This is a genomic window from Streptomyces gossypii, assembly GCF_025165795.1.
GTDB classification, from domain to species: Bacteria; Actinomycetota; Actinomycetes; order Streptomycetales; family Streptomycetaceae; genus Streptomyces; species Streptomyces gossypii.
The window spans coordinates 115,066-172,301 of the sequence record NZ_JAJAGO010000009.1; the positions used below are offsets into that span (position 1 = coordinate 115,066).

Below are 57,236 nucleotides of genomic sequence, written 5' to 3' on the forward strand. Positions count from 1 at the left end.
GCACCGCCCGGCTGCTGGGCGAGCCGATGCCGCGTGCGGCCAGGCAGGTGTTGCCCCAGGTGGGCGCGCTGATCGAGGGGCCCGCTCTGTACGGCTTCCTCTCCGGCCGCGACAACCTCCTGCGCTATGACGCGGCCGACCCCACCGCCGACCCGCGCACCCGCTCCACCCGGGTGTCCGAGGCTCTTGAGCGGGTCGGCCTCGCGGCGGCCGGGAGCAAGAAGGCGAAGGCGTACTCGCTGGGCATGAAGCAGCGGCTCGGGCTCGCCTCCGCGCTGCTCCAGCCGCGGCAGTTGCTGATCCTGGACGAGCCGACGAACGGGCTGGACCCGCAGGGCATGCGCGAGATCAGAACCCTCGTCCGGGAACTGGCCGACGACGGCATCACGGTCTTTCTCTCCTCACACCTCCTCGACGAGATCGAACAGGTGTGCAGTCATACGGCGGTGATGAGCCGCGGCAAGCTGATCACCCAGGGCACGGTCGCCGAGATGTCCGCGGGCGCCCGCGGCCGCCTCGCCGTGACCACCCCCGACACGGCAGAAGCGATGCCCGTCCTCAAGGAGCACGGCGTGACCGATGTGACCGTCTCCGGCGACCGGGTCACCGGCGAGATGCCCGCCACCGATCCACCTGATCTGGCCGATCTCAACGCCGCACTCGTACGGGCCGACGTCCGGGTGCGGGCCTTCGGCGTCGAGCGCGCCTCGCTCGAGGACGTCTTCGTCGCGCTGACCGGGGAGGGTTTCGATGTCGCGGGCTGACACCGCACCGAGCGCGGCGAGCGCCGGGAAGCCGGAGGCATCCGTGGCCGCGGGGCCCGTGGCTGCGGGGCCCGCGGGCCCCGCAGCCGCCGCACGGGCCCCCGGCTCGCCGCTGCGCGAACTGCTGAGGCCGCTGGGGCTGTTCCGCAGTGAGCTGGTCACCACCTTCCGGCGCTGGCGGACCCTGGCCCTGCTCCTGGTGCTGATGGCGGTACCAGTACTGGTGGGCATCGCCGTCAAGATCGAGACGAGCGACGGCGGCTCCGTCGGCGGCGGAGAGGGCGACGGCCCGGCCTTCATCGCCCAGGTCACCAACAACGGCCTGTTCCTCGTCTTCACCTCACTCGCCGTCACCCTGCCGTTCTTCCTGCCGATGACGGTCGGCATGATCGCGGGGGACTCCATCGCGGGCGAGGCGGCCGGGGGCACCCTGCGCTACCTGCTGGTCGCCCCCGCCGGGCGCACCCGCCTGCTGCTCGCCAAGTACGCCACCACGGTCGTCTTCTGTGTGGCCGCCACACTGGCCGTGGCACTCTCCGCGCTGGCGGTCGGAGCACTGCTCTTCCCCGTCGGGGAGGTCACGCTGCTGTCCGGTACGCCGGTGTCCTTCGGGGAGGGATTGCTGCGGACGCTGCTGATCGCCCTTGCGGTGGCCGCCTCACTGCTCGGGCTGGCGGCGCTCGGGCTCTTCGTCTCCACGATGACCAACAGCGGCGTCACCGCCATGGCCGCCACCGTCGGACTGCTGATCACCGTGCAGATCGTGGACACGATTCCGCAGTTGCACGCGGTCCACCCCTATCTCTTCCCGCACTACTGGCTGTCCTTCGGGGACCTCCTGCGCGACCCGGTCTACTGGGATCCGCTGCTGAAGAACCTCGGCCTCCAGGCGCTCTATGTCGCCGTCTTCGGCTCCGCCGCCTGGGCCCGCCTCACCAACAAGGACATCACCGCCTGACACACCTCTGACCCCCCCCCGAACCGCCCGCTTGCTGCCACCGAGGGCGATCTGATCGCCCCCACCCAACCGCTCGGTCAGTTGTCCGGCGTGGCTTGGGTCTCCAGCGTCTGCTTGATCACGAGTGCTCCCTGGTCGACCATCTCGGCGATAGGGCCCGCGAGGTCGTCCGGCGTCACGTCGGTGATCCAGACGAACCGGCTGCGTTCCTCGCCGTTGGCGAAAACCTGCATCGACGCGTGGTGGTGCTCGGGCGCCAGTGACCCGCCGACCACCGCGTAGGCGACCCGACGGGCTTCGTCATCGATGTCGACGAGGAGCTCGTGCACCACAAGGCCGCTGGCGAATGTCACGACTCTGGTATCCGCCTCGAGACGCGTGTCCGTGACGAAGCCGGGTGCCAGGCGGTGATGTATCTCGCTGACGTCGCGGACTGCCGCCCAGACGTTGTCGGGTGCGCTCTCGATCAGGAATTCCCTGTGGATGTAAGCCATGTCCGTCTCTCAGTCTGCTGGGTTTTCAGGAGCCGCTGGTGAGGCAGAACGGGTGCCCTTCGGGATCGGTGAGCACCACCCACTCACCTCCGCCGGGCTGGAACTCGGGCTTCGCTGCCCCGATGGCGAGCAGCTCCTTGGCGGTGCGCGCCAGGTCGGTGACGGTGAGGTCGAGGTGCGCGTGCTTGCGGCCGTCGGGCCAGCCCGGTGCCTGGTAGCCCTCGATGCGCTGGAAGGCGACCTGCACCGGACCACCGTTGCCCAGCGAGGCGAAGTCCTGGTCGCTGTAGAGGATCTCCCATCCGGTGGCCTTTCTGTAGAAGTCGGCGAGCACTGCCGGGTCGGCGCAGTCGATGACGACCGCGGTGAACTCCGCGAGAGCGGGCATGCCAATGACCCCTTCATTTGGGTGCTGGTGACGTGTGACGTGCCTGCCCGTGCCGCTGACACGGCCCTGGTGTACTGGGCCGGGCGGCTGGGCGGGGCACGTCTACCAGCCTGCCCGCGGCAGCGGGCCCCCGGCTTGAACATCCTTGCGCGGGTGACTGTCAGACCCTCGGCGTAGCGTTCAAAGGTGCTCTCAGCCACCACTCTCGCCACCCGACCCGACTTCAGCATCACGGCTGTGACATGCCAGGACGACCACGCGCGCTGGTCGGAGGCCGAAATGCGTGAGGACTACCGGGTGGTGCTCGTGCGCCGCGGCCGGTTCCGCAGGCGTGCAACCGGAGCCGCCGCCGACATCGACGCGACGATGGCCTACGTCGGCGTGCCAAACGAGGAAGAGCACTTCGCCCATCCCGCCGGAGGCGACGACTGCACATCCATCAGCCTGACGCCGACGCTCTGGCACGTCGTGGCCGGCGACGTCGGGCGCCTGGCCACACAGAGCGTGTATGTCGATGCCCGCCTCGACCTCACCCATCGTCGGCTTCTCGCGACCGCCCGGACCGGGGACATCGACTACGCGCTGACGGAAGAGCTGCTCGGCCTGCTCGCCACCACCGCAGGCCAAGTCGTCCCCGGGCCCGCACCGCTCGGCGCACAGGTCCCGGGAAGCGAAACGGCTCTCGTCGCAGCGGCCCGCCAGGCGATCACCGAAGGCCACCCGGCCTCGAACGGACTGCTCCCGCTCGCAGAAGTGCTGGGCGTCTCGCCCTACCGCCTGAGCCGATCCTTCAGCCGCGAGCTGGGGGTGTCGGTGACCCGCTACCGCAACCGCGTCCGCATCGGCCGCGCCCTGGATCGCTTGGAGGAGGGCGAGAGCAGCCTCAGCGCCCTCGCCGCAGACCTCGGCTTCGCCGACCAGGCGCACCTGTGCAGGACCATGCGCCAGTACCTGGGCCGTACACCGACGGCACTGCGACGCTTGCTCGCCCCTCCGATACCTTGACGAACTCCGTTGCCCGACAACGTCTTCGCCTGGGAAATCACTTGACGTTCGGCACCTGGAATCCCGCGAGCCCGCCTTCGCGCCCGCCCGTTGCTGGGCACCTCGTCACCGACGGCTACCTCTGCCGCAAGAGCAGCCATGGCTTTCGCGACGACATTTGAGCTGCGTCAGTCCAGGCAGAACTCGTTGCCCTCGGGGTCGGTCATCACGATGAAGCCGGCGCTCATCGGGGGAGCGGGCTCGTCGCGACGCACCCGCGTCGCTCCCAGCGCGACGAGCCGGTCGCACTCGACCTCCAGCGCCGCCATCCGCTCCTCTCCCTGCAGTCCGGGAGCCGCACGGACGTCAAGGTGGACGCGGTTCTTGGCGGCCTTGTCCTCCGGCACCTGCTGGAAGAACACGCGTGGGCCCTGCCCGTCCGGGTCCTCGATGGCCGATTTCGAGTTGCGCTCCTCCTCCGGTACGCCGACCCGTGCGAGGAAGTCGTCCCACGCGGCCAGGGGGTCGGCGCCCTCGGGTACGTCGACTCCGGGCGGGCCGGGGTGGACGTAGCCCAGTACGTCGCGCCAGAAGGACGACAGCGCCCGCGGGTCGTGGGCGTCGAAGGTGACCTGGATGTGGCGGCTCATCGGGTTGCTCCGTTCGTAGCGGGATTCGTGTGGAACTAGAGGTCGCGCAGCAGGCAGACCCCGGACAGGTGGTGGATCAGCTCGCGGTGGATGTGCAGCACCAGATCGGCCATGGGTGCCTCGGGGAAGGGCTCCTTCTCACCCATCGGGACCCGGAGCCCGGCGCCGCCGAGGAGAAGCACTCGCCGTCGGTGAGGCCCTCGAGCAGGGCGCGGAGCTGATGTTTCCAGTGGGTCTCCCACTGCTCGCGCAGCGTCCGGTTCCAGTCGAGTTCGTCTGCGTCCATGTCGCCCACTCTGACACTCCTAGCGGACAGGATGGGTCCGCAAGCTCCGCCCGAGACATGCGAACCGTTCATCACCGCGGCTGTTCGGCGGGCTGTCATCGATGTGACGGCGATCTGACAGAGCTTTGGTGCCTCCGGATTGGACACTGGCTCAGCTTCCGCTGTTGACGGGAAGCCGAACCCTTCGCCCCGCAGCCGCTCACCGGGCTGCTTCCCCCCAACCGGAGGTACTGGATGCGTCGTCGGTTGATCACCGGCCTGTCCGCCGCAGGTTTCGCCATGGCCGCCACCGCTGCTCTGGCAACTCCCGCTCAGGCGGCCCCCGCAGACAAGCTGCAGGTCATGTCGAACTGGTCCCAGACCAGCTCCAGCAGTCAGAACGCCTTCCTGAACGCCCGCGCCAACCAGGGCAACTGGTCGGCCTATGGCTTCAACTGGGGTACCGACAAGTGCAGCAGCTCCCCTGACAACCCCTTCGGCTTCCCCTTCGAGAAGTCCTGTATCCGGCATGACTTCGGCTACCGCAACTACAAGGAGATGGGTCGCTTCGACGCGAACAAGTCGCGCATCGACAGCGCCTTCTACGCGGACCTGAAGCGGGTCTGCAACCGCTACTCCGGAGCGACGAAGGCCTCCTGCAACGGGCTGGCCTGGACTTACTACCAGGCGGTCTCCGTCTTCGGCCTCTCGGCCGCGGACGCCGCGGCGAAGCTGCCCGCCGCGGAGAAGCTGCCGCAGCACGCGCACTGACCGGCCCTGACCGGTCGAGCCGCTGACCGGCCGACCGTCCGTGGATCCGTGCGGGCCGCAGCGCACTCGGCGGCCCGCACGCTCCGCTGGCCCTGCCCACTGCCGGACAGGGGGATGACCCGAATGAGCTGATACTTTCCCGGCTCTCCGGGGGAGGTATCGGGCCATGCCCATGCTCGTCGGCACCTCCGGGTGGCAGTACAAGGACTGGCGCGGCGTGCTCTACCCGCCCAGGCAACCGCAGCGCCTGTGGCTGGAGGAGTACACCCGGCACTTCGCCACCGTGGAGAACAACAACGCCTTCTACCGCCTGCCGTCGAAGGAGGTCTTCGGCTCCTGGCGGGAGCGGACACCCGAAGGGTTCGTAGTCGCCGTCAAGGCAAGCCGCTATCTGACCCACATGAAGCGGCTGCGCGACCCGCGGGAGCCGGTCACCCGGCTGATGGACCGTGCCGAGGGGCTCGGCGACCGGCTGGGCCCCGTCCTGCTGCAACTGCCCTCCCACTTCCGGGAGGACACCGGGGCCCTGGACGCCTGCCTGAGCTGCTTTCCCGGCTCCACCCGCGTCGCCGTGGAGCTTCGCCACCCCTCGTGGTGGGAGGCTGAGCGGGAGCTCCGGGCCGTGCTGGAGAGGCATGGCAGCTCCCTGTGCTGGGCGGATCGCGACTCCCGCCCGATGACACCCCTGTGGCGTACGGCGGCGTGGGGATATGTGCGGCTGCACGGCGGGAGCGCCAAGCCGCCACCACGCTACGGCCGGCAGGCCCTGAACTCCTGGGCCCGACGCGTCAGCGACACCTGGCCGGACGAGGACGACGTGTACGTGTACTTCAACAACGACACCGGCGCGGCGGCCGTCGTGGACGCGGCGAAGTTCGCGCGGGCGGCCTCCGCACTGGGCCGGACCGTCAGTCACACGCCCCCGGCCTCCGGAGCACCGGCGGCCAGGGAGACATGACCGGCTGTCAGCTCAGCCCAGCTCAGCCCAGTCCAGCCCAGCCCGTCCTGGCTACGCGACGCAGAATGTGCTGCCCTCCGGGTCGAACGGGTCGTCCAGGTCGTCCGGATGCCGGGGCGCCGCGTCGATCACAAGCTTCAGCTCAGGGCCGTAGCGAGCCCTTCCGGGAGGGGTGCGTGAGGTGTGTCGTTCGTGTGGTCTGTGCGGACTGGGTCCGGTGCTCGGGGCGGTCGAGATGGTCCAGGACGAGCTGGTGGGCGCGCCAGCCGTCCGGGAACTTCGGCGGGACGTCCAGATGGACGGGGCGGGTCGAGGGGTGGCGGTCGAGAAGGTCGCGGATGCCCGCGCGGGCGACGACGACGCAGGCATGGCGGTGCCGGGAGAGGAGTACGCAGAGGCGGCCCGTCTCCAGATGGAAGGCGCTGGCGTCGGCGCGTCCGGAGAGCGGATGCCAGACGAGGGTCACGTCGAACTCCCGGCCCTGGAGCTTGTTTGCGGTGTCGACGGTGATCCCGTCCAGATGCGGGCCGTGTGCCCGGAGCGCTCGGCGGACGGCGGCGGCCTGGTCGTTGTGCGCGGTGCCGATGGCGATCCGCTCGGGGTCCACCTTGTTCCCGTTGGCCAGGGCGCCGCGCTGGAGGAGGCGGTCCGCCGTGGCGGCCAGTGCGGCGGCCAGCTCCGGGTCCGTACGCAGGGTGTGGCGGGCGGGGAGTTCGAGGTAGCCCCAGCCGGTGGCCGCGGCCTGGGCCAGGGTGCCGTCGGCCGGGGTTGCGCCGAGTGCGGCTGTTCCGAGGGTGAGAAGACGGTCGCCTTCCCGCGTGCCGGAGGTGAACGGATAGAAGGGGTAGAACGCCCGCTGGACGAGCGGTGCGGCGCTGGCGGGAAGGCGCCAGGAGACGGGGAGCTGCCGGGTGGGCATGCCGGGATTGTGCGCGAGGCTGACGTCGACGGCGTTCAGCAGCGGGTTCCAGGTGAGCCCGGCCCAGCGGTCCGTCTCGACGGTGGCGAAGGGGTCGAGCTGGCCCGGATCGCCGACGAACAGCGCGTGTTCGCACAGCGGTGCGGTCCGCAGGATGGCGTCGGAGCGCATCTGGTACGCCTCGTCGACGATGGCCCAGTCCCACGGGTCGGTCTTGACGTGCGCCCACTTGGCCGCCGTCCCGACGACCACGGGCAGCTCGCGGAGCGGGCCGATCTTGTCCCCGCCGACGACGTTCTCATGCCGCGCCACCCGGTCGGGGAGCGTGAAGCCCGCTTTGTGGAGGCGGCCGATCCGCAGCTGGGGGTGGGTCTCGGCCAGGCGGTCGGTGAGGTCGTCGACCTGCTCGTTCGTCTGGGCGATGATCATCACCGGGCGGTCCTGTGCGGCCAGATGGCCCGCCGCCCTGACCACCAGCGTCGACTTCCCCGCGCCCGGCGGGGAATTGACGACGATGCCGCGCTGGTCCGTGTGGTCCAGGTCGTGCAGCACCTGGGCGACGGCGGCATCGGCCTGCGCGCCGGGCGGGATCGCGTGCGTCACTCCCAGGTCTCCTCTGCGTCCTCGTGGGTCGGCTCGTACGGCTGCGGCGGCCCGCCGTGCGTCCAGGGCGTGTCCGCGTCGTCGGGCAGCTGAGCCGAGGCGACGTACTGCCCCAGCGTCGTGTAGCAGAGCTGCTCGCCGATCTCCGGGATCGAGCCGGGCGGCGCGGGAGGCTTGCGCTTGCCGCCGAAGCCTCCGCTGAGCTGGATGTCCGCCTCGAAGCCGTTCCCCGCCCCGCCGTCGCTGTCGCTGCTGTCGCTGCCGCCGAGGTCGCGGATCGTGAGGATCTCCGCCTTCTGCCCCGGCCGGTCCGGGCTGAGCACGGTCTCGCCCTCGCCGATCGGGGGGCGCTGCTCCGTGCGCAGTGTGACGAGCGGCCGGAAGAGGCCCGCCTTGCCGCCCCGGCCGCCGCCACCGCCGCTCTCGATCACCCGGTCCGGCTCCCGCGCCGTCACGGTGCCGGTGAACGCCTCGCCGCTCAGCTCGTACTCGGCCATCACCAGCGGGTCGTCGAAGGCCCGCTGGCTCTCGTAGCGCGCGACGGCGTCCTCCAGCCGGGCCAGCCGCCGGGCGGCACCCGCCGCGTGGTCCCGTCGTGGCTGCGGCAGGCCCGACTCGTCGAGGTGGCTCGCGTAGCCGGTGAAGAGGGCGCGGTCCAGCGCCCACCTCTCCTCGACGTGCCCGCCGGGCGGCAGCGCACGCAGCAGTTCGATGCCCCGCCACATCAAGTCCCAGGTGGGGGCGAGCTGGGTGCGAAGTTCCGCCTCGATGGCGCGGCCGGTCGCGGCGCGGGCCCGGTCACCGGCCGCGGTGCCGTAGGCGGTGACGAGCTCGCTGAGCGTACGGTCGAAGAGCGGGTCGGTCGCCGGGCCCGCCGGAGGGTGCCGCGCCGGGTCCTCCGCGAGCCGGGCCGCCTGCGCGCCGGTCATCCCGGGGGGTGGGTCGATCCAGGCCAGCAGCGCCGCGAGGTGGGCGTCCTCGGTGCTGCTCTGGCCGGTGGCCCAGTGGTCTCCGAGCATCCGGGTCATGCTCAGCAGCGTGCTGGATCCGGGGAAATCCGCCTGGTCGGCGGCCCAGGTGAGCCACTTGCCCAGGGTGGGTACGGAGGGTGCGACGGCGTACGGCCCGTCGGTGCGCCGGAGCCGGGTGGACCGGCCCAGCAGCCGGGTGAAGGCGATTCCGCCCTGGTTCGGCACCAGGATCTGCGGCGCCCGGGTGAAGCGTTCGCGGGACTCCTTGGGGCGGCCCGCCTCATAGGTCTCACTGTCGCCCCGGCACTCGTCGACATACGGCAGCAGCAGATCGGCGAGCTGCTCGGCGAAGCGGAAACGCCGGGTGCGGTCGCGCGGCTGCTCCACCGTGAGCAGCACCGGGTGTCCGGCGTCGGTACCCGCCATTGCGGCCAGCGGGGCGCATGCCTCCCCGGCGAGCGCCAGGGGGATGAAGACGAACGGAGGGTCGGCAAGCTGCTGGTGGCGCACGGTCGTGAGCCGTTCGGCGCGGCCCAAGGCGGCGGCGCGCAGTGTGGCCACGGTGCGGAGCAGGCTCATGCCGCGCCCCCGCCCCGCAGGTCGCGCAGGCGGGCAGCCGTGCGCAGCAGCTCCGCGATCTCGGCCTGCTCCGGCTCCGGTTCCACGGTGCCGTCGATGAGCCCGAGGGCCGTACGGGTGGAGCCGATACCGGGCAGATCGTTGCGTACCCCGGAGCCGAGGCGGGCGGGTTCACCGGCGGTCTCCGCCTCCTGGCGGCAGTACCGGGACATCTCGCAGAAGCTGAGGCAGCTGGGGGAGTAGGCGGCCTCCAGGGCGCCGACGGAGGCGTCCAGCTCCCCGGCGTCGCGTACGGGGCTGCCCGCGGAGTCCTCGGCCAGGTCGAACGACGCGTCGGCGGGGAGGGTTTCGGTGAGGTCGGCGGCGCGGCGGAGCCGTCCGAGCTGGAACTCCACGGCGTCCAGTTCCTGGCGCAGGTCGAGCAGCCTGCCGTAGGGCCGGTTGGAGAAGTCCTTGGGGCAGATCAGCAGGAACTCGTCCGCGACGGCCTCCGGAGGCAGCCCGGCCCGGTGGAACGCCTGCCGCAGCGCGATCACGTGCACGGCGGCCTGCTTGACCGCCTCGGCCGTCCTGGCCGGATCGGCCTGGCCGTCGATCGCGGGGAAGGACCGGATCTCCACGGCGTAGAACCGGCCGCCGATGCGATGGGTGAGCGCGTCGGGCTCGAGAAAGGCGGTGCGGCCCGCGACGTCGAGAGTGAGCATCGGATGGCCGAGGATGAGCCGGTCCTCGTCGCCCGCGGCGATCCGCTCCAGCAGCCGTTGTGTCTCACGGGCGCGCACGGCGGGCGCGGAGTTCCCGGCGACCTCGGTCAGATCCGCCACGGCGGCTTCGGTGACCGGGACGGCGAGTTCGGTGCGCAGCAGCGAGACCAGTTCGGCATAGCCGCCCCAGGCGACGAGCGTCTCGAACGCCTGGCCCCGGGTGAGGGCGAACGGGGACTGCCCGAACCGTGGTTCGAACCCGATACGGGTGGCGAGCAGCGCCTTGTCGACCCCGGCGGCGTCCAGCACGGCACGGCGGGCGCAGGCGGGGTTGGCCGTCAGCGCGGTGATCTTGCGCGCCGTGTACGGCTCCGGGCTGGCGGGGCCGCGCAGACGCGCGAGCCGGTCCTCGGGCTGTTGCGGGAGCATTGTCTCTTCTCACGGTGCGGGGTGGGTGCCGGGCGGTGCGGTGCGGTGCGGGTCGGCCGGTCAGGCCTCCGTGCCGCGGCGGACGACGCCCAGCGTCGCGACGCCGAACAACTGCTGTGCGGACGAGAGCTGTGCACGGGCGCGGGCCGCCGTCTCGGTGCGCTGCCGGTCGTCCGCAGCGCCGTGCATCGCGGCCTCGGTACGAACGGCCGCGATGATACGCCCCGGCTCCGGCTCCTCGTGCTCGTCCTCGTGCGCCCCCGGGATGTTGAGGGCGAAGCGGCGCAGCAGCCGTCCGCCGGACTCCGAGGGGGCGCAGCCGGAGACCCGGAGGCGCTCGGCATGCTCCGCGAGCCGTCCGGCGTGCGTGAGGAAGTCCGTACGCGGACCCAGTGGGCCGAGGACGCGGCGCTCCAGCGGCCAGGTGGAGAGGGCCAGCAGGCCGCGAGCCGGCGCCAGCCGGTCGTGGGTGAGCGCAGCACAGATGTGGTAGCGGCGTGCCTGCGCCACGGCGCCGGCCGAGCCCTGGGCGAGAGCGGCACGCTCCTCGTCGCGGCGGAGCGCGGCGAGCTGCGGGACGACCAGGGGGCCGTGGAAGAACGCCTCGTGCACGGAGGAGATCAGCTTCGGTGACGCGGGAGCGCCGAGGAGGGCCAGCGCCCGGTGGACCTGCTCGCGTACGGGGACGGCCTGCTCGCGTATGGGGACGGCCTGGGCGGGATCCGGGGCGGCCGGGTGGGTGTCCGGCGCGACCCCGAGCACGGTGTGCCAGGCGGCCTCCGCCGCCCGCAGTTCGCTGCGGGAGCGCGCCAGCGCCGCCTTGTCACGGGCCCGTAGGGCGCCGCGCACGGCTCCTCGCAGGGCCGTCATCCGCGCTTCGAGCTCCTCCAGCGACTCCGCCATACGGATACGCTAGCGCGCGGCGTGCTCCTCGCCCCGACGGCGGTCCGGGCCGGACGCTGTGGCGGCGGTGGCCGGGGATGCCGCCGGACCCTGTCCGCCCGGGTTGCTCGCCGTGGCGGCGGAAGGATGTGCCGCCTCCGCCTCCGCCTCCGCTGCCGCCGCCGTGGCGCGCAGGGCCGCCCGCCCCCGGTGCGCGTTGCGCAGCGCGTCCCAGGTGAGCACGCACAGCGCCGTCCAGATGAGCAGGAAGCCCGCCAGCCGCTCCACCGGCATCGGCTCGTGGAAGACGAGCAGCCCGAGGACGAACATGAAGGCGGGCGCCATGTACTGGAGCAGCCCGATCGTGGACAGCGGCAGCCGTACCGCCGCGGCGCCGAAGAAGATCAGCGGCGCCGCGGTCGCCAGTCCGGTACCGGCGAGCAGCAGCGCGTGCCCTGCCCCGTCGGTGGTGAAGGTGCTGTCGCCCCGGGCGCTGAGCCAGATCAGGAAGACCAGCGCGGGCAGGAACTGCAGGGAGGTCTCGGCGCTGAAGCCCTCCAGGCCGCCGAGCTTCACATGCTTCTTGATCAGCCCGTATGTGGCGAAGGTGATCGCGAGGCCGATGGAGAGCCACGGCACCTGGCCGTAGCCGATCGCCAGCACGATGACGGCGACGACGCCGATGCCGACGGCCGACCACTGCGCGGGCCGCAGCCGCTCGCGCAGCAGCAGGACGCCGAAGGCGATGGAGACCAGCGGGTTGATGAAGTAGCCGAGGGACGCTTCGAGGACCCGGTCGCTGGTGACCGCCCAGATGAACATCGCCCAGTTCAGCGAGATCACCGTGGTCGCGAGCAGGACGAGCCCCAGCTTGCGCGGCTCCCGCAGCAGCGGCCGTATCCAGGACCAGCGGCGGGCCAGGGTCAGGATCAGCGCGGCGGTGGGCAGCGACCACAGCATGCGGTGGGCGAGCATCTCGGTCGCGCCGGTGGATTCGAGCAGGTGCCAGTAGAGCGGCAGCAGCCCCCACAGCCCGTAGGCAGTGAACCCGAATATCAGCCCGGTACGGGTCTCGCTCGTCGGCTGCATCGGGGGCCTCCTGGTGTCCGGCAACCCGACGAAGGTAACGCGCGACAACCCCGGCTGTCATTTCCGTTCCGCAGAACGGTCATGACAGCCGGGGTGGCGCTCGCGGGCAGGTCAGCCCACGACCGTCCAGGTGTCCCGGCCGGCCAGCAGCGCGGCGAGGTCGCCCTTGCCCTGCTGCTCGACTGCCTTCTCCAGCTGGTCGGCCATGCCCTGCTCGTAGATCGGCCGCTGCACGCTGCGCAGCACGCCGATCGGCGTGTGGTGCAGCGTGTCCGCGTCGGCGAGCCGGGAGAGGGCGAAGGCGGTGATCGGGGAGGCGGCGTGCGCGTCGTGCACCAGGATGCCGTGCGTGCCGTGCTCGGTGACGTCGACGATGCGGAGGTCACCCGTCGCCTGATCGCGGACGACGCCCTTGGCGCCGAGGCCGTCCCCGCCGTCCTCCTCGAGGTAGGGCAGGCCGAAGCGGATCGGTTCGCCGTGCTCCAGCCGGATCACGGCCTCCTGCGCCTGTTCCTTGTCCTTGAGGACTTCGAAGGCACCGTCGTTGAAGATGTTGCAGTTCTGGTAGATCTCCACCAGTGCCGTGCCGGGGTGGTCGGCGGCGGCCCGGAGCACCGAGGTGAGGTGCTTGCGGTCCGAGTCGACCGTACGGGCCACGAAGCTCGCCTCGGCGCCGAGCGCGAGGGAGACCGGGTTGAAGGGTGCTTCCAGCGAGCCCATCGGCGTGGACTTGGTGATCTTCCCGGCCTCGGAGGTCGGTGAGTACTGCCCCTTCGTCAGTCCGTAGATCCGGTTGTTGAAAAGCAGGATCTTCAGATTGACGTTCCGGCGGAGCGTGTGGATCAGGTGGTTTCCACCGATCGAGAGCGCGTCACCGTCACCCGTGACGACCCAGACGGACAGGTCGCGGCGCGCCGCCGCCAGCCCCGTCGCGATCGTCGGCGCGCGGCCGTGGATCGAGTGCATCCCATAAGTGTTGAGGTAGTACGGGAAGCGCGAGGAGCAGCCGATGCCGGAGACGAAGACGATGTTCTCCTTCGCCAGCCCCAGATCCGGCATGAAGCCCTGCACTGCCGCCAGCACGGCGTAGTCGCCGCATCCCGGGCACCAGCGGACTTCCTGGTCGGACTTGAAGTCCTTCATCGTCTGCTTGGACTCGGCCTTGGGCACCAGGGAGAGCGGGCTCCGGCCCTCGTGGGTAACCGGCCCCATAACCTGCTCAGCCATGTGTGAGGGTCTCCTTGAGCACGTCCGCGAGCTGTTCCGCCTTGAACGGCAGGCCGCGGACCTGTGTATAGGACTGGGCGTCGACCAGATACTTGGCGCGCAGCAAGGAGGCCAGCTGACCGAGGTTCATCTCGGGCACCACCACCTTGTCGTAGCGTGCCAGAACCTCGCCGAGATTGGCGGGGAACGGGTTGACGTAACGCAGATGCGCCTGGGCGATGCGGTGCTGTCCCTCGCGCCGGATCCGGCGCACGGCGGCGGTGATCGGACCGTAGGTCGAACCCCAGCCCAGCACCAGCACCTTCGCCGGACCGTCGTCACCGGAGCCCGGGTCGTCGACCTCGACGTCGGGGACGGCGACGCCGTCGACCTTCGCCTGCCGGGTGCGCACCATGAACTCGTGGTTGGCCGGGTCGTACGAGATGTTCCCCGAGCCGTCCTGCTTCTCGATGCCGCCGATCCGGTGCTCCAGGCCGGGAGTGCCGGGCACCGCCCAGGGCCGCGCCAGCGTCTGAGGGTCGCGCTTGTACGGCCAGAAGACCTCGGTGCCGTCGTCCAGCGTGTGGTTCGGCCCCTGGGCGAACTGCACGCGCAGGTCGGGGAGTTCGTGCACCTCGGGGATGCGCCACGGCTCCGAGCCGTTGGCAAGGTAGCCGTCCGACAGCAGGAAGACCGGGGTGCGGTACGTCAGCGCGATGCGGGCGGCGTCCAGCGCGGCCGTGAAGCAGTCCGCCGGGGTGGAGGGCGCCACGATCGGCACCGGGGCCTCGCCGTTGCGCCCGTACATCGCCTGGAGGAGGTCGGCCTGCTCGGTCTTGGTGGGGAGCCCGGTCGACGGGCCGCCGCGCTGGACGTCGATCACCAGCAGGGGCAGCTCCAGCGAGACCGCGAGGCCGATCGCCTCGGACTTCAGGGCCACCCCCGGGCCGGAGGTCGTCGTCACGCCGAGCGCACCACCGAAGGCGGCACCGAGAGCGGCACCGATTCCGGCGACCTCGTCCTCCGCCTGGAAGGTCCGTATACCGAAGTTCTTGTGCTTGGACAGCTCGTGCAGCACGTCCGAGGCGGGTGTGATCGGGTACGAGCCGAGGAAGAGCGGGAGATCCGCCTGCTGGGACGCGGCGATCAGACCGTAGGACAGCGCGAGGTTGCCCGAGATGTTGCGGTAGGTGCCCGGCGGGAACGCCGAAGTCGCCGGGGCCACCTCGTAACTGACGGCGAAGTCCTCGGTCGTCTCGCCGAAGTTCCACCCGGCCCGGAAGGCCGCGACGTTGGCCTCCGCCAGGGTGGGCTTCTTCGCGAACTTCGTCCGCAGGAACTGCTCCGTCGACTCCGTCGGCCGGTGGTACATCCAGGACAGCAGCCCCAGCGCGAACATGTTCTTCGAGCGGCCGGCGTCCTTGCGGGACAGGTCGTAGCTCTTGAGCGCCTCGACCGTCAGCGTGGTCAGCGGCACGGGATGCACGCTGTAGCCGTCCAGGGAGCCGTCCGCCAGCGGGTCGGCGTCGTAGCCGACCTTCGCCATCGCCCGCTTGGTGAACTCGTCGGTATTGATGATCAGCTCGGCGCCGCGCGGCAGATCTCCGACGTTCGCCTTCAGCGCCGCCGGGTTCATCGCCACCAGGACGTTTGGTGCGTCGCCCGGCGTGAGGATGTCGTGATCCGCGAAGTGCAGCTGGAAACTGGAAACGCCGGGAAGCGTCCCGGCAGGGGCGCGGATCTCGGCGGGGAAATTGGGCAGAGTGGACAAGTCGTTGCCGAAGGAGGCCGTCTCCGAGGTGAAGCGGTCCCCCGTCAACTGCATGCCGTCGCCGGAGTCCCCCGCGAACCGGATGATCACCCGGTCCAGCCGCCGGACCTCTTTCTCGCCTGACGGCCGTTCTCCGGCTGGGCTACTGACCTGGCTGGTCACAGTGATTCAGACCTCCCTCGAGGCGGTGTCTCGGCGCCCATCCTACGTGGTAAGGGTCGCCATACTGTGCTACTCCTCCAGGCGCACGCCGCACTTGAACACTCCCTATGCCCCGGTGTAACACCATCTGCCCCCTCTTCGTGCGGTACTGAGTCCCACCTCACACGTTTGCGCCCGGAGTGAGGCGGCGCGGGGTGCGAGGTGAGCGGGTGAGGGGGTGACGGACGAGGTCAGGAGTTGAGATAGGTGAGCACGGCGAGCACCCGCCGGTGGTCCCCGTCGCTCGGCGAGAGGCCGAGCTTCTGAAAGATGTTGCTGACATGCTTCTCGACCGCGCCATGGCTCACCACGAGCCGCGCGGCGATCGCCGAGTTCGTACGGCCCTCCGCCATCAGCCCCAGCACCTCCCGCTCGCGCGGGGTCAACCCGGTCAGCACATCCTGCTTCCGGCTGCGGCCCAGCAGCTGCGCGACCACCTCCGGGTCGAGCGCGGTGCCGCCCTTCGCCACCCGTACGACCGCGTCCACGAACTCCCGTACCTCGGCCACCCGGTCCTTCAGGAGATAACCGACACCGTGGCTCGAACCGGCCAGCAGCTCCGTCGCGTACTGCTCCTCCACATACTGGGACAGCACCAGCACACCCAGCCCCGGATGCGCGGCCCGCAGCTGGACGGAGGCCCGCACACCCTCGTCGGTGTGCGTCGGCGGCATCCGGACGTCAGCGACCACGACATCGGGCAGCTCTCCGACCGCCGCGAGCTCCGCCACCGTCTTGACCAGCGCTTCCCCGTCACCGACTCCGGCGACGACATCATGCCCGCGGTCGGTGAGCAGCCGGGTCAGTCCCTCCCTCAGCAGCACCGAATCCTCGGCGATGACCACGCGCACTCTGTCCTCCACGTTTTCCGCCCCCCGGCTCACGATGAGATGCCCTCAGCATCCCACGTCCGCCGGAACCCCCACCGCCCCTGCGCCAAGGCATCCCCGCCCCGCCCGGCGCATGCGCCGGGGCCCGCGGGGCCCCGCCTCCCGCCCCGGCGGCTCCGCGCCCAGCCCGGGCCGGACTGCCCCGCCCTGCCCTCACCCGCCGCCACGGCGAGCAGCTCCCCCGGCCGTGTCCGGCGGAATCCCCGCCGCCTCGGCGACCTGACCTCCCCGGCTCGGCCCGGCCCGGCCCGCGCGTGCGGCAGGGCCCTCTCCCGCCACCACGGAGCCGGGCCCCCGAACGGGGCCCGGCGGAGTCCCCGCCGACCGCCCCACGTCGGCTAGTGCCGCCCGCTCGTGCGCCGGGCCCGCCGGGCCCCGCCTCGCGCTGGCGCGGCCCGGCGGCCGGCGTGGCCGGACGATCCCCGCCCTCTCCCGCCGCCACAGCGGGCGACTTTCGCGGACTGAGTCCGGCGAAATCCCCGCGACCCGGTCCGCGCGTGCGCCGGGGCCCGCAGGGTCTCCGCCTCGCCTGCGCCGGTCTGCGACCGAAGGGGTCGGGGCCGCCGCCCCGTTTCCCGCCGCCACGGGGGCGGCCCCCCGACGGGGCCGGCGCGGAATCCCCGCCGACGGTGCCGCGTGCCGCCCCACGTCGGCCGCAGCCGCCCGCAAGGGCTACGCGTCGCGCCAGGGCAGCTCCGCCGTCAGCGTGGTCGGGCCGCCTATCGGGGAGTCCAGCAGCAGCAGGCCGTCCACCGAGTCGAGCCGCTCCGCCAGTCCGCCCAGGCCGCTGCCCGCGTCGGCGCGGGCGCCGCCCTTCCCGTCGTCGGAAACCTGCAGCATCAGCCGGTCTCCCGTACGCCACACCTCGACCGACGCCCTCCGTGCCTGTGCGTGCTTGCTGATGTTCTGGAGCAGCTCGGAGACGGTGAAGTAGGTGATCCCCTCGATCGCCTGTGCGGGCCGGTCGTCCAGATCCACATTGACCCGTACCGGAACAGTGCAGCGGGCGGCGACCGCCGAGAGCGCCGCACTCAGGCCGCGGTCGGTGAGGATGGCGGGGTGGATGCCGCGTGCGAGGTCACGCAGCTCCTGGAGGGCGATCTTGACTTCGCCGTGTGCCTCGTCGACCATCTTGGCCGCTGCCTCCGGGTCCTCCAGCAGCTTCTCCTTCGCCAGGCCCAGATCCATGGCGAGGGCGACGAGCCTGGCCTGCGCGCCGTCGTGCAGATCGCGTTCGATGCGGCGAAGGTCGGCCGCCGCCGTGTCGACGACCGCGCCGCGGTCCGACTCCAGTTCCCACACGCGGGTGGCCAGCTGCGAGGGCCCCAGCAGTCCGGCCACCATCAGCTTGTCGACCTGGGTCAGGCCCCGGATGAGCCACGGAGTGAACAGCACCAGCACCAGCCCGGACGCGGTCGCGCCCGCGACATCCGTGGCGCTGTCCAGATAGAGATGGCTGTCCCCGTTCTGCCACAGCTCCAGGCCGGGCTGGCCGGTGAAGGTGGGGAACACCCACTGCCACGCCGGGTAGAGCAGGAACCCCCAGCCGTAGACCCAGAAGACCAGCGAGAGGCAGAAGGAGAAGACCGCCCACGGGAAGTGCAGCATCGTGTACAGCAGGCTCCGCCAGGAGACGCCGCTCCGGAACAGTGCCCCCACCCAGGCCATCAGCCCTTTGCTGCGCTGCAGTGCGCGTACGGGCTCCGGCTCCGCGACGTCGAACCCCAGCAGGGTCCGGGCCCGGCCGCGCTCGAACCGTCCGATGGCGCGGCATCCCGCCAGCCCCGCTGCGAGCACCGGCACCCCCAGGAAGGTGATCATCAGACCGGCACCGAGCGAGACCATGGTGATCGCGTAGACGAAGCTGAAGATCGCGACCGGAAGGCCCATCAGGACATAGAGGAACGCGCCCCACGTCCGCGCCGCGAAGGGCGCGCGCACCATCTCGGCAATCCAGTGGCGCCGGTATGCCGGTGGCAGCGCGGAGCCGGGCGGTGAAGACTGCGGGGGGCCGTAGGCCGGAGCTGTGGCGGTGGGTCCCATGTGTCCTGTCCTTAAGATCCGTCGCGGATCCGTCACTCGTTTCGTCTCGTGTTGCGCCGCGTAGGCGAGTGACGGACGCCCGTCAGTGGGCTGTCTCCAGCATCCGCCGGCTGCGGTGGAGCGGCCATGGAGTCGGTCGGTGTCTTCGGGAGGGGGTTTACCCCACCCCGCCCAGGGGGCTGAGGACCTGCGTGTCCGGCCCGGCCCTGCCCTCGCGGCTCAGGCCGGTCCCCGGCTCAGGATCCGCTCCCGGCTGCGGCCCCGGAGAGCCCGGCTCCCGACCCGGCTCCCGCTCCCCCCGCTTCGGAAGCTCCGAACTCCCGGTCGCGCCAGGGCAGCTCCGCGGTGATCACGGTCGGCCCGCCTGCCGGGGAGTCCAGGACGAGCAGCCCGTCCACCGAGCCGAGCCGCTCCGCGAGCCCCGCCAGCCCGGTGCCACCGCTGCTGCCGCCGTCCGCGCTGGGCGCGCCTCCGCCCAGCGCGGTGGTCGCGCCGCCCTTGCCGTCGTCCGTGACCTGGATCAGCAGCCGGTTGTCCGTACGCCACATGTCCACCTGGGCCGTACGGGCGCCGCTGTGCTTGCTGATGTTCTGGAGCAGCTCGGAGACGGTGAAGTAGGCGATGCCCTCGATGGCCGCCGCCGGGCGCTCGGTCAGGTCGGAGGAGACCCGCACCGGGACCGTGCAGCGGGCGGAGAGCGAGGACAGCGCCGCGCTCAGGCCACGGTCGGTGAGGATGGCGGGGTGGATGCCGCGTGCGAGATCGCGCAGCTCCTGGAGGGCGAGTTTCACCTCGCCGTGTGCCTCGTCGACCATCTTGGCCGCTTCCTCCGGGTCCTCCAGCAGCTTCTCCTTCGCCAGGCCGAGGCCCATGGCGAGGGTGACCAGTCGGGCCTGGGCGCCGTCGTGCAGATCGCGTTCGATGCGGCGAAGGTCAGCCGCCGCGGTGTCGACGACCGCACCGCGATCCGACTCCAGCTCGGCGATCCGCCGCTCCAGTTCGTCGGACGGCGACAGCAGCGCGCGCACCATGGCCCGGTCCGCGTTCGTCAGCCCCCGGGCCAGCCAGGGCAGCACCGGCCAGGCGATGAACAGCGACGTCAGAATGACGGTGAACGTCAGGATTCCCCAGGGCAGCCGCACTGCCGAATACAGCGCGTGCCGCCAGGCCACCGGGTCCTTCAGATGTGCCCACAGCCATGGGAAGAACCCGGAACCGCTGGGGAGTACGGGGCTGGGTTCGTCGATCCGCACCCGCAGCAGCGCCCGCGCCCGGGCGCGCTCGAACTTGCCGAACAGCCTGCAGCCGCCCAGCCCGAGGGCGAGCATCGGCAGCCCGATGACGGTGATCGACAAGGGGACGCTTGTGAAGATGCACACCGACACATAGAGGAAGCCGAAGATGTCGACCGGCATGTTGCTGAGCAGATGTGCGATTTCCCGCCAGGTCTGCGCGCTGAGTGTGGCGCGGGGGTGGGGGAGGGGGTCGGTGTGGGTTTCGCGGGGACTGGCGGTCATGGCTCCAGCCTGACGGGTGGTGTCACCAGACACCATGGGGTGGGTGGGGTGTACCGGGTGGGGTTAACCCCACCGGCCTGACGGTCGTGGGGGCGGGCGCGGGGAGCGCCGGGAGCAACGACCGGCTCAGCGCCGGGTGACGGCGCGGTGGAGCAGGTCGTGCAGCGTGCTCTGCTCCTGCTGGGTCAGGGCGGCCAGGGGCGATTCCTCCGCGAGGAGTTCGAGCAGCTGCTCGCGCAGCGCGGTGCCTTCCGGCGTGAGGACGAGCTGCTTGGCGCGGCGGTCGGTGGGGTGCGGATGCCGTTCAATCAGGCGCCGCTTCTCCAGCTTGTCGATGACATAGGTGGCGTTGGACGGCTCGCAGCTCATGCGGTCGGCAAGATCACGCATCGTCATGGGCCCGGTGAGTTCGCGCAGCGCGGTCGCCTGCGGCGCGGTGAGGCCCAGGGTCGCCGCCCGCACGCGGACGTGGCCTCCGATCTGGTCGGCCAGCCCGTTCACCAGCCCGCAGAGCTCGCGCTCGGCGGTGACCTGCGGCTCGGAGGTTGTCATGGGGCGGAGTCTAGCAAGCGCATCAAGCCTGAATAAGTAAAGCTTGAATCATTCAAGCTGAAAGCATATGCTCCTCGAGCCGTGTTGATCAGGCGGGCGACACCACCCTGCTGACCTGCCGAGGAGAGGAACGGACGGACATGGAGAGCTCTGTGCGGAACGGGACGCCGGACGAGGCGCGCGAAGGTGCGTTCCACGAGGCGCGGGACGGGGCGGCTCCGTCCGGGGCGGCTCGCGGCGAGACGGCTCGCGGCGGGGCGGCCCGGGAGGGCGACGACCGGCTGCGGCGCCCCGCACGCCTCCGCTCCCTGCGACTCGGTGGCACCAAGGTCACCTACGTGCCGGACGGCTCCGTGCAGCTGACGCCGCGCGGCTGGCTCCCGGGCACCACCGACGAGGTGTGGGCCGCCCACCCCGAATACCTGGACGACTCAGGCCACTTGGTGGCGGGCATCGGCGGGCTGCTGATCGAGCACGGCGACCGCGCCATGCTGATCGACGCCGGATTCGGCCCGCAGACCGTCCCGGCCGTGCCCGGCAACCCGAACGGCGCCATCCACGGCGGCGCCCTGCTGGAGAACCTGGCCGGGCTCGGCCGCGCGCGGGGCGACATCGAGTCGGTGGCCTTCACTCACCTGCACGTCGACCACCTCGGCTGGGCCTGGCACCCCGCCCCCGGCAGCGACCGGCCTGCCTTCGCCGGCGCCACGTACCTGATGTCCGAGCCCGAGTGGACACAGCGGCACCTGGCCGAAGCGCACGGCACGAGCGCCGAGGTCATCGCGGCCCTGGCGCCGTACGTCCGGACGGTGGCCGACGGCGAGGAGATCTTCCCCGGCGTACGGATGCGGCTGACGCCCGGTCACACGGCCGGGCACGCCGGATACGTCATCACCTCGGGCGGGCAGCGGCTGATCGCCTTCGGCGACGCCCTGCACTCGCCGATCCAGATCGCCCACCCCGAATGGTCGTCCGCCGTCGACCACGACTCGGCGCAGTCCACGGAGCACCGCCGCCGCCTCGTCGCCGACTTGGAGGAGCCCGGCACGATCGGCTTCGGCAACCACTTCGCCGACGTCGTCTTCGGCCGCGTCACCCGCCAGGACGGCGGCCCACGCACCTGGCACCCGGTCGCCTGACCGGCCCGCCCGCCGGACGCGTCAATCGGTCGACGGTACGGACACGTTCACCCCGGTTTCATGGCCGAACCGTCGACCGACGAAGATCCCCCACCTCGCTCCCCTGCTGCGCGAACCGGAGCAGCCCACGAAGGTGGGTGATCCTGAGCGTGAGTATCCGCTCCGGCGCGGCGGATTCCCGGAGGTGCAGGATGCCGCCGGGCGCGGCGCCGAGCTCCACGCAGTTGCTGCCCTCGGCGCAGTACGACGACTTCTGCCAGGTCAGTTCGGACACGTCGGTGTTCCCTTCACAGGTCGTGAGCGAGGGCGCGAATGAAGTCGCGCGAGGCTTCGGGCTTGAGCGCCAATGCCTCCGTGCGGGCACCGTGACCACCGTGCTCCGGGAGCACGGGTTGCGCGAGCTGATCGACACGGCCGAGCTCCTGCTGAGTGAACTGGTCACGAACGCCTTCTGTTACTCCGAAGGCAGCGTCTACGTACGGGTGTGCTGGGCCGAGGGCACGCTGCGCACCACGGTCAGGGACACGGACTCGCGCCCGCCCGTCGTGGCCCCCGCGCCCGCCGAGACCTACCGGACCGGGGGCGCGGCCTGTTTCTCGTACAGCGGCTCGCTCATCGGTGGGGCCACTACGACTTCGCACGTACGACGGGCGGCAAGGCGGTCTGGTTCGAGTTGCTGGGTGGGGGCTCCGGCGGTTCCCGGTGACGAGTGTGGCGTGCGTCTCGTCCGCGTGTTCGGAACTCCGTTGCACGCAGCGTGTTCGAACTGGTACCTATGAGTGAGCAAGGGGGCGTGTGCGTCTGACCGTTGTGGGGCCGAGGAGGCTTTCGCGATGGGCATGAAGTTCGACATGGGGAACACGACACTGTCGACGCTGATCCAGCAGTCGGACGGGTCGTCACAGGATCTGGGATCGCTGATCAGGCAACTGGTCGCAGCGGCACAGCCGTTGGAAGGCAAGTTCAACGGCCAGGGCAAGGCTGCCTTCGACCAGTTCAAGAACAACTCGGATGAGATCACCTCTGCGCTCAACAGCGCGCTGGCCGCGATTCTGGGCGGCCAGTCCGGCATGGATACGGCGTTCGGCTCGGGTGACCAGGAGTCGGCGGACAACGCGCGGGCGTCGATGTCGTCCGCGAATTTCGACGCGGCCCGGTTCTCCGGCCGTTGAGGGGGCTGTGAAGCATGGGTTTGGACCGCAGGAGCTATGACACGGGTGCCTCCAGCGAGGTGCAGGGGAGCCTGGCGCAGATCATCGGGCAGCTGGAGCAGGTGATCGGCGACCGCGACCGTCAGGTGAAGGCCGCGATGACGGAATTCCAGGCGGACGGCGTGTCGGACCAGTACCAGGGTGTCGAGCAGCGCTGGAACCGTTCGGCGAACGAAGTCCGGGCGATCATCCGCCTGCTGCGCACGACGCTGGAGAAGAACGACGGCACGGCCCAGCAGACGCTGCAACGTGCCAAGTCGGCCGTGGACGGCATCGGCTGACACGTAGGGGACCAGATATTTCACACGGGGGAGTTGCGGGGGAGACGGCATGCCTGTTTGGGACCTGTGGCCGACGGATATCGGCCGGATTCTGACGAACACGGGCGAGGAAATCGACGGCCTCCAGGCCCAGGTGGAGGCGTACAGCGAGAACATCACCTCTGCGGCCCGGTCGGCCGGAACCCTGGGCACTGCCGCCGGTTCCCAGGGCAGCGACCAGGCGGCCTCCCAGGGCGGGAACCAGCGCACCGACGGCGGGGTGGGTGGAGCGGTGGCGGGCGCGGTCGGTGAGTTCGCCACCAGGACCCAGGAGGACCTGCTCTACATCGGTGTCCGTGGAGCCAGGTCCGTCAAGGGGGCAAGTGACGCCGCCGTGCAGTATCTGCGGGGCGATCAGGACATGGCGGCGGACACGATGCACAAGACACTGGCGGAGCCGGACATGGACGCGTGGATGAAGAAGGCGCGTGCCGAGGCGAAGGGCGAGGGCTGATGGGTGCGACGCCGATCTCATGGCTCGACATACCTGTCTACACGGGGAATCTGGAGCAGCTGGAGAAGGACATCACCAGCCTGCGCAAGGATGCTGGGAAGATACGCAGCACGGGGGCGGACACGCACTCGAAGTTCCAGGGGCTGTCGGCGTACTACAAGGCCCCGGAAACCGCGCAGTTGCTCGCGACGACCAAGCCCGTGCGGGACCGGGCGGAGGATTTCGCACTCCAACTGGAGCGAGTCGCGGAGGCATTGGACACCTACGCCACGGAGATCCGTCCACTGGTCAAGCGCCTGGAGACGTTGAGCAGCGAGGCGTTCGCCTTCGAGGCGGAGGTTGAGGGCGACGACACCTGGAATCGCGACGAGGCCAAGAAGGACAAGAATAACAAGCTCGTTTCCGGGGTCAAGATGGTCCAGGCCCAGTTCTGGGCCGCGGAACGCTCCTGTGCCAGCAAGATCCGCGTCCTGCTCGGCCTGCCGCCCCTGGTTGCAGACGACGGCTCGCACGGCAAGAACATGTACGGCCTCTCCGTCGCCGATATGAAGAAGGTCGGCAAGACGCCCTGGGGATCGGTCGTCCAGAAGGACCTCCCCTGGTACAAGGACGCGGCGGTCGGAACGAAACGATTCGTCTGGGACGGCCTCGTCGAAGGCGGACTCTTCGCCACCCTCAGAGGAATCGGCACGCTGGTCAACCCGTTCGGCGACGACTTCGGCAAGGCATGGACAGGCCTGGGCAAGGTCCTCGGCGGCATCGGCGCCTACGCCAAGGAACCCTTCGACTGGGGCGGGAAGATGGCTGGCGAAGGGGACAGCAAAACCGAACAGGACCTCAAGAACGCCGCCGGGGACTTCGCCAAAGCTCTGGTGGCCTATGACGAGTGGGGCAACGACCCCGCCAAGGCCGCGGGAACGACCACCTTCAACGCCATCACTATGCTCACCGCGCCCACGGGTGCGAGCAAGGCCGCCAAGGCGGTACGCGCGGCCCAACTCATCGACCCCGTCCGAGCCTTCACCAAGGCGGCATCCGTCGGCGTCGCCAAGGTGCCCAAGCTGAGCGGTGTCCTCGCCCAGCTCAAGGACTTGGGCGCGGCCAAAGCCGTCGAGTTATCCGACGGCACCTACGCCCTCCGCGACGGTACCCCCGTTCCAGTGCGAGGCCCTCTCCCCGAGGGCCATCGCGCCGTCGAGATACCCGACGGCCGAGTCAAGCTCGACGACGACGTCTTCCTCCACCCCGACAACAGCCTCCGCAACGCCGACGGCGATGCCATCCAGCCCGCCCGCGACGTCCCTCACGAACGCTCCGCCGCCGAACGCGCCACCACCCCGTCCGCCGCCCCCGAACACGAACTCGCCGGCGTCGGCGCCCGCCAGGACCCCGGCGACCTCACCGCCCGCGCCAACGCCGACGGACCAACACCACGGGACCCGGCGACAGCCCGCGAAATACCGGGCGAAGCAGGCACCAGTCGCGATATTCCGGAGCCCCGAGGGGGTTCAAACAGCCCCGGACAAGGCGGCACCCCGGGCAGAGGTGCGCCCGGTGAGCACCTCCCAGAGGGCGGCCGCGGGTCGCCTGAGAGCCCCCGCTCAGACAACGCCGGAGGATGGGGAGAAGAACCCGGGCGAAGCCGAAATTCGGCGACTCACAATGCAGGTGACAGCTCGACCCCAGACGGCACGCTGCCGGAATCACCTTCTGGCGGCAACCCCGTCACCTCCTCAGGGGACACATCGCCTGCGGCAGGGGGTCAGCCCTTCGTGCGGGGAAGCGAGGCGGAAAGCAATCTTCGCGAAGCTCTCAAGGACCTGCCTGGCCCGCAGCGCCCCAAGCCTAAGGTCCTCGAGAAAGCATTGGACAGGCTTGCTGCTCGCCCAGACGGGCAGCAGATTGCAGACATCATCACTTCCGGTAAGTTCGTACGAAATGAGAATTTCGGAAAGGTTGTTTCGTTTCTGGGGTCCGGTAAGGTGAGTCATGTCGATCCCGCCATATCCCAGTTGCGCTTCGCTGATGAACTGCACGCAAACGGCTTCCGTGATATAGCCTTCGAAGTTCAAAACAAAGATGGCATGGATGTCGATGTCTTGGTGCGCGATTCAGATGGTAGATCCTTCGGGTATCAAATGAAAGGCCTGAATAACCCCGCGAGTCCTTTTGATGAGATCACGCGCGACAAGTACCTGAGGCAGCTTCAAGTCTCAGAGTTCACGCACAAGGTGATGCTTGTTGATGGACAAGGAACTCTGGCGGACTGGACTCGGAGGGGAATCCCTGGTGAGCTCATGGAAGTACACAAAGGAACTCATTCGCTAAAACGTGACAAGGGAATGGGTATTTCATTTGTTGTTAGACTGGATGATGGAATGCTCGTCATCCCACCAGGCGCTCGAGTCTATCCGGGGAGTACACCGTGATCACGACTACACCTGTCGGTAGCTGGAACTGGACAGTCAGGGATACGGATCTAGACCGCGGGTCTGTAGATCGTTGCGCCAGTACTGCGCTGAATGTTCATGGGATCCTTACCCGTCACCGGATCATTGTAGGGAAAGCAAGGTCGACCTTGCAGATCCGTTCGCTGGGCCAGGGCGGCACCCTGAGCTTCAGTAGGAGTGGCGTGGAAGCCGATGCTTCTGTGGTAGATGCGCAGGAGCTCATCCGTTCCCTGGGGGCCACTGATCTATCTCTGCCTGATCCGCATCTATCCGTACTCCAGTTGCATTGTGCAGGTGAGTGGATGGAACATGACGAGACGGTGCGAGCTGAGAAGCACTTCGTTATTGAGGTGAGCGCTACGGGTACTACCGAAGAACTGGTCACGTTGTCCACGTATTCGGACCCGTGGCTCAACAAGGATTTGCGTGGGCGAGAGCAGTTTGATATTCAGCGTGCGAATGCTCCTAGGTTGCGCTCCGTCCTGCTGGAAGTCACCAGGTTCGTGGGCGCCGAACCAGATCCGGGAGACCCGACCAGCCACGCGACTCCTTCACCGACGGGCTTCGAGGATCAGCCGGACGAAGATCCGGAACTCCTCGACTCATGGGGCATATTTGAGGTGCCTTACCGGTTGGGTGGCATCATTTCTGAACTGCCGAACTCTGTGCACAGATACCACGATTTTGCCGAGTCGCGGGTTAGCTATGCGCGGGTGGTCAGAGGGGATACGGTGCTTGGGTATCTTTGGGCGTCGGACAGGGAAGGTGCGGCTGGATATGAGCCGCGAAGCTCCGTCGGCGATGATGCATTGTATGCAGCACTGCACTGGATGAAAAACCTTGGCTGGGCGAAGGAGAATTCTCTCACGCCGCTTCAGGCCCTGGAGGAGCTTGCGAACTGGCCTGAGGACCATGGGGCGGGGCGACTGGAAGGAGTGACTGGTTCTATGAGTCTCGATGAGCTTCAAGAACTATCCGGATCTCGATAGGTCGACCTGTCTCGCTTCCCGTGATGAACGTGAACTCCCGGACTCTTAGTGGAACTTCTTCAGCGTGCTGGTAGTGATTCGCCGGGAGTTGGAGGCTGATGGTCTTCGACCTGTCGTGACGGGGGCTCTTCTGGACGTCTACCCAAGTCGGATGACCTTGGACGTGGGAGGTGGCATGCGAGTAGCCGATCTCCTCTTTATTCGCGCCCAGATCAAGACATGGCAAGGCAAAGCAACTTAGCGCCTCCATGACTGGAGATACCCAGTGAACTATTCCATTCCTGATCTGCACCCACTCGAACCGGTTTCCTTCTTGGATACCGGCTGGGAATCTCTTGCTCGATGGACTGAAGAAGGCCACCAGGACGCCTTGGCCTTAGCCGGTGTGTTGGGCGCCAATGCTGCGGAGTATGGGGCAGATCCATCGGTTCTTCTCGCTGCCCTGCAGAACTATGTTGCACGGTTGCCGCCGCATCAGTTCGAGAAATCTGACTGGGTCACGCTGCATACTGATCTCGTTGCGTACCTGGCAGATGTATTGATTCGGAAACGTGGCGCTTCCTGGCAGATTTCAGATGATGCCGCAGCTCCATGTGGGTTCAGGTTCGTCCTTGAAGCTCGAGGCGTTGATCGAGAGGTTCATCGCATCGAACCAGCCGAAGTCGTCATGGCGGAGTTCCGCAATCCTCTAATTGAAGTAACTCGAATGATTGCAAATGCTGAGATTTCCTTGCGCGTGGTGCATCCGATTCCTGAGGAATGAAGGCCCCAAAGGCTATTTTGAAGAAGTACTCGATCAGGCGGATAGCAGGGCCGAGTACCTCCCGAAACACCTGCGCCAATGCAGTTGGTACGGAGAGTTCTCGACCTGATCACGCTAGCTGAAAGGAGAGAGGCGATGTCTGAAGTCGAAGTTCTGTACGACAAGCACGTGACTCTCATTGGCAGCGGCGGAAGTACGGACGCTCGTCTGCTTGGTAGTCAATTACCGGGTACCCGATATCACTATGAGTACATGGTTTCTGTGACCCGCGATGAACGCGTTCTCCGGGGATCTTCGTGGAACTTCTACAGCGCGCTGGTGATGATTCGTCGGGAGTTGGAGGCGGATGGTCTTCGACCTGCCGTTATGGGGGCTCTTGTGAACGTTCACCCAAGTCGGATGGCCTTGGATATGGGAGGTGGCATGCGAGCCTACTATTGGGAATCATCTCCGCGCCCGCGAACGGTGGACATCTTTGATGAGGTGCCGCCTGCTGAATATTTCCGATTGGCATCGGTCGAGGAACAACGCGCGTGGTTCGAATTGCGAATGAGTGAAGGTAATGCAACTTGAGCCTGGATAGAAAAAGGAATTGTGGTGTCCCGCGTTTCGGTTGATGAGCTGCTGGAGCGAAGAATTCGTCACTAACAGTTCCAGGAGTGGCGGCACGGAGTATGTGTCGTGCGGCAGTTTCAGGAGACTCCGGAGGGGGAGAGGTGTTATCTAGGAGAGAAGCGATAAGGCAGCTTTTGAGCTTCTGGTAAATCGAGCGTGGAGCGAGCAATACGCTTTTGTGGTGTATTGCTAGCGCAGTATGGAATTCGGCGAATTCTGGGCGGTTCCGTTCGATACGCAGGAGCGTATCGATAGCAGGGATCCGACAAGAGCTCCCTTGGGGCGACTGGTAATTGTTCCCAAAGTGTGGAGATAGAGTCCACTTCCCTCCGACCCGTCTCCCTGCTCGAGAATACGTCGCCCAGTGCGAGGCAAGAAGTTGGCCGACCTGAGTCAGCCGTTCCTGACAGGACGGGATTATGTCGAACATATTTACGGATTTTATCCGAGTCTATGCGGATCCTCGCGATAAGACGTGGGGTGCCGAGCGGATCGGGGAAACCGAAGCCGAGTGGATCACCTGGATGTTGTTGGGGCGCAATGGCTCATATCACGTTCCGGTATATACGCGGCGGCACTCAGGGGGTGAGTATGTCGATGTTCAGTACGGAGGCGGTAAGAGTCCCGACATCGTCGGGTTCTGTGAGCTTCCCTACTATCACGCCATCTGGGGGCGCCATTACGACGAAGGGTCTTGTGAAGACGTGATCTGGCGGGATGACGTCAATGACGGTCCGCGGTCCTACTGTCGGTACGGATTCGACGAGGTGCGTGTGATCGGCGCTGGTGACTCTCCTCCAATGGCTCCGCAGGAGCCGTGGCAGCGTCATTCCGACGGATCATGGCGGCTCGGGGTCGCGGGTAGTTACCGCACGGGCAACGACCGCAGTGCGGATGTGGGTTCCAGTGCGTCTCCCACCACGCCAATGGGCGGCGGTATGGGAGATGACGAGGAGCGGGGTATCAAGCAGGACGGGCTGCCCACCCCGACCACTCCGAACTATTTCGGCAATGAGCAGGTGGGCATGGACCCGCCCTGGCTGGCTCCGCTCGGTACCTTCGAGCAGCCCCCGGGCGTCGCGCTGGTCGAGTTCTATTGGCGTGGGCGTCGGGTGCACCGTGCTCGCCTGGAGGACGGCCCCGATGGCCGCGACTGGGAGCACCGCTGCGCCGATGACTGGGACAACTGCATCGATGCGGACTTCCTCCGCTTCACCGGTGAGACCAGTTTGCTCGCGCCGGACAAGGTGTATGAACGCGACCGGCGGGACTGGGGCAGGCGCCGCCGCTGGTGACGCGCCCGGCTGTGCCGGGGGCGGCCGGGGGCGGTCGGACGCACGGTGCTCGGAGGGCTCCGGTGACCGTTCCCCGGTTACGCACTGGTGTTCGGTGATCGCGTATCGTGTTGGGGCAGGCTGCGGAGGAGGGGGGAGCGGTGGCTCGGGATTATGACGGGCAGTTGTTGGAGTCCGTCGCGGTGCGGCGGCGGAGGTTGCGGGACGCGTTGCTGTTCGGGGCGGAGCGGATGCGGCGGACGCTGGACGAGAACACCGGGAAGATCTTCGGGGGCATCGCGCTGGCCGCGGTGATGTGTGCCGGGTGTGTGGGGTGGTCGTTCGTCTCCGAGCGGATTCTGGAGAAGAAGGACGAGGGACCGGCGCGTTCGGCGCCGTACGTGGTGGCGGGGACAGCAGGGTGAGGGCGGCGGTGGCCGCCGGGCGGCGCAGCACGCTGAGCAGGGTGACGCTGGTCGGTGAGCGGCGGCGGATCGACATGCTGCTCCCGGCGGACGAGCCGGTGGGCGAGCTGCTGCCCGACATTCTGGACCTGCTCGGTGACCGGGCCTCCGAACGGCCGCTGCTGCGGCGCCTGGTGACCGCCCGTGGCGAGGTGCTGGCGCAGGACGACACGCTGGCGTCCGCGCGAGTAGCCGACGGTGCCGTGCTGCGTCTGGTGCGGGCGGAGGAGACGCCCGCCGCGCCCGTCGTGCACGACGTGGCCGATGAGACGGCGGAGGATCTGGACGTACGGGCCTGGCGCTGGGACGGCCGTACGCGCGCGTGGGCCGCAGGTACGGCCGCGGTGCTGCTCGGGCTGGTCGCGGCGTTCGCCGCGCGGGTGTGGCTGGGACAGGAGGATGTCGGGCTGCCGTTCGCGGCGGTGGCCGTCGTCGCCGGAGCCGTCGGCGCCCTGGCGGCGTGGCTGGGCGGCCGGGAGCTGGGTACCGCGCTGATCATGCTCGGCGGCGGACTCGGCCTGCTCGCCGCCTGGACGGCGACGGAGACCGCCGGGACGGCGGATGCGCGGCTGGCCGCCATGGGCCTGGCCGTCACGGTGACGTTGGTCCTGCTGGCGATGGTGACCCCGGTCGGCCGGGGCGGCTATGTCGGCGCGGTGGCCGTCGCCGTGGTGGTGGGCGGCTGGGAGCTCGGGTGGTTGTTCTCCGGGGGATACCAGGTGGGTGCGGCGCTCGGCGCGGCGTCGGTGCTGGCGCTGGGGTATCTGCCCAGGCTTGCGCTGATGAGCGCGGGCCTGACCCGTCTGGACGACCGGCGGGTGGCCGAGACGTCGGTGAGCAGGCACGGGGTGGATGTGGCCCTGGCGGCCACGCACCGCGGGCTCGCCCTGGCGACCGTGGCCGTGGCGGTATCCGCCGCGGGTGGCGGCTGGCTCGCCGCCGACCGCGCGAACAGCTGGGCGGTGGCGGCGGTGGCGCTGCTGGCCGTGGTGCTCTTCTCCCGGGCCCGCGCCTATCCGCTGGCCGTGGAGGTGGTCGCGCTGCAGGCGGCCGGGGCGGTGCTCGCCGTACGGCTGCTGGTGCTCTGGGCCGAGGGGGACGGCGGTACGGCCGCGCCGCTGGCCGCGCTGTGCGCGCTGCCGCTGCTCCCGCTCGCGGTGCTCGTCGCCCGGCCGCCCGACCACGTACGAGTGCGGCTGCGGCGGGTGATGAATTTCGTGGAGTCGGTGGGTGTGGTGGTGCTGATACCGGTGGCCATCGGGGCGTTCGGCGTGTACGGCCGTCTGCTGGACACGTTTTGACGGGTACGGGGCGATGGGTACGAGGCTGATGGGGGCACGAGTCTGATGGCGGCACGGAACAGCCCGACCCCGGCACCGGGCGGCGGTCAGCAGGACTGGCAGCGCGATGTGCTGAGGGATCTGAGCTCACCCGCCACCGGGGGCGCACCGGGTGCGACGGGCGCACCCGGCGCACCCAGCGCACCCAGCGCACCGAGCGCTGCGAACCCGGTGGGCGCTGCCGCGAGCCCGCCGCCGCAGCCCCGCCCGTCAAGCCCGCTGCCTCCGCTTCCGCCGTCCCCGCCCGCGCACACTTCGTCCCCGCCCGCGCACGCTTCGTCCCCGCCCCGCCTCCCCCTGCCGTCGCCGCTCTCCGTGCCGCTGGTCACGCCCGAACTGGCAGCCGCCGAGGGCCGTTCCCGGCACGGCGACACGCTCGCCCGGCGCACGGCACGCGCCCTGCGCTCCCTGGTGGCCTCCGCCGCGCGGGACACCGCCGCCGTCACCGAGGCCGCGCGGGCCATTCAGCAGCCCGTCACCACCGGCCGCCAGATCGCCGTCACCAGCATCCGGGGCGGCTCCGGCAAGTCCACCGTCGCCGCGCTGCTCGGTCTGACCTACGCCCACTACCGTCCGGACCCGGTGCTGGCCGTGGAGGCCGATCCGGCGCTGGGCACCCTGCCCCGGCGGCTGGGTGCCACCGAGGTGCGCTGGTCGGTCCCGGATCTGGCCCGCATCGTGGACCCGTCGATGCGCATCACCGACCTGACCGGCTATCTCCTGCCGTTCGAGGGCGGCGGCTGGCTGCTGCCCGGCAGCCAGGGATCGGTCGGGGCGCAGATCGACGTCGGCACCTATCGCACCGTGATGGCCGCGGTGCGCCGCTACTTCGGCACCACCGTCGTCGACTGCGAGTCGCTGCCCGCCGAGGTGGCGCGCACGGCGCTGGTGACGGGCCAGGCGCGGGTGCTGACCACTCCGGCGACGGTGGAGGGCGTCGCCGCCACCAGGACGGTGCTGGACTGGCTCGGGAAGGTGCACCGCAGCATGCTGCCGACGACTGTCGTCGCCCTGGTCCGCACCTCCCCTGACGCCGCGCTCGACCAGGCCCGTGCCGTCGCCCAGTTGGAGACCGGCGGCGCGGCGGTGACCGTACTGCCGTACGACCGCCACCTCGCGGCCGGCGGCGCCGTACGTACCGAACTGCTCGGCCGCGCCACCCGCGAGGCGGCAGCCCTGCTGGCCGCCGCGGTGATGGACCGTGCCGTTTCTCGAGAGCGGGCGCCAGCGGGACAGGCGCCAGCGGGACAGGCACCAGCGGGACAGGCACCAGCAGGCCAGGCACGGGCGGGTCAGGCTCCCGCAGGGCGCGCGCCCGGTGGGCCGACGCAGCCGTTCGCGGGGGAGCGGGCGCGATGAGCGTACGGGTGGTCCACCGTCCCGCCCGCACCACCCGGCCGCTCCCGCCTCCGGTCGAGCGCCTCATGGAGCCCCCGCCCAACCTCCCCGACGGCAAGGGCGGTTCGGCCGCCACCTCGCTGCTGCCGATGATGGGCGTGATGGGCTCCGTCGTGATGATGACCGTCATCCGCAGCAGCCGGTTCGCCGCGATCGGGGCCATCGTGCTGGTCGTCGCGGTGGTCGGCGGGGTGCTGCTGCTGTTCTCGCAGCGGGGCAAGGCGCAGCGCACGCGGCGTACCCAGCGGGAGAGCTATCTGGAGTATCTGGAGGGTCTGCGCGAGGAGTTGAGCGCCGAGGATCGCGAGCGCCGGGCTGTTGCCCGGGTGCTGTCGCCGCCTCCGGAGGCGCTGTACGACCTGGTGCGCGATCCGGCACGGCTCTGGGAACGCCGGCGGTTGGACCGGGACTTCCTGGAGGTGCGGGTGGGCACCGGCGAGTCGCCCGTACGCACGCTGCGCATGGAGCAGCAGGGCAGTTCGGTGCTCACTCCGCCGGATCCCTTCATGCTCAATGAGGCGGCCGGTCTTCAGCAGCGTTTCGCCGCCGTCCCCGAGACGCCGCTGTCGGTGCCGCTGGACCGGGCGGGAAATGTCAGCGTGATCGGCGCGCGTGAGGATGTGCTGCGTGTCGTGCGCGCGCTCGCCCTGCAGGCGGCCGCCGGTCACGCTCCTGATGATCTGGCCTTTGCCCTGGCGGCGCCCGAGCCCCGGATGTCCGACTGGGCGTGGGTGAAGTGGCTGCCGCACATCCTCGACCCGCAGGAGTGGGACGGGCCCGTCCCCGTACGCCGTATCGCAGGGGACGTCCCCGGGCTCGGCGCGGCGCTCGCCGGGGAACTGCGGCGGCGGGCCGCCTACGCGGCCGAGGTACGGCGTGGGCTGGCCGGACGCGACGCGCTGCGGCTCACGAAGCGGCTGCTCGTCCTGAGCGACAGCCATGGCGAGGTGGCGTCCGAGCTGCCCCGTCCCGACGAGGCTGTTCCGCTCCCCGACATGGGCGTCACCGTCCTGCATCTGCTGGAGCGGCGCATCGACGAGCCGGGGCAGGTGTCGTTGCGGATCACCGTGGGGGAGGACGGCTGCATGGTGACCGTCGAGGATCTGCGCGGCGAACAGCCGGTCACGGTGCACGGTGCCCTCGACGATCTGACGGCGGCCGGGGCGGCGGGCCTGGCCCGGATGCTGGCACCGCTGCGGCTCTCGCCCGAGTCTGCCGCCGCGGGCGCTCCGCTCTCGGGGCCGGTTGACTTCGCCGGGCTGATGGGCATCGAGGACGCGGCCGCCCTGGACACGGGCAGGCTCTGGGCTCCGCGCGGCGATCAGGATTTCCTGCGGGTGCCGATCGGGCTCGGCGACACCCACGAGCCGGTGCTGCTGGATCTGAAGGAGTCCGCCGAGCTGGGCATGGGCCCGCACGGGTTGTGTGTCGGTGCCACCGGCTCCGGCAAGAGCGAGCTGCTGCGCACCCTCGTGCTGGCGCTGGTTGCCACCCACCCGCCCGAGGATCTGGCGATGGTGCTCGTCGACTACAAGGGCGGCGCCACCTTCGCCCCGTTCGGCGAACTGCCCCATGTGGCGGGGCTCATCACCAATCTGGAGAACCGGGCCGGGCTGGTCGAGCGCGTGCACGCCAGCCTCGCCGGTGAGGTCAAGCGGCGTCAGCAGGTGCTGAAGGAGGCAGGCGACATCGCCGACATCTCCACCTACGCCGCCACCCGCGCCCAGCGGCCGGAGCTGGAACCGCTGCCCCATCTGTTCGTCGTCATCGACGAGTTCGGTGAGCTGCTCACCGCCAAGCCGGACTTCATCGACCTCTTCCTCTCCATCGGCCGCATCGGCCGTTCCATCGGCGTCCACCTGCTGCTCTCCAGCCAGCGCATCGAGGGGGGCAAGCTCAAGGGCCTGGACACCTACCTCTCCTACCGTCTCGGACTGCGCACCTTCTCGCCCGAGGAGTCCCGTACGGTGCTGGACACTCCGGATGCCTTCCAGCTGCCGCCCATCCCGGGTTTCGGCTACCTCAAGGTGGACACCAGCGCCTACGAACGGTTCAAGGCGGGTTACGTCTCCGGCCCCTACAGCGGCCCCGTACGGCGCGACGAGGAGGCGGACGCGGGGCCGGCCGCGCTGCCCTATCCGGCGTACAACACGCTCGCCTCCCCGGACGGCCAAGCCGGTTCCGATGGTTCGGAGACCCTGGACAGCGCGGGCGGCCCCGGCCCGGCGCAGCAGGCGCCGCCGCGCCGGACCATCGGCCCGACCCTCCTGAGCACCGTCGTCGGACAGCTCGCGGACGCCGCCCCCGCCGTCCCCCAGATCTGGCTGCCGCCGCTGCCCGAAGCGCTGCCGCTGGACGCTGTCGCGGGCCCGGTCGTGACGGGGCGGCACGGTACGCGGCTCGCCACCGGCCCCGAGGGCGCGCTGCGTGTGCCGCTGGGGCTGCTGGACGATCCGGACAAGCAGTGGCAGGGCCAGTGGCTCCTGGACCTGACCGTCGCCGGCGGCCATGTGGCGGTCATCGGCGGTCCCCAGTCCGGCAAGACGACGCTGCTGCGCTCCCTGATCCTCTCCCTCGCGCTCACCCACACCCCGCAGGAGGTCGGCGTCTACGGTCTCGACCTCCTCGGCGGCGGACTCCAGGCGATGTCCGGCCTGCCCCACGTCGGCGGGGTCGCGGGCCGCGCCGACCACGAGCGGGCCGCGCGTACGGTCGAGGAGGTCCGGAGCATGCTCGCCGCCCGCGAGGAGATCTTCCGCGACCAGGGGATCGACTCCGTCGAACAGCTGCGTGCCCTGCGGGCCGAGGGCGGGCTTCCGCAGCTCGGCTGTACCGATGTGGTCCTGGTCATCGACGGTTTCGGTGAGCTGCGCGGCGAGTTCGAGGAGCTGGACGACGGGGTCAACGACCTGCTCAAGCGCGGCAGCGGCTACGGCATCCATGTCGTCGCGGGCGTGCTGCGCTGGAACGACGTGCGCATCGTCGCCCAGTCCGCCTTCGGCACCCGTGTCGAACTGCGCCTGAACGACCCCTCCGACAGCAGCGTCAGCCGCCGTCTCGCCGAGACTCTCACCGCCGACGAGCCGGGCCGGGTGCTGACCGACGCCAAGCTGTTCGCCCACGCGGCGCTGCCCCGAATCGACTCCCTCAGCACTGTGGACGACCTGGGCGCCGCCGTCGAGGAAGCGGTGCGCACCGTACGGGGCGCCTGGCCCGGTGACTCCGCGCCTCCGGTGCGGGTGCTGCCCGCCCGGCTCGGCCCGCGCCGCCTGGCCACCGTGTCCAGCGTGGCCACCGAGCCGCACCGGGTGCCGATCGGCCTGGACCAGGGCGCCCTCGACCCCGTACTGCTCGACCTCTTCCGGCACGACCAGCACCTGATCGTCTTCGGAGACGGCGAGTGCGGCAAGACGAACCTGCTGCGGCTGATCACCACCGGCCTGCTCGCGCGCTACGGGGACGACGACCTGGTCTTCGCCGTCATGGACCCGCGGCGCGGGCTGTACAGCCTGGTGCCCGAGGAATACCGGGGCGGCTACGCGCACAACGCCCGCCTGGCGTACGCGCTCTCCGGCGCCATCGCCACCGAACTGGAGAAGCGGATGCCGGACGACAGCACAGCCCCCGAACTCCTCGCCGCGGGCGGCTCCGCGTTCGACGGGCCGCGGATCGTCGTCCTCGTCGACGACTACGACGTGCTCGCCAGCGCCGGACAGCAGCCGCTCGAACCCTTCCTCCCCTACCTGCCCTCCGCACCCGACATCGGCCTGCACTTCGTCGTCACGCGCCGGGTCGCCGGAGCCTCCCGCGCGCTGTACGCGCCCTTTCTGACAACGCTGCGGGAGAGCGGCACCGCGGCCCTGGTGATGACCGGGGACCGCTCCGAGGGCCAGCTCTTCCCCGGCGTGTACGCGGCACCCCGCGTGCCGGGCCGGGGCACCTTCGTACGCCGCGGCGCGCCCCACCGACTCATCCAGACCGCGCTGGCCGAAGAGCCGGCAGCCCCGGGGGACGCCTCATGACCACCGACGTGATCGCGCTCACCGAACGGATGCCCGACAGCTGGAGCCTGCTGGCCGCACTGATGTCCGCCGGGCCCGACACCGGGCTGTCCACCCGGGCCGACGGCGCCGTGATCCAGCTGAGTGACGCGGAGGGGCGGCCGCTGGCGTCCGTGGAGTCGCCGATGCTGGTGCGCGTCCCCGGCGAGGCCGCGCGGCTGCTCGGCGTCGAGGTCGGCGGGCCGGTCTGGTGGACGGAGGTACGCGGGGCGACGGGAGCCCGGGACGCGGGACCGCTGGCAGGCGCCATCGCCACCCGGCTGGCAGGGCAGCTCGGCGGCACGGTCTGGCCGCCCGGTGCCGCCGCGCCCGCCGGGGGCGCGGCGGTGCTGCCGTCCGGCGCGGTCGGGGCGAGCGCCCCGGCAGCCGAACAGCCCGCGGTCGACGTACTGACGGAGCGGGCTGCCGTGGTGATCCAGGACCGCCCGCTCGTCGCGATGACCGCCTGGCTCTCGGACGCGCTGCGCGCCGCGACGGCCGACGGCCGGGCCCTCCAGATCGTCACCCAGCCCGGCACACGCCTCACCCTGCCCACCCGTACGGCTTTGACGGGCCTGCCCAACCGCTGGGTCGTACAGGACGGAGCGGGCGGCTACTACGACGGCCTCTCCGGCACGGAACTGCGCTGGCAGGAAGGCGCGTTCGAGCCCGCCGACCGCCTGGCCCCGGCGTTCACCGCGCGCGGCCCCGGTGTGGGCCCGGCCCCCTCGGACGGACACCAGCTCCTCCTCACCTTCCGTACCCGCCGCCCCGCCACCTCCGGACTCCTGCTCGGCGAACCGCTGGAGGCGGCCTGGCGGCAGCTGACCGGCGAGCCACCGGCCGGCTGGGGCAGCGCGGAACCGGCGGGGGAGCCGTGGTCACCGGGCGCGCTGACGGACTTCGCCCGTCCGCGCGCCCCGGCGCCGACCTCGCTCGTCGTCGTCGGCGCTCCGGAGCGTCCAGCCGCCCTCGCCACGCTGCGGATCTCGCGTACCGAATCCGGTGTCGAGGAGGAGGTCACGGTGGCCTTTGGCGGCGGCGGGGTCCCGTCGCACGCCGCCCTCAGCGAGCTGGCCGGGCAACTGGTCGCCGAGTACGGCCTGGTCTCCCTGCTGATCCAGCACCGCACGGCACGGGCTGACCTGACCGTACCGGCCTGGCTGGAAGGCCCGCCGGAACCGGTGGCCTTCGTGCTCGGCAGCGAGGCCGTACGCGAACTCGGCCCCGCGCTCGCGCAGGGCGCCCCGCTGCCCGAGCCTCATCGCCCCCGCATGCTCGGCCGCCTCCGAGGGGCAGGCTGCTACTACCCGATCCACAACGACGCTGCCGGTCCCGGTTCTTCAGATCCCGCAGGTGCCGCAGGCGCCGCAGGCGCGGCTGAGCCCTGGCAGGCCCTCCAGGACCTGATGGCTCACCTGACCCGTCCGAACGGAACCGCTGATTCCGTCGACGGTTGAGTCCGTCGACGGTTGAGTCCGTCGACGGTACGGACACCTCAGCCGCCGATTGATGCCCGAACCGTGGACCGACGAAGATCACCCGTCGCGGACGGTTCGTGTGGTAGACGTCAGAACGTACTCTGACTAAGCTCCTGCTATGAGCATGAGCCACCCTGACTCCGTCACCTTCTCCGATCTGTCGCGCAATCCACGCGCGGTGGCCGAGCGGGCCGTGCGCACGGGGCGTGTGCGGGTGACCCATCGTGACGCCGCTGACTTCTATCTGACCGCTGCGGCCCGCGAGGAGCAGCGGGACGCAAACCTGTCCACGTCATCGCGGATGTTTCTCGCTCTCATGAAGCACGACGATGGCGCGCGTTCTCTGTTGCTGGCCATGGCTGATGTCTTCCCGTGGATAAGACATCTCGCGGACGACGAGGTGCGGGCCTTCACGGTCGAGCTGGTTGAGGCGCTTTCCGACGCAGCGGAACTGGATGTCGACACGGAGGCCGAGGGAGTCATCGAGGGTTGGCGAGCGACGGCCCGCGTCAAGGCCGATCCGGAGGAGTACCGGCACGCGCTTCTCGCCACTGAGGGGGACTACGGGCGGGTTGAGGTCGACACGTGACACCAAAACGCGCTGACAGGGTCACGGTTCCGCCTCCAGAAGATCAGTGGGATGTTCGTTTCGGTACGGGAGAGGCGGTGAAGGGCTGGGAAGAGTTGTGCCGACTGGCTCTGGCCAACACCCGTCGTTGCGTGGATGCCTTGCGTCTCGCACCGGAGTCCCGGGAGAACCACCGGCGACAGCACCAATTGAAGAGTGAGTTGGCCACGAACCGTCACAACGGTCGTCAACTTGAGCAGTGGGAGTACGAAGTCACCAGCGGAGGCAGGGTGCGCTACCTGGTCGACCGAGATCGCCGCCAGGTCTGGATTGTGCAGGCCTCTGCACGGCACCCCAAAGACACGGATCGCTGATCGTGTGCCCGCCGCCGTGATCGTCGCCCGTGGTGAAGCTCGCCGTATGACGCGAAACGGGGCAAGCGTGCCCACCTGGTGAACGGGCGGGTCCCCGGCGGTGGGGCAGGGCCTAGACTCCGTGGCGGACGGATCGGTGGACTCGGCGAAGACAACGGACAAGTGAGGACGGGCGGACGTGCCGGACTACTTCCACGGCTATTCGGTCGTCGGGCTGGTCGCGGTCGTGGGCGTGCTCTTCGTCGCCGTGGCGTTCGCCAGCGGGCGCCTGCTGCGACCGGTGGTGCCGACGCGCGAGAAGATGCTCACCTACGAGTGCGGCGTCGATCCGGTCGGTGAACACTGGGCGCACACGCAGGTGCGCTATTACGTGTACGCGTTCCTCTACGTCATCTTCGCCGTCGACTCGATCTTCCTGTTCCCCTGGGCGACGGTCTTCGCCGCGCCGGGCTTCGGCGGTACGACGCTGGTGGAGATGTTCATCTTCCTCGGCTTCCTGTCCGTGGGCCTGCTGTACGCATGGAAGAAGGGCGTCCTGGAATGGACGTAAAGAAGAACGCAGAAACGGGCGTGGAGACGACGGCCGCTACGGGGCCGGTGGACCTTCCGCAGCCCGCGCCGCGGCTGGGAGTGCTCTCCAGGCTGGCGCCGGAGCCGATGAAGGTCGTGCTCAACTGGGGCCGCCGCTACAGCCTGTGGGTCTTCAACTTCGGGCTCGCCTGCTGCGCGATCGAGTTCATCGCGGCCTCCATGGCCCGGCACGACTTCATCCGGCTCGGTGTGATCCCCTTCGCGCCCGGCCCGCGCCAGGCTGACCTGATGGTCGTCTCGGGCACGGTCACGGACAAGATGGCCCCGGCCGTCAAGCGGCTCTACGAGCAGATGCCCGAGCCCAAGTACGTCATATCGTTCGGTGCCTGCTCCAACTGCGGAGGCCCGTACTGGGACTCGTACTCGGTGACCAAGGGCGTCGACCAGATCATTCCCGTCGATGTCTATGTGCCCGGCTGCCCGCCGCGGCCCGAGGCGCTGTTGCAGGGAATACTGAAGCTCCAGGAGAAGATCTCCCGCGAATCGCTGGGCGACCGGTACGGGGTCGCCTCCGGCGCGGCCCGCCGACCCTCCGCCGGGGCGCTCACGAGCGGGCTCGCCGCCGCGCCGACGCCTGGGGCTGCGCCTGGGGCTGCGCCTGCGGCGCGGCCCAGCCACCCGACCGGGGACGCCGATGCGGGCGACGGCCCAGCGGGTACGGGCCCGCACCCCGGCACCCCGTCGGGCGGCGGTCCGGGCACGCCTGAGGCGGGCCTCGGCCGCCCTGCCGAGGGCGGTGCCGACGGCCTGGGGGACGCTGGCCCCGGCGCCTCGTCGAGTCATGACGGGGGCGCGGATACGTCGGGTTCCGGCGGTGAGCCGCCCGCGCCAGGGTCGGCCGACGGGCCGGCGGGCGTGCCGCCCGCCGACGGGGGTGACCGGTGACCGGGCCCAGTGAGGAGACGGGGCGGTCCGAGGATCCCGCCGGGACGGCGGGGGACGAAGACGCGACGGCAGCCGGCCGGGGCGCAGCCGAGGGACCGGGCAGCGGACCGGCCGACGGCGCGGAGACGAGTTCGGGCCCGGATGACACGGGCACGGGCGGCGAAGGCGAGCCGCCGCAGGCCCCCGTGGGGTGGCTGCCGCGCGGCGCAGACGTGCTGTTCGGGGCGGGCGCGACCGCGGAGGAGGCGTACGGGCTGCTCACCGTCGACGTACCGCCCGAGCGTTGGATTCCGGCGCTGACCGTGGCCCGTGACGACCTGGGCTGCGGCTTCTTCGACTGGCTGAGCGCGGTGGACGAGCCGGGCACGGGCTTCCGGGTCTGCGCCCATCTGGCCGCGCTGCCCGACGCCGCCGCGAGCAGCCCGCTGCGGCGCCTCCTCGTGCGGACGACCGTCGGGCACGAGTCCCCCGTACTGCCCACCGCGACCGGGGTCTTCGCCGGTGCGGCCTGGCATGAGCGGGAGACGCACGAGATGTTCGGCCTGGACTTCAGCGGGCATCCCCACCTCGTACCGCTGCTGCTGCCCGAGGAGTTCGAGGGGCACCCGCTGCGCAAGGATTTCGTGCTCGCGGCGCGTGTCGCCAAGGCGTGGCCGGGGGCGAAGGAGCCCGGCGAGTCGGGGCACGGCGGCCCCAAACGCCGCCAGATGCAACCGCCGGGCGTGCCGGACCCGAACGAATGGGGTCCGCTGAAAGGCCAGTTGCCGCCCGCACCCGCCCGGCCTGCTCGCGGGCGGGCGGCCGGAGCCGCCGGTGAGCGGCCCGCGCGCCGCGCGCGTACGGCTAGCGCGGGCTCGGCGAGCCAGCAGCCCGCCGCAGGCGCGGGCGAGGCGGGCGCCGGCGAGGCGGGCGCCGGGGAGACGGGCGCGGCGGGCGCGTCCGCGGCACCGCGCCGCGCACGTACGGCCGGGGGCGGCTCGGCGAGCCGGCGGACCCCGCCGCCGGAGTCCGCATCCAGGGCCCCCAAGACCCCCGAGGCCGAGGGTGCGGAGTCTTCGGCCGCCGCTCCGACGCCACGACCTGCGCGCGGAGCGGGTGAGGACTCCGCCCACCAGCGCACGTCCCCGACGAGCGGGGAGGCGGGCCCCCCGGGGGCTCCGGCCGAAACCACCCCGGGGACCGGGGCCGCACCCGACGGCCCGGAGCCCACGGAACGCACGGCGCCCACGCGGGACGCCGGTGCCCTTTCGGAGCGCACCAGCGCCACCGCGCCCCACGCGCCCGCGCCCGGCACTCGCTCCACCGACGCGCCGTGGCACCAGCCGTCCGGCACCGGACGGCAGCAGCCGCCTGACGACGCGGAACGCGGGGAAGCCGCGTCACCGGCGGCGGAGCCGGAGGACGGCGACTCCCGCGGCGGCAACCCCGAGCGCACCGACGGGGACGGAACGTCCACCCGTGAGGAGGACGGCGACTGATGGACGTGCTTGATGTCGCGCTGCGCCTCGTCGCCGTGCTCGTCGTCTTCCTCACCTTCCCGCTGCTCGTGGGGCAGACCGAGCACAAGGTCATGGCCCACATGCAGGGCCGGGTGGGCCCGATGTATGCGGGCGGCTTCCACGGCTGGGCGCAACTCGTCGCCGACGGCGTCAAGTTCGCGCAGAAGGAGGACGTCGTACCGGACGGGGCGGACCGGCGGATCTTCCAGCTCGCGCCCGCCGTCGCGCTCCTCCCGTATCTGCTCGTCCTGATCGTGATCCCGTTCGGCCCCGACGGCGGCGTCGGGCAGGAGATCGACGCCGGGATCTTCTTCGTGCTTGCCGTGATGGGCGCGGGAGTGCTCGGTTCGCTGATGGGCGGCTGGGCGTCGGCCAACAAGTTCTCGCTGCTCGGCGGCCTGCGTACGACCGCGCAGCTGATCGCGTACGAGCTGCCGATGCTGCTGGCCGCCGCCTCCGTCGCGATGGCCGCCGGGACGCTCTCGCTGCCGGGGATCGTGGAGTCCTTCGAGTGGTGGTGGGTCCCGTGGCAGATCATCGGCGCGCTGGTCTTCTTCATCGCCGGGCTCGCTGAGCTCCAGCGGCCGCCGTTCGACGCGCCCGTCGCCGACTCGGAGATCATCTTCGGCGCCTACACCGAGTACACCGGCCTCCGGTTCGCGCTCTTCCTGCTCGCCGAGTACGCGGGCATCGTGGTGCTGTGCGGGCTGACGACGGTGCTGTTCCTCGGCGGCTGGCACGGCCCGTTCGCCGAGGACGGCATGGGCTGGGTGTGGACTCTGCTCAAGGCGGCGATCCTCGCCTTCGTGGTCATCTGGCTCCGGGTCAGCTATCCGCGGCTGCGTGAGGACCAGATCATGCGGTTCGCCTGGACCACGCTGGTGCCGCTCGCCCTGTTCCAGATCGCCCTCACGGGCGTCGTCAAGGTGGTGATCCAGTGAGCCCCATGCCCGGCGCGGGCCTGGCCAAGGGCCTGGCCGTCACGCTCCGTACGATGACCCGGCGGTCGGTCACCGCGCACTATCCGGACGCGCAGCCGGAGTTGCCCCCGCGTAGCCGGGGCGTCATCGCGCTGTTCGAGGAGAACTGCACGGTGTGCATGCTCTGCGCGCGCGAGTGCCCCGACTGGTGCATCTACATCGACTCGCACAAGGAGACGCTGCCTGCCGCCGCGCCCGGCGGGCGCGAGCGCAGCCGAAACGTGCTGGACCGTTTCGCCATCGACTTCTCGCTCTGCATGTACTGCGGGATCTGCATCGAGGTGTGCCCCTTCGACGCGCTGTTCTGGTCCCCGGAGTTCGAGTACGCCGAGACGGACATCCTCGAGCTGACGCACGAGCGCGACAAGCTGCGCGACTGGATGTGGACGGTGCCGGAGCCGCCCGCGCTGGATCCGGCGGCCGAGGAGCCGAAGGAGATCGCCGCCGCCCGCAAGACGGCGGAGAAGCTCGCCGCCGCCGAGCAGGCGCAGGCGCAGGCGGGGGAGGGGGAGCAGGCGTGACGCTCGCCGCCGCACATCCCGGATTCCTCTCCCCGACCGGTGTCGAGATCGTCTTCGTGCTGGTCGGGATCGCCACGCTCGCCGCCGCCGTCGTCACCGTCACCACCAGCAAGCTGGTGCACGCCGCGCTCTGGCTGGTCGCCGCGCTCGGCGGGATCGCCGTCGAGTATCTGCTGCTCACCGCCGAGTTCATCGCCTGGGTGCAGGTCCTGATCTATGTCGGCTCGGTCGTCGTGCTGCTGCTGTTCGGGTTGATGCTCACCAAGGCGCCCATCGTCCCGACCGTTCCGCGCGGCCATCCCTCGTACGGGGCGCTGCGCGCCGAGGCGCGGGAGGCGGCCGACTCCGGTAACCGCTGGCCCGCGCTGGCTGTCGCCCTCGCGGCGGCGGCGACCCTGGTGACCGTGGTGGTGGACGCCTTCCGGTCCAGCTGGATCGATGTCGACCGCTCGGTCCAGGGCTCCGCCGGGGTGACGGGCGAGGTCCTCTTCCAGCACTGGGTGCTGCCGTTCGAGGCGCTGTCGGTGCTGCTGCTGGCCGCGCTCGTCGGCGCGATCATCCTCTCCCGCAAGGGCGGCGCCGACGCGGGCGAGCCCGCGCAGGGCACCGAGCCGGGGCAGGGCGCAGGCCAGGGCGAGCAGCCCGGTCCCACCGCGGGCCGAGAGGAGCAGGGCTGATGCATCTCGCGTACCCGGCTGTGCTCGCTGTCCTCCTCTTCTGCGTCGGTATCTACGGGGTGCTGGCCCGCCGCAACGCCATCCTGGTGCTGATCTCCGTCGAGCTGATGCTCAACGCCGTCAACCTCAACCTTGTCGCGTTCGACGTCTGGCTCCGCGACACGCTGCACACCGGCCAGGCGCTGACGCTGTTCATCATCGCCGTCGCCGCGGCCGAGATCGGCATCGGTCTCGCCATCGTGCTGCTCGTCCACCGGAACCGGGGGACGGCCGACATCGACCGGCTCCGTGATCTCAGGGAGCCCGAGGGGCCGGACGACGAGCCGGAGGCACCGGCCGAGCAGGGGCATTCCGCCGGGAGGCAGACCGCGTGACCACCACGACCCTCGCCGTCCTCGTCCCGCTGCTGCCCTTCCTCGGGGCCGTCGCGGGCCTGCTGCTCGGACGGCGCGCCCCCGGGTTCGTACGGCCGCTCGCCGTGCTGCCCACCCTGCTGGCGACCTGCCTCGCCGGTGTCATCGCCTTCCAGCACGGCGAGAGCGACCCGCTGAAGGCCGCCACCGAGCTGACACCCACCGGCAACGCCGCGCTGCCCGTCGAACTCGCTCTGCACATCGACGGTTTCGCCGCCCTCGTCTTGCTCCTCGTGGGGGTGGTCGCCTGCTGCGTGCAGCTGTACTCCACCGGCTATCTGCGCGAAGACCGGCGCTACTCCTCCTACGCCGCCCTGGTCTCCCTCTTCACCTCCGCGATGTTCCTCGTGGTCTACAGCGACGATCTGATCGTGCTGCTCGTCGGCTGGGAGATCATGGGCATCTGCTCGTACTTCCTGGTCGGCCACTACTGGGAGACGCGGGCGGCCCGTGACGCCTCCCTCAAGGCGTTCCTGGTCACCAAGCTGGGCGACGTGCCCTTCCTGATCGGGATTCTGGCGCTGGCCAGCGAGATGGGCAGCTTCCGGATCAGCACCATCACCGCCCGGCTCGGCTCCTCGCTCTCCGGCTTCCACCTCGACAACCCGACCCTGATCGCGCTGCTGCTGCTGGCCGGGGTCGCGGGCAAGTCGGCGCTGTTCCCGCTGCACACCTGGCTGCCCGACGCGATGGCCGGCCCGACTCCGGTCTCCGCGCTGATCCACGCCGCGACGATGGTCGCGGCGGGCATCTACTTCGTCGCCCGGCTGCTGCCCGTCTTCGCCGCCTCCGCCGCCGCCCTGACGGTGCTCGCGCTGATGGCCGCCGTCACCATGGTCGGCTCGGCGCTGGCCGCGCTGGCGCAGGACGACATCAAACGGGTGCTCGCCTATTCGACGATCGGCCAACTCGCCTACATGGCGGGCGCGCTGGCCGTCGCCGACCGGGGCGCGGCCGTCTTCCACCTCGTCTCGCACGGCGCCTTCAAAGCCCTCCTCTTCCTCGGCGCGGGCGTCCTCATCCACGCGGCCGGGACCAACTCGCTGGCCGCGATGTCCCGGATGCGCGGTCTCGCCCAACGCGCGCCCGACGCCTACTGGACGATGACCATCGCCCTCCTCGCTCTCGCCGCCATCCCGCCCTTCGCGGGTTTCTTCTCCAAGGAGGCCGTGCTCGGAGCCGCCGAACACGCGGCCCTCGGCGACGCGCACGGCGTACCGGTCGGCGCGGGCTGGACGGTGCTCATCTCCGGCCTGGCGACCGCGCTCCTCACCGCGGCCTACGCCGCCCGCCTCTGGCTGCGCGCCTTCCACGGCGGCACGCAGGACGCGCCGGACCACGGCCGCGAGCCCGCCGTCATGACCACCGTGCTGTGGGTGCTCGCGCTGCCCTCCCTCGCCTTCGGCATCCTCTACGGCGTCCTCCCCGACTGGTTCGACGGGCACTCCCTGACCCCGACCCTGATCACCTCCGTACTCGCCACCGGCCTGGCCGGTGTCGGCGGGATCATGACGTACGCCACCTGGCGGCATACGACGGTCTTCGCCGCGCGCGTCCCGCTCGGTGCCGTCGCCGCGCACCCCGAGCGCGACCCGGCCGTCTCGGAGGTGGAGGCGATCGTCAGCCACGAGCCCGCCTACGGCGACCGCGCGGGCGCGCCCGACCCCGCCGACCCCGGGCGGCTGCTGCTCGGCCCGCTCTACCGGCACGCCGCGCAGGGCTTCCACCTCGACGCCGTCTACACCGCTCTGGTCGTACGCCCCGTACAGGCCGCCGCCCGGCTGGTCCGCTTCCTCGACCGCACGGTCGTCGACACCTATGTGCGCGGCGCGGGCCTGGGCCCCCGGCTGCTGGGCAGTGCCGTGCGCCGCGCCCAGACCGGCAACGCCCAGACCTACCTCGGCGCGCTGCTCGCCGGATCGCTCGTGCTGGCCGTGGCCGCCGTCCTCGTGGCCGCTGGAACCGGAGGCGCCTGACCGTGCTGCCCCTCAACGACACCACCATGGGCCTCCTGCTCGCGGCCGTCGTCGTCCTCCCGCTCCTCGGCTCGGCCGCCGCCCTGCTTCCGGCACCGCCGGGATTGAAGGGAAGCGGCCCGGAGCAGGCGGTGCTACGGCACGGCGCCACCGTCACCGGCGCCGTACTGGTGCTGACCGTGCTGCTGGTGCTCGGCTTCGACCACGATCAACCGGCCGCCGTCCAGGCCGAGACTGATATCAGCTGGATCCCCGCACTCGACATCCGCATCCACTTCGGCATCGACGGTGTCTCCCTCCCGCTGCTGGTGCTCTCCGCGCTGCTGACCTTCCTCTGCGCCCTCTACAGCTGCTTCAAAATGCCCCCCGGCCCGTCCGCCAAGGGGTTCGTCGCCCTGCTGCTCCTGCTCGAAGCAGGCACCCTCGCCACCTTCGCCGTCCTCGACCTGATGCTCTTCTTCCTGGCCTTCGAGATGGTGCTCATCCCGATGTACTTCCTCATCGCCCGCTGGGGTGGTGCGGGACGCGCGGGAGCCGCCTGGAAGTTCATCCTCTACACGCTGCTCGGCTCCGTCGTCATGCTGCTGGGTCTCCTCCTGATCGGGATCGAGGGCGGCACTTTCGACATGGTGGCACTCGCCTCTGACAATGGCGCAGGGCTCAGCCACACCACCCAGCTGATCGCCGTCCTCGCCATCGGCGCCGGCCTGGCGGTGAAGACCCCGATGTGGCCGCTGCACAGCTGGCTTCCGGACGCGCACACCGCCGCCCCCACCGTCGGCTCGGTGCTGCTGGCGGGCGTGCTGCTGAAGATGGGCACCTACGGTTTCGTGCGCATCGCCCTGCCGGTCGCTCCGGAGGGCATGCACACCTTCGCGCCCTACCTCGCCGCGCTCGCCGCCGTCGGGATCATCTACGGCTCGCTTGCCTGCCTGGCCCTCGCCCGGCGCGGCGCCAAGGGCGATCTGAAGCGGCTCATCGCGTACTCCTCCGTCGGCCACATGGGCTTCGTGCTGCTGGGCGTCGCCACCATGACGCACACCGGGGTGAACGGCGCACTGTTCGCCAACGTCGCGCACGGCCTGATCACCGGTCTGCTCTTCTTCCTGGTCGGCGCACTCAAGGACCGCACCGGCACCACCGACCTCGACCAGCTCGCGGGCGCCACCGGCGCGGCGCTGTACGCCCGGATGCCCCGGTTCGGCGGGCTGCTCGTCTTCGCCGCGGTCGCCTCGCTGGGCTTGCCCGGTCTGGCCGGATTCTGGGGCGAGATGCTCGCCCTGCTCGGCGCGTTCGACCCCGCCGACGGTCTGAGCCGGCCCGCCTTCCTCGTCTTCATGGCCCTCGGCGCCGTGGGCACCCTGCTCACCGCCGGATATCTGCTGCTCGTCGTACGCCGGGTGTGCATGGGTGATCCGGAAGAGCGGCCCGAGGCCGTGCCGGTGACCCTGCCCGACATCCGCGGCTACGAGTTCGCCGCCTGGACCCCGCTGGCCGTCCTCACGGTGCTCGCCGGACTGTGGCCCGCGGCCCTGCTCGGGCTCACCGACCCCGCCGTACAGAATCTCCTCCCGGGAGTGAGCCGATGACCGTCATCGCCGGAGGGCTCGTCCAGTCCGTCGACTGGCTGGCCATCGCACCGCCGACCGTCGCCGCGCTCACCGGTCTCGCCGTACTGGTCGCCGACCTCTTCCTGCCCGAGGCGCGCAAGCGGCTGCTGGGCTGGATCGCCGCCGCCGGCCTGGTGCTGGCGGCCCTCGCACTGCTGCCCCTGCTGGACGGCGACCGCAGCACCTTCTGCCTCGTCGGCGGCGCAGGTGGTGCGGGTGGTGCGGCCGGCTCCGGTGAGGCGGCGGCGTGCAGCTATGTCGCCGACGAGTTCACGCTGGTCATCCAGCTCCTCGTGCTCGGCGGCGCGTTCCTGACGGCACTGCTGTCGATGGCGGCGGTCCGCCAGGAGAAGCTGCCCGCCGGGGAGTTCTGGTTCCTGCTGCTCTCCTCGGCGGCGGGCGCCGCGCTGCTGCCCGCCTCCCGTGACCTGGTCACCCTGGTCATCGCGCTGGAGGTCGCCTCACTGCCCGCGTTCGCCCTCGTCGGCCTGCGCCGTGGCGACCGGCGCTCCTCCGAGGCGGCGCTGAAGTTCTTCCTCTCCTCGGTCACCGCGACCGCCGTGATGCTGCTCGGCGTCAGCTTCGTCTACGCGGCCACCGGCTCGCTGCACCTGACCACGCTCGCCGAGGAGCTGCCCGGCACCGACGCCCGCCTGGAGACGCTGGCCACCACCGGTGTCGTGCTCACGCTCGTCGGCTTCGCGTTCAAGACGGCCGCCGCGCCCTTCCACTTCTGGGTCCCCGACACCTATGTCGGTGCCCCGCTGCCCGTCGCCGCTTATCTCTCCGTCGTCGGCAAGGCGGCGGGCTTCACCGGCATCATCCTGGTCGCCGTCCTCGCCTTCCCCTCCTATGACCACGTCTGGGGTCACGCGCTGGCCGTGCTCGCGGCGCTCACCATGACGGCCGGCAACGTGGCGGCGCTCCGCCAGCGCCCGGAGCGGGACCACAGCGCCGTACGCCTGCTGGCCTGGTCCTCCGTCGGGCAGGCGGGCTATCTGCTGGTGCCCATCGCCGCGGCGGCCTGGGCCTCGGACCCGTCCGAGGCCATCGGGGCGACGGTCGCGTACGCGCTGATGTACGCGGTGGTGAACTTCGGCGCCTTCGCCGTCGCCGCGCATCTGCGGAGCGTCACCGCGGCCAACCGGATCAGCGACTACCGCGGGTTCTACGCCGACAACCCGCTGGCCGCGCTCGCCTTCGGCTTCTTCCTGCTCTGTCTCGCCGGGCTCCCGCCCGGCCTCATCGGCCTCTTCGCCAAGGTGACCGTCTTCCGTGCCGCCGTCGACGCGGGTCTGGGCTGGCTCGCGGTGGTGATGGCTGTGAACGTCGTGATCGCGCTCTACTACTACCTCCGGTGGACGGCGCTGCTCTTCCGTCCGGCTCCCGCTGCGGCCCCCGCCCCGGCCCCCGAACCAGCCCCCGCCCCGGCCCGCGAACCAGCCCCCGCCCCGGCGCTCGCGACGGGCGGGGCGGCGACCGGCCCGTCACCCGTGACCAGCCCGGCCCCGGAGCTCCCGGCGGCCCCCGTACGGCCCGCCACGGCCCGCATCGCCGCCCCCGTCGCGGTCACCATCACGCTGACCGCCCTCCTCGCCCTCGCTCTCTCCGGCGCCCCGCAGCTCGTACTCCGCTTCGCCTCCGGCACTCTCCTCTAAGACCTGGTGCAGCAGGCCGTCACGCGCACCCACGAGAGCACCGCTGGGAACTGGCGAAGCTCATCTGGCGTTCACCAGTACGTGAGAGTCCACTGAAAGGTGGAACTACCACCTGGCTCAGGGTTCCCCTGCTGCATCATCTGGAGGGCGTACCGTGCACCGCCGGCACAATGGGCTGAGGACAGCCCTGCTCCTCGGAGGCCTGTCCGCCCTCATCATCGTCATCGGCAGCTTCTTCGGCCGTATGGGCCTGGTGGTCGCCGTCGTCCTCGCGCTCGGAGTGAACGCCTACGCCTACTGGCACAGCGACAAGCAGGCTCTCCGCGCCATGCGCGCACGCCCCGTCAGCGAGTTCGAGGCTCCGGCGCTCTACCGGATCGTCCGCGAGCTCTCCACCGCCGCCCGCCAGCCGATGCCGCGTCTCTATCTCTCCCCGACTCAGGCGCCCAACGCCTTCGCCACCGGGCGGAACCCGAGAAACGCCGCCGTGTGCTGCACCGACGGCATCCTGCGGCTGCTGGACGAGCGCGAGCTGCGCGGTGTCCTCGGCCATGAGCTGAGCCATGTCTACAACCGCGACATCCTCATCTCGTCCGTCGCCGGGGCGCTGGCCTCCGTGGTGATGTTCCTCGTGAACTTCGCCTGGCTGGTCCCCTTCGGCCGGTCCGACGACGACGAGGGGCCCGGCCTGGTCGGCATGCTGCTGATCATGGTCCTGGGCCCGCTGGCGGCCACGCTGATCCAGCTCGCCGTCAGCCGTTCCCGCGAGTACGCGGCGGACGCCGCCGGTGCCCAGCTCACCGGTGATCCGCTGGCCCTGGCCTCCGCGCTCCGCAAGCTGGAGGCGGGCACCAGGAAGCTGCCGCTGCCGTCCGAGCCGCGGCTGGAGACTGCCAGCCATATGATGATCGCCAATCCCTTTCGCCCCGGCGTGGGCATGTCCAGGCTCTTCTCCACCCATCCGCCGATGACAGAGCGCGTCGCGCGGCTCGAACGCATGGCAGGCAGGTCCTCGTGAAGACACTCCTGAATCTCGTCTGGCTGATCTTCTCCGGGCTGTGGATGGCGCTCGGCTACGCGATCGCGGGGATCGTCTGCTTCCTCCTGGTCGTCACCATCCCGTTCGGCATCGCCTGCTTCCGGATCGCGGCGTACGCGCTGTGGCCCTTCGGGCAGACGGTGCGGGAGCGCGGCGACGCCGGGGTCGCCTCCGGGATCGGCAACGTCGTCTGGCTGATCTTCGCGGGCATCTGGCTCAGCCTCGGCCACATCGTGGCGGGCGTGCTCTTCTGCGTCTCGATCATCGGCATCCCGTTCGGCCTGGCGCACTTCAAGATGATCCCGGTCTCGCTGATGCCGCTCGGCCGCGAGATCGTCCCGAGCGGCTCGGCCGCCGCCTACCCGGGTTACCGCTGGTAGCCGGTGAGTCCGAAGCCCGCAGGCCGAACCGCAGCCCGCCCCGCCGCCCCCGGGTGACGGGGACGGCACGGGGCAGCGTCAGGCGTTCGCCCGTGCGCGCGCCCGTACGCGCCGGGCGCCCGCCGAGAAGCGGTCAGCGATAGTTCACGAACTGCAGGGCGAAGTCGAGATCCTTGCCCTTCAGCAGCGTCATGACCTCCTGGAGCGCGTCCCGGCTCTTCGAGGAGACCCGCAGCTCGTCCCCCTGCACCTGCGCCTTGACACCCTTGGGGCCCTCGTCCCGGATGATCTTGGCGACCTTCTTCGCGTCCTCCTGGGCGATGCCCTCCTGGAGCGACGCGAAGATCTTGTACTCCTTGCCGGAGGACTGCGGCTCCCCGGCGTCCAGCGCCTTCAGCGAGATACCCCGCTTGACCAGCTTGGTCTGGAAGATGTCGAGGACGGCCTTCACCCGCTCCTCGCTGTTCGCACGCAGCTCGATCTTCTCGCCGGACCAGGCGATCGAGGCGTCCACCCCCTTGAAGTCGTAGCGCTGCGAGATCTCCTTGGCGGCCTGATTGAGGGCGTTGTCGACCTCCTGCCGCTCGACCTTCGAGACGATGTCGAAACTGGAGTCGGCCATGCTGGATGGCTCCTCACGCATAGATTCCGGTCACATGGGCACACCCCGCGCGTGCGGGACGCGCCAGCCAGCCTAAGGGCTGTCCCGTAGTCCCTGGCGGGCGCGCGACGACAGCTGCGGCACCTCACCGCGTTGCCGGGATGCCCGGATACGCCCAGCGTCCGGGCATCCCTCCGCCGGGGGTTACGGGACGGCCCTTACGACCTGATCCACTGGCTGTCGTGCACCAGGTCGTTAGTCACGGCGAGGCGCCCACGAACGCCGATAATCCGGGTGGCGGACCACCCCCCGCCATCAGGTATGGTTTATCTCGTTGCCAAGGAGCACGGCCTCAGAGCCCCGTTCCGCAGGTGACGATCCCAGGCGGTGTGCCCGAGCGGCCAAAGGGAGCAGACTGTAAATCTGCCGGCTCAGCCTTCCCAGGTTCGAATCCTGGCGCCGCCACAGGATGACGAAGGGCCCTTTTTCTGCGGTTTCCGCGGGAAAAGGGCCCTTCGCCATGTGCCCTCGCGATGGCCCTGCCGTCTCGCTCTGTCGACGGCATGGCTGATCTCGATGCCGATTCCCGCCATCCGTTCCACGAGGCGACGCCCCCGAGCGGCCCGCCTTCCGCGAGGCCGGGGCGAGCGGCACAGGAGTGATCCAGGGATTACGGGACAGTCCTTAGCCGGCGATCGCCGCGGCCGCGCAGGCGGCGAGGTCTTCGCGTAGCCGACGCTGCTGCGCCTGGGACAGCGGCGAGAACAGCTGCTGTTCGACGGCACGCACGGCGACGCTGGCCTCGCGCCGCGCCGATTGTCCGGCTCGGGTGAGCTCGGTCGGCAGCGCCCGCCCATGAGCGGCGCGGTCGGGTCTGGTGAGCATGCCCCGTTCCTGTAGCCGGCGGAGGACGAGGTTCATCGACTGGCGGGTGACCCAGGCCCGGCGGGCGAGCTCGGAGTTGGAAAGTCCCGGATGCTGGCCGAGCAGTTCGAGGCACGCGTACTGGGCGACGGTCAGACCCATTGGACGCAGCACCTCATCCATCGCGCTGTGCAGCGAGGCTTGCACCTGCTTGAGGACGTAGCCCACCGACTGGTCAAGGTCGCCAACGGTCTCTTCTTGCGTCATGTCAGCAGTCTGACATAGCCTCCACATGTCAGAAGACTGACATGTGGAGGAGCAGACTATGAGTGGACAGGTCACGTACTTCGAGCTGCCGAGCAGGGGCATCGAAGCAACCCAGCAGTTCTGGGGCTCGCTGTTCGGTTGGACGTTCTATGAGGGCAACTTCCCGGGTTACTCGATGATTCAGGGGTCCGAGCCCATGGGCGGATCACCGCACGGTGATTCGTCACGACACCCGCGTATCTACTTCGCCGTCGACGACATCACCGCCGCTGTCGCCCGTGTGCGCGAACTCGGCGGCACGGCGGAAGATCCGGTCACCATTCCGTCGGGTTCCTACGCTCACTGCACGGACGACCAGGGCGTGGAGTTCAGCCTGTCCCAACAGGCGGGAGACCAGAATTGAATCGCGCCGGGACCGGCAAGTAATGGCCGAAGGATCCGGCACTCTCGTGAAGCCGTTGCTTCCGCTGGCGCTGGCCACCTTCGCGGTCGGCACCGACGCGTTCGTGATGGCCGGTCTCCTGCCGGCCATCGCCGCCGACCTTGACGTAGGCATTCCGGCCGCCGGCCAGCTGGTGACGGTGTTCGCGCTGACGCTCGCTGTCGCCGCGCCGATTCTGAGCTGGCTGCTGAGCGCACTGGATCGTCGCAAGGTTCTGCAGCTGGCGCTGATCGTGTTCGTCGCCGGCAACGTCGCCACCGCACTCAGCCCGAGCTACCCGATCGCGCTGTCAGCTCGGATGCTCACAGCAGCCGGGGCGGCCACCATCACCGCCACCGCAGCGAGCGCAGCTGTCGCTATCACGCCTCCCGAACGCCGAGGGCGTGCCATGGCCCTGGTCATCGGTGGACTGACCCTTTCCACCGCGCTGGGCATGCCGCTGGGCAACATGATCGGCGGCATCGACTGGCGCCTCACACTCTGGGCCGTCGCTGCCCTCGGCGTCGTCGCCGCGATCGGTATCTCGGGAGCGTTGCCCAAGGTCGTGCTGCCGGCGACAAGCCTTATGGCCCGCCTGGCTCCGCTGCGCCAGCCCAAGGTGCTCTCCATCCTGGCCGTGACGCTGCTGGTGATGGCCGGGCACTACGCCGTCTACACCTACATCGGAGCAGTGACCGCGGGCGCCACGAACGGATCGTTTCCCCAGGCCTTCACCATGATCCTGTTCCTGTGGGGCGCCGGAGTCCTGGTTGGCAACTTCTTCGCCGGCCATCTCGTGGACAAGCGTCCGGTGCTCGGGGTCGCAGTCGGAGCACTCGCCGGCGGCACCGTGCTGCTCGCGATCAGCCCACTCACGGTGAACAGCCTGGCCGTCGCGGGCGTCTGGGCCGCCGTCTGGGGCGCAACCGACGGCATGGCCTCGGTGGTGCAGCAACACCGGCTGGTGACCCTCGCCCCCGCCTCCTCACCCATGCTCCTTGGTCTCAACTCGTCCGCGATCTATCTAGGTGTCGCGATGGGTGGCGGACTTGGCGGTCTGGCCCAGGACTGGCTGTCGGTCACCCTGCTCGGTGTTCCCGCTGCGGTCCTGGCACTGCTGGCCACCACCGTCACCGTCGTCGAGGGGAGGAGAGAGCCGGTGAAGACCTCGCCAATGGCAGCCGGGAACCACCGCTGAAGCAACCAACGGGCTTACGACCTGGTGCACGATAGCCAGCGGGCTCCCGACGCACTGCGACTCCGCCTCCTGCGTTGTCCTCAGTCGACGACGCTCCGCGTCGCCTCCCTCCTCCGCCTTGGATCCGAAGCCCCATGACGCCGCTCGCTGATCCACTGGCTATCGTGCACCAGGTCGTAAGGGCTGTCCCGTAGCCAAACCGCCAATGGGCGAGACCAGGATCGAACTCTTCGCCGCGGTCCGGCGCGATTCCCGGGCAGGCCTGCCGAATCGTGCGCTACAACGCCAGGACGGGGCGGGACATAGCCCGGCCAGGCACCGCAGCCTTCGAATCCCGGCGCCGCCACAGGAGGGAAAGCGGCCTCTTACCTTCATGTGAGCAGACAAGGGGCCGCTTTCGCTTTTCGCGTCTGACCGGCGCCCGCACCCCACTGCTCCGCATATGCCCTCACCCGCCCGGACCGCTGTCGGCCACGGTCGTATTGCGACTTCCGCATCACTTCGCGAAACGCTTCCCGGAGCGCCCGGTACTCCACTAATCTGACGTACCCTCACACGCCCATGAGTGCGGACAGACATGTTTCGGGGGGCCCGTGTCTGATGACCTCGGTTTACAGAAGCTGCTCGACGACGAGGGCTTTGTCGCCCGGATACTCGGCAGGACGCGCTCGGGACGCAACCGCAAGGTGCTCTACGGCCCCGACCTGCCCGTGGTCCTCCTCAGCGGGGGTCCCGGGATGGGCAAGGGGCGGCTGCTGCGGTGCATCCGGAGCGAATTCGGCCCGCACGTACCCACCGCGCACGTCGACTGCGCCTCCGCGAGGTACCGGGACGAGGCCGACCAGCACGCCGAGACCCGTTCGGAGATCACCGAGGTCCTGCGGGGGACGGCCGCCCAGTTAGGGGCCTGGGAAGGACACGGCGGCGCGATCTCCACCCCGCGTCTGTACGCCGGACTGGCGGCCGTGGCGGCCAGCGGCCGGCGGGCCAGCACGGCCGCCCTGGTGGGCGAGGTGCGGCGGCACGACGACCTGATGCCCTCCGGCTCCTTCTGGGGCGGACTGCTGAACAGAGCGGCCCGGAACTACGCCGGCGCCCTCGCCGCCTTCGTGACCGGCCCGCTGACCGCACCGCTGATCACCCTGCTGGTCGAAGAGCTGCTCGCACGCCTCTCGAAGGACGGCGGCGCCGCGCTGGCCGCGTGCTACGGCGAGTACAGCGGCGCGGGCGGACAGCCCAGACAGGGGCTCCTCTCGCTGGGCTCCGACTTCCAGCAGGGCGGCGAGCCGCGCCGGTACGCGGAGAGCTTCCTCTTCCGGGCGCTCCGCGACGACATCGAGGGCGCCTACGGTGCCCTGGGCGGACGGATGAGGCGGGTGGGACGGCCCGCCCTGCTCCTCGACCATGCGGACACCGCGCTGGGCCGGAGGCTGGTAAAGCCGGTACTGGAGGACCGTGAGACCGGGCACCACGACCGCTTGGTGATCTTCGCCACGGCCCGCCGCACGGACGGCGGCCGCTTCCTGTACCGCGCCGGAGACACCGCCCGGGACTCGCCCGGCCGCTGGCTGCCTTCCGAGGGCGGACTGCCCTTGTGGAGCCGTCCGCCCGGCGGCGTTCCCGGCCTGGCATCTCCCTCACGCGGCGTCCTGCTCGTCCGCATGCCGGTGCTGACGCGTGACCAGCAGGAGGAGCAGACGTCCCGCCTCCAGGTGCGGCGGCCGGACGAACACGCCTCCCTGCTGCCCCTCCACGGCGCCATCCGGCGGCTGACCGGTGGACGTCCGCTGTCCGTCACCCGGTTGGCGGAGGCGACGTCCCTCCTGGACTCCCCGGAGGGCCGCACCGCCTGGGACCTGCTGGACGTCCCCCTCTCCACGGGTGACGCGACGCCCGGGAGACCGGTGGCGGAGATTCTCCTGGACGCGCTGGTGGTCCGGCAGCTGCCCGAGGAACTGCCGCCCCAGCAGCGCGCACACTGGCTCGACCTGCTCACCCACCTCTCGGTGGCTCACGATGCCGAATGCGCCCAGAGCTTGATGCGGGCACGCCAGGCCGGCAGGGACGGAGGGCTGTCCGCGTACCGGATCGCCGAACTGCTGGAGGACAGCGGCTGGCCGCACTGCCCCCGGCACTTCATCGGCGATCTCGGACTACGCCACCTGCTGCTGCGGCGGCTCCATCATCT

52 protein-coding genes, 1 tRNA gene and 1 pseudogene (2 of these 54 only partly in view) are annotated in these 57,236 nt (G+C 70.2%); 36 read left to right on the top strand and 18 right to left on the bottom strand.

All coding sequences use genetic code 11. The features are described from left to right. Together LHJ74_RS19965 and LHJ74_RS19970 are read left to right on the top strand one after the other, a co-directional pair. A protein-coding gene (locus LHJ74_RS19965; protein ID WP_260219474.1) for an ABC transporter ATP-binding protein crosses the window boundary here: on the top strand, positions 1-764 show its 3' portion. It extends 190 nt beyond the left edge of the window; only the last 764 of its 954 coding nucleotides appear in the window; its start codon lies beyond the left edge, outside the window; the stop codon is at positions 762-764. After that, positions 751-1,722: an ABC transporter permease gene (locus LHJ74_RS19970; protein ID WP_260219475.1), complete on the top strand. Its 972-nt coding sequence runs from the start codon at positions 751-753 to the stop codon at positions 1,720-1,722. Before LHJ74_RS19965 ends, LHJ74_RS19970 begins: the two co-directional genes overlap by 14 nt. Before the next feature lie 77 nt (positions 1,723-1,799). Here the strand turns inward: LHJ74_RS19970 and LHJ74_RS19975 are convergent, their stop codons facing one another. Both LHJ74_RS19975 and LHJ74_RS19980 read right to left on the bottom strand, forming a co-directional pair. Continuing rightward, positions 1,800-2,216: an SRPBCC family protein gene (locus tag LHJ74_RS19975; RefSeq protein WP_260219476.1), complete on the bottom strand. Its 417-nt coding sequence runs from the start codon at positions 2,214-2,216 to the stop codon at positions 1,800-1,802. Positions 2,217-2,241: 25 nt separating this feature from the next. Beyond that, positions 2,242-2,604, bottom strand: a complete 363-nt coding sequence (locus tag LHJ74_RS19980) for a VOC family protein (RefSeq protein WP_260219477.1) — start codon at positions 2,602-2,604, stop codon at positions 2,242-2,244. A 186-nt stretch (positions 2,605-2,790) separates the two neighbouring features. Here LHJ74_RS19980 and LHJ74_RS19985 point away from each other — a divergent pair, with 186 nt between their 5' ends. Next, the gene (locus LHJ74_RS19985) at positions 2,791-3,609 is read left to right on the top strand and encodes a helix-turn-helix domain-containing protein (protein WP_260219478.1); all 819 of its coding nucleotides are present in this window, start codon (positions 2,791-2,793) and stop codon (positions 3,607-3,609) included. 167 nt (positions 3,610-3,776) lie between these two features. Here LHJ74_RS19985 and LHJ74_RS19990 read toward each other — a convergent pair whose 3' ends face one another. Both LHJ74_RS19990 and LHJ74_RS19995 read right to left on the bottom strand, forming a co-directional pair. After that, positions 3,777-4,238 (bottom strand): VOC family protein, encoded by a 462-nt coding sequence (locus tag LHJ74_RS19990; RefSeq protein WP_260219479.1) that lies wholly within the window; start codon positions 4,236-4,238, stop codon positions 3,777-3,779. 35 nt (positions 4,239-4,273) lie between these two features. Further along, positions 4,274-4,420 (bottom strand): hypothetical protein, encoded by a 147-nt coding sequence (locus LHJ74_RS19995; RefSeq protein ID WP_260219480.1) that lies wholly within the window; start codon positions 4,418-4,420, stop codon positions 4,274-4,276. A gap of 338 nt (positions 4,421-4,758) precedes the next feature. Between LHJ74_RS19995 and LHJ74_RS20000 the strand changes: the two genes are divergently transcribed. Both LHJ74_RS20000 and LHJ74_RS20005 read left to right on the top strand, forming a co-directional pair. Further along, the gene (locus LHJ74_RS20000; RefSeq protein WP_260219481.1) at positions 4,759-5,274 is read left to right on the top strand and encodes a phospholipase; all 516 of its coding nucleotides are present in this window, start codon (positions 4,759-4,761) and stop codon (positions 5,272-5,274) included. 166 nt (positions 5,275-5,440) lie between these two features. Further along, positions 5,441-6,232, top strand: a complete 792-nt coding sequence (locus tag LHJ74_RS20005) for a DUF72 domain-containing protein (RefSeq protein ID WP_260219482.1) — start codon at positions 5,441-5,443, stop codon at positions 6,230-6,232. 142 nt (positions 6,233-6,374) lie between these two features. Here LHJ74_RS20005 and LHJ74_RS20010 read toward each other — a convergent pair whose 3' ends face one another. From LHJ74_RS20010 to LHJ74_RS20060, 11 genes are all read right to left on the bottom strand, one after another. Continuing rightward, on the bottom strand, positions 6,375-7,754 hold the full coding sequence (locus tag LHJ74_RS20010) for an AAA domain-containing protein (RefSeq protein ID WP_260219483.1): 1,380 nt from the start codon (positions 7,752-7,754) through the stop codon (positions 6,375-6,377). After that, a complete protein-coding gene (locus LHJ74_RS20015) occupies positions 7,751-9,304 on the bottom strand; it encodes a hypothetical protein (RefSeq protein WP_260219484.1) in 1,554 nt (517 codons plus the stop codon). The genes LHJ74_RS20010 and LHJ74_RS20015 overlap by 4 nt, the downstream gene beginning before the upstream one ends. Then, positions 9,301-10,437 (bottom strand): hypothetical protein, encoded by a 1,137-nt coding sequence (locus LHJ74_RS20020; protein ID WP_260219485.1) that lies wholly within the window; start codon positions 10,435-10,437, stop codon positions 9,301-9,303. Before LHJ74_RS20020 ends, LHJ74_RS20015 begins: the two co-directional genes overlap by 4 nt. A 60-nt stretch (positions 10,438-10,497) precedes the next feature. After that, a complete protein-coding gene (locus LHJ74_RS20025) occupies positions 10,498-11,340 on the bottom strand; it encodes a hypothetical protein (RefSeq protein WP_260219486.1) in 843 nt (280 codons plus the stop codon). A gap of 9 nt (positions 11,341-11,349) precedes the next feature. Then, the gene (gene rarD, locus LHJ74_RS20030) at positions 11,350-12,408 is read right to left on the bottom strand and encodes an EamA family transporter RarD (RefSeq protein WP_260219487.1); all 1,059 of its coding nucleotides are present in this window, start codon (positions 12,406-12,408) and stop codon (positions 11,350-11,352) included. A 111-nt stretch (positions 12,409-12,519) separates the two neighbouring features. Next, entirely contained in the window at positions 12,520-13,635 is a 1,116-nt protein-coding gene (locus tag LHJ74_RS20035) for a 2-oxoacid:ferredoxin oxidoreductase subunit beta (protein WP_260219488.1), read from the bottom strand. Then, entirely contained in the window at positions 13,628-15,547 is a 1,920-nt protein-coding gene (locus LHJ74_RS20040; RefSeq protein WP_260219489.1) for a 2-oxoacid:acceptor oxidoreductase subunit alpha, read from the bottom strand. The genes LHJ74_RS20035 and LHJ74_RS20040 overlap by 8 nt, the downstream gene beginning before the upstream one ends. Positions 15,548-15,777: 230 nt before the next feature. Then, positions 15,778-16,437, bottom strand: a complete 660-nt coding sequence (abrC3, locus tag LHJ74_RS20045; protein WP_511262221.1) for a response regulator AbrC3 — start codon at positions 16,435-16,437, stop codon at positions 15,778-15,780. 711 nt (positions 16,438-17,148) lie between these two features. After that, on the bottom strand, positions 17,149-18,519 hold the full coding sequence (locus LHJ74_RS20050) for a sensor histidine kinase (protein WP_375546785.1): 1,371 nt from the start codon (positions 18,517-18,519) through the stop codon (positions 17,149-17,151). A 236-nt stretch (positions 18,520-18,755) separates the two neighbouring features. Further along, entirely contained in the window at positions 18,756-20,036 is a 1,281-nt protein-coding gene (locus LHJ74_RS20055; protein ID WP_260219491.1) for a sensor histidine kinase, read from the bottom strand. Between the two features lie 126 nt (positions 20,037-20,162). Next, positions 20,163-20,588 carry a MarR family winged helix-turn-helix transcriptional regulator gene (locus tag LHJ74_RS20060; protein WP_260219492.1) on the bottom strand — a complete coding sequence of 142 codons (426 nt, stop codon included), beginning with the start codon at positions 20,586-20,588 and terminating at the stop codon, positions 20,163-20,165. Positions 20,589-20,728: 140 nt separating this feature from the next. Here LHJ74_RS20060 and LHJ74_RS20065 point away from each other — a divergent pair, with 140 nt between their 5' ends. Then, the gene (locus LHJ74_RS20065; RefSeq protein WP_260219493.1) at positions 20,729-21,727 is read left to right on the top strand and encodes an MBL fold metallo-hydrolase; all 999 of its coding nucleotides are present in this window, start codon (positions 20,729-20,731) and stop codon (positions 21,725-21,727) included. A gap of 58 nt (positions 21,728-21,785) precedes the next feature. Here the strand turns inward: LHJ74_RS20065 and LHJ74_RS20070 are convergent, their stop codons facing one another. After that, positions 21,786-22,001, bottom strand: a complete 216-nt coding sequence (locus tag LHJ74_RS20070; RefSeq protein ID WP_260219494.1) for a DUF397 domain-containing protein — start codon at positions 21,999-22,001, stop codon at positions 21,786-21,788. 565 nt (positions 22,002-22,566) lie between these two features. On the opposite strand from LHJ74_RS20070, the gene LHJ74_RS20075 reads away from it, so the two are divergent. The 26 genes and pseudogenes from LHJ74_RS20075 (at position 22,567) to LHJ74_RS20200 (ending at position 51,697) form a co-directional block, all read left to right on the top strand. After that, positions 22,567-22,899, top strand: coding sequence for a hypothetical protein (locus LHJ74_RS20075; protein ID WP_260219668.1), 333 nt, complete (start codon positions 22,567-22,569; stop codon positions 22,897-22,899). Positions 22,900-22,913: 14 nt separating this feature from the next. Continuing rightward, complete coding sequence (locus tag LHJ74_RS20080) at positions 22,914-23,219, top strand: pore-forming ESAT-6 family protein (RefSeq protein WP_260219495.1); 306 nt, start codon at positions 22,914-22,916, stop codon at positions 23,217-23,219. Positions 23,220-23,268: 49 nt separating this feature from the next. Then, entirely contained in the window at positions 23,269-23,712 is a 444-nt protein-coding gene (locus LHJ74_RS20085) for a DUF6507 family protein (protein ID WP_260219496.1), read from the top strand. Then, entirely contained in the window at positions 23,670-26,141 is a 2,472-nt protein-coding gene (locus tag LHJ74_RS20090) for a hypothetical protein (protein ID WP_260219497.1), read from the top strand. The genes LHJ74_RS20085 and LHJ74_RS20090 overlap by 43 nt, the downstream gene beginning before the upstream one ends. A 203-nt stretch (positions 26,142-26,344) precedes the next feature. Further along, a complete protein-coding gene (locus LHJ74_RS20095) occupies positions 26,345-27,151 on the top strand; it encodes a hypothetical protein (protein WP_260219498.1) in 807 nt (268 codons plus the stop codon). A gap of 265 nt (positions 27,152-27,416) precedes the next feature. Then, positions 27,417-27,914: a hypothetical protein gene (locus LHJ74_RS20100; RefSeq protein WP_260219499.1), complete on the top strand. Its 498-nt coding sequence runs from the start codon at positions 27,417-27,419 to the stop codon at positions 27,912-27,914. A 135-nt stretch (positions 27,915-28,049) separates the two neighbouring features. Beyond that, positions 28,050-28,487: a hypothetical protein gene (locus tag LHJ74_RS20105; protein WP_260219500.1), complete on the top strand. Its 438-nt coding sequence runs from the start codon at positions 28,050-28,052 to the stop codon at positions 28,485-28,487. A 461-nt stretch (positions 28,488-28,948) separates the two neighbouring features. Then, positions 28,949-29,824 carry a hypothetical protein gene (locus tag LHJ74_RS20110; protein WP_260219501.1) on the top strand — a complete coding sequence of 292 codons (876 nt, stop codon included), beginning with the start codon at positions 28,949-28,951 and terminating at the stop codon, positions 29,822-29,824. 140 nt (positions 29,825-29,964) lie between these two features. Continuing rightward, positions 29,965-30,228, top strand: coding sequence for a hypothetical protein (locus LHJ74_RS20115; protein ID WP_260219502.1), 264 nt, complete (start codon positions 29,965-29,967; stop codon positions 30,226-30,228). Between the two features lie 41 nt (positions 30,229-30,269). After that, on the top strand, positions 30,270-31,568 hold the full coding sequence (eccD, locus tag LHJ74_RS20120) for a type VII secretion integral membrane protein EccD (RefSeq protein ID WP_311203329.1): 1,299 nt from the start codon (positions 30,270-30,272) through the stop codon (positions 31,566-31,568). Positions 31,569-31,613: 45 nt separating this feature from the next. Further along, positions 31,614-32,966, top strand: coding sequence for a CpaE/TadZ family protein (locus LHJ74_RS20125; RefSeq protein ID WP_260219503.1), 1,353 nt, complete (start codon positions 31,614-31,616; stop codon positions 32,964-32,966). Continuing rightward, positions 32,963-37,027, top strand: coding sequence for a type VII secretion protein EccCa (eccCa, locus tag LHJ74_RS20130; RefSeq protein WP_260219504.1), 4,065 nt, complete (start codon positions 32,963-32,965; stop codon positions 37,025-37,027). Before LHJ74_RS20125 ends, eccCa begins: the two co-directional genes overlap by 4 nt. Further along, complete coding sequence (locus tag LHJ74_RS20135) at positions 37,024-38,505, top strand: DUF6177 family protein (RefSeq protein WP_260219505.1); 1,482 nt, start codon at positions 37,024-37,026, stop codon at positions 38,503-38,505. The genes eccCa and LHJ74_RS20135 overlap by 4 nt, the downstream gene beginning before the upstream one ends. Before the next feature lie 139 nt (positions 38,506-38,644). Beyond that, positions 38,645-39,115: a prevent-host-death family protein gene (locus tag LHJ74_RS20140; RefSeq protein WP_260219506.1), complete on the top strand. Its 471-nt coding sequence runs from the start codon at positions 38,645-38,647 to the stop codon at positions 39,113-39,115. 531 nt (positions 39,116-39,646) lie between these two features. Beyond that, the gene (locus LHJ74_RS20145; protein ID WP_260219507.1) at positions 39,647-40,018 is read left to right on the top strand and encodes an NADH-quinone oxidoreductase subunit A; all 372 of its coding nucleotides are present in this window, start codon (positions 39,647-39,649) and stop codon (positions 40,016-40,018) included. Beyond that, a pseudogene (locus LHJ74_RS20150) lies at positions 40,009-40,707 on the top strand (NADH-quinone oxidoreductase subunit B); the annotation flags it as partial. The gene LHJ74_RS20145 and the pseudogene LHJ74_RS20150, both read left to right, overlap by 10 nt. A gap of 233 nt (positions 40,708-40,940) precedes the next feature. Then, a complete protein-coding gene (locus LHJ74_RS20155) occupies positions 40,941-42,422 on the top strand; it encodes an NADH-quinone oxidoreductase subunit C (protein WP_446033487.1) in 1,482 nt (493 codons plus the stop codon). Further along, positions 42,419-43,384 (top strand): NADH-quinone oxidoreductase subunit NuoH, encoded by a 966-nt coding sequence (gene nuoH, locus LHJ74_RS20160; RefSeq protein ID WP_260219671.1) that lies wholly within the window; start codon positions 42,419-42,421, stop codon positions 43,382-43,384. Before LHJ74_RS20155 ends, nuoH begins: the two co-directional genes overlap by 4 nt. Beyond that, the gene (locus LHJ74_RS20165) at positions 43,381-43,944 is read left to right on the top strand and encodes a NuoI/complex I 23 kDa subunit family protein (RefSeq protein WP_260219508.1); all 564 of its coding nucleotides are present in this window, start codon (positions 43,381-43,383) and stop codon (positions 43,942-43,944) included. Before nuoH ends, LHJ74_RS20165 begins: the two co-directional genes overlap by 4 nt. Next, on the top strand, positions 43,941-44,621 hold the full coding sequence (locus LHJ74_RS20170) for an NADH-quinone oxidoreductase subunit J family protein (protein ID WP_260219509.1): 681 nt from the start codon (positions 43,941-43,943) through the stop codon (positions 44,619-44,621). Before LHJ74_RS20165 ends, LHJ74_RS20170 begins: the two co-directional genes overlap by 4 nt. Then, a complete protein-coding gene (gene nuoK, locus LHJ74_RS20175; RefSeq protein WP_260219510.1) occupies positions 44,621-44,995 on the top strand; it encodes an NADH-quinone oxidoreductase subunit NuoK in 375 nt (124 codons plus the stop codon). Before LHJ74_RS20170 ends, nuoK begins: the two co-directional genes overlap by 1 nt. Further along, complete coding sequence (locus LHJ74_RS20180; protein ID WP_260219511.1) at positions 44,992-47,010, top strand: NADH-quinone oxidoreductase subunit 5 family protein; 2,019 nt, start codon at positions 44,992-44,994, stop codon at positions 47,008-47,010. Before nuoK ends, LHJ74_RS20180 begins: the two co-directional genes overlap by 4 nt. A gap of 26 nt (positions 47,011-47,036) precedes the next feature. Continuing rightward, the gene (locus LHJ74_RS20185; RefSeq protein ID WP_260219672.1) at positions 47,037-48,599 is read left to right on the top strand and encodes a complex I subunit 4 family protein; all 1,563 of its coding nucleotides are present in this window, start codon (positions 47,037-47,039) and stop codon (positions 48,597-48,599) included. Further along, positions 48,596-50,278 (top strand): NADH-quinone oxidoreductase subunit N, encoded by a 1,683-nt coding sequence (locus tag LHJ74_RS20190; RefSeq protein ID WP_260219512.1) that lies wholly within the window; start codon positions 48,596-48,598, stop codon positions 50,276-50,278. The genes LHJ74_RS20185 and LHJ74_RS20190 overlap by 4 nt, the downstream gene beginning before the upstream one ends. Positions 50,279-50,432: 154 nt before the next feature. Beyond that, the gene (gene htpX, locus LHJ74_RS20195) at positions 50,433-51,296 is read left to right on the top strand and encodes a zinc metalloprotease HtpX (protein WP_260219513.1); all 864 of its coding nucleotides are present in this window, start codon (positions 50,433-50,435) and stop codon (positions 51,294-51,296) included. Next, positions 51,293-51,697, top strand: a complete 405-nt coding sequence (locus LHJ74_RS20200; RefSeq protein ID WP_260219514.1) for a YccF domain-containing protein — start codon at positions 51,293-51,295, stop codon at positions 51,695-51,697. Before htpX ends, LHJ74_RS20200 begins: the two co-directional genes overlap by 4 nt. 133 nt (positions 51,698-51,830) lie before the next feature. Here the strand turns inward: LHJ74_RS20200 and LHJ74_RS20205 are convergent, their stop codons facing one another. Next, positions 51,831-52,319 (bottom strand): YajQ family cyclic di-GMP-binding protein, encoded by a 489-nt coding sequence (locus LHJ74_RS20205; RefSeq protein WP_260219515.1) that lies wholly within the window; start codon positions 52,317-52,319, stop codon positions 51,831-51,833. Positions 52,320-52,681: 362 nt separating this feature from the next. On the opposite strand from LHJ74_RS20205, the gene LHJ74_RS20210 reads away from it, so the two are divergent. Next, positions 52,682-52,763 (top strand) — tRNA-Tyr (locus LHJ74_RS20210). Between the two features lie 219 nt (positions 52,764-52,982). On the opposite strand, the gene LHJ74_RS20215 is transcribed toward LHJ74_RS20210, so the two are convergent. Further along, positions 52,983-53,429 carry a MarR family winged helix-turn-helix transcriptional regulator gene (locus tag LHJ74_RS20215; RefSeq protein ID WP_260219516.1) on the bottom strand — a complete coding sequence of 149 codons (447 nt, stop codon included), beginning with the start codon at positions 53,427-53,429 and terminating at the stop codon, positions 52,983-52,985. Between the two features lie 58 nt (positions 53,430-53,487). Between LHJ74_RS20215 and LHJ74_RS20220 the strand changes: the two genes are divergently transcribed. The 3 genes from LHJ74_RS20220 to LHJ74_RS20230 form a co-directional block, all read left to right on the top strand. Further along, complete coding sequence (locus LHJ74_RS20220) at positions 53,488-53,832, top strand: VOC family protein (RefSeq protein WP_260219517.1); 345 nt, start codon at positions 53,488-53,490, stop codon at positions 53,830-53,832. Positions 53,833-53,878: 46 nt separating this feature from the next. Continuing rightward, positions 53,879-55,048, top strand: coding sequence for an MFS transporter (locus tag LHJ74_RS20225; protein ID WP_260219518.1), 1,170 nt, complete (start codon positions 53,879-53,881; stop codon positions 55,046-55,048). A 593-nt stretch (positions 55,049-55,641) separates the two neighbouring features. Continuing rightward, on the top strand, positions 55,642-57,236 hold the 5' portion of the coding sequence (locus LHJ74_RS20230; RefSeq protein WP_260219519.1) for a hypothetical protein. Its footprint extends 538 nt past the window's final position; 1,595 of the gene's 2,133 nt are visible here — the first part of the coding sequence; it begins with the start codon at positions 55,642-55,644; its stop codon lies beyond the right edge, outside the window.

Excerpts from the sequence above, each read along its gene's own strand:
- LHJ74_RS19970 (WP_260219475.1), top strand. The coding sequence starts at position 751 with ATGTCGCGGGCTGACACCGCACCGAGCGCGGCGAGCGCCGGGAAGCCG.
- LHJ74_RS19975 (WP_260219476.1), bottom strand. The coding sequence starts at position 2,216 with ATGGCTTACATCCACAGGGAATTCCTGATCGAGAGCGCACCCGACAAC.
- LHJ74_RS19980 (WP_260219477.1), bottom strand. The coding sequence starts at position 2,604 with ATGCCCGCTCTCGCGGAGTTCACCGCGGTCGTCATCGACTGCGCCGAC.
- LHJ74_RS19990 (WP_260219479.1), bottom strand. The coding sequence starts at position 4,238 with ATGAGCCGCCACATCCAGGTCACCTTCGACGCCCACGACCCGCGGGCG.
- LHJ74_RS20000 (WP_260219481.1), top strand. The coding sequence starts at position 4,759 with ATGCGTCGTCGGTTGATCACCGGCCTGTCCGCCGCAGGTTTCGCCATG.
- LHJ74_RS20005 (WP_260219482.1), top strand. The coding sequence starts at position 5,441 with ATGCCCATGCTCGTCGGCACCTCCGGGTGGCAGTACAAGGACTGGCGC.
- LHJ74_RS20015 (WP_260219484.1), bottom strand. The coding sequence starts at position 9,304 with ATGAGCCTGCTCCGCACCGTGGCCACACTGCGCGCCGCCGCCTTGGGC.
- LHJ74_RS20020 (WP_260219485.1), bottom strand. The coding sequence starts at position 10,437 with ATGCTCCCGCAACAGCCCGAGGACCGGCTCGCGCGTCTGCGCGGCCCC.
- LHJ74_RS20025 (WP_260219486.1), bottom strand. The coding sequence starts at position 11,340 with ATGGCGGAGTCGCTGGAGGAGCTCGAAGCGCGGATGACGGCCCTGCGA.
- rarD (WP_260219487.1), bottom strand. The coding sequence starts at position 12,408 with ATGCAGCCGACGAGCGAGACCCGTACCGGGCTGATATTCGGGTTCACT.
- LHJ74_RS20035 (WP_260219488.1), bottom strand. The coding sequence starts at position 13,635 with ATGGCTGAGCAGGTTATGGGGCCGGTTACCCACGAGGGCCGGAGCCCG.
- LHJ74_RS20050 (WP_375546785.1), bottom strand. The coding sequence starts at position 18,519 with ATGGGACCCACCGCCACAGCTCCGGCCTACGGCCCCCCGCAGTCTTCA.
- LHJ74_RS20055 (WP_260219491.1), bottom strand. The coding sequence starts at position 20,036 with ATGACCGCCAGTCCCCGCGAAACCCACACCGACCCCCTCCCCCACCCC.
- LHJ74_RS20060 (WP_260219492.1), bottom strand. The coding sequence starts at position 20,588 with ATGACAACCTCCGAGCCGCAGGTCACCGCCGAGCGCGAGCTCTGCGGG.
- LHJ74_RS20065 (WP_260219493.1), top strand. The coding sequence starts at position 20,729 with ATGGAGAGCTCTGTGCGGAACGGGACGCCGGACGAGGCGCGCGAAGGT.
- LHJ74_RS20075 (WP_260219668.1), top strand. The coding sequence starts at position 22,567 with ATGAAGTTCGACATGGGGAACACGACACTGTCGACGCTGATCCAGCAG.
- LHJ74_RS20080 (WP_260219495.1), top strand. The coding sequence starts at position 22,914 with ATGGGTTTGGACCGCAGGAGCTATGACACGGGTGCCTCCAGCGAGGTG.
- LHJ74_RS20085 (WP_260219496.1), top strand. The coding sequence starts at position 23,269 with ATGCCTGTTTGGGACCTGTGGCCGACGGATATCGGCCGGATTCTGACG.
- LHJ74_RS20105 (WP_260219500.1), top strand. The coding sequence starts at position 28,050 with ATGTCTGAAGTCGAAGTTCTGTACGACAAGCACGTGACTCTCATTGGC.
- LHJ74_RS20110 (WP_260219501.1), top strand. The coding sequence starts at position 28,949 with ATGTCGAACATATTTACGGATTTTATCCGAGTCTATGCGGATCCTCGC.
- LHJ74_RS20125 (WP_260219503.1), top strand. The coding sequence starts at position 31,614 with ATGGCGGCACGGAACAGCCCGACCCCGGCACCGGGCGGCGGTCAGCAG.
- eccCa (WP_260219504.1), top strand. The coding sequence starts at position 32,963 with ATGAGCGTACGGGTGGTCCACCGTCCCGCCCGCACCACCCGGCCGCTC.
- LHJ74_RS20135 (WP_260219505.1), top strand. The coding sequence starts at position 37,024 with ATGACCACCGACGTGATCGCGCTCACCGAACGGATGCCCGACAGCTGG.
- LHJ74_RS20140 (WP_260219506.1), top strand. The coding sequence starts at position 38,645 with ATGAGCATGAGCCACCCTGACTCCGTCACCTTCTCCGATCTGTCGCGC.
- nuoK (WP_260219510.1), top strand. The coding sequence starts at position 44,621 with ATGCATCTCGCGTACCCGGCTGTGCTCGCTGTCCTCCTCTTCTGCGTC.
- LHJ74_RS20185 (WP_260219672.1), top strand. The coding sequence starts at position 47,037 with ATGGGCCTCCTGCTCGCGGCCGTCGTCGTCCTCCCGCTCCTCGGCTCG.
- LHJ74_RS20190 (WP_260219512.1), top strand. The coding sequence starts at position 48,596 with ATGACCGTCATCGCCGGAGGGCTCGTCCAGTCCGTCGACTGGCTGGCC.
- LHJ74_RS20205 (WP_260219515.1), bottom strand. The coding sequence starts at position 52,319 with ATGGCCGACTCCAGTTTCGACATCGTCTCGAAGGTCGAGCGGCAGGAG.
- LHJ74_RS20215 (WP_260219516.1), bottom strand. The coding sequence starts at position 53,429 with ATGACGCAAGAAGAGACCGTTGGCGACCTTGACCAGTCGGTGGGCTAC.
- LHJ74_RS20220 (WP_260219517.1), top strand. The coding sequence starts at position 53,488 with ATGAGTGGACAGGTCACGTACTTCGAGCTGCCGAGCAGGGGCATCGAA.